Origin of the sequence: Frisingicoccus sp. (assembly GCF_048388605.1) — a bacterium.
Taxonomy (GTDB): domain Bacteria; phylum Bacillota; class Clostridia; order Lachnospirales; family Lachnospiraceae; genus Frisingicoccus.
The window spans coordinates 1-57,671 of the sequence record NZ_DBGCTU010000046.1; the positions used below are offsets into that span (position 1 = coordinate 1).

The 57,671-nt window shown below is 44.5% G+C and carries 62 protein-coding genes (1 of these 62 running past the window's edge); 24 read left to right on the plus strand and 38 right to left on the minus strand.

The features are described from left to right. The first annotated feature begins 125 nt into the window (after positions 1-125). The 3 genes from ACMN7X_RS12550 to ACMN7X_RS12560 are packed head-to-tail and all read left to right on the plus strand — an operon-like array spanning position 126 to position 1,622. Positions 126-587 carry a hypothetical protein gene (locus tag ACMN7X_RS12550; RefSeq protein WP_418747807.1) on the plus strand — a complete coding sequence of 154 codons (462 nt, stop codon included), beginning with the start codon at positions 126-128 and terminating at the stop codon, positions 585-587. Positions 588-619: 32 nt separating this feature from the next. Beyond that, on the plus strand, positions 620-1,123 hold the full coding sequence (locus tag ACMN7X_RS12555) for a hypothetical protein (RefSeq protein ID WP_418747808.1): 504 nt from the start codon (positions 620-622) through the stop codon (positions 1,121-1,123). A gap of 52 nt (positions 1,124-1,175) precedes the next feature. Next, positions 1,176-1,622: a hypothetical protein gene (locus tag ACMN7X_RS12560; protein WP_418747809.1), complete on the plus strand. Its 447-nt coding sequence runs from the start codon at positions 1,176-1,178 to the stop codon at positions 1,620-1,622. Between the two features lie 46 nt (positions 1,623-1,668). On the opposite strand, the gene ACMN7X_RS12565 is transcribed toward ACMN7X_RS12560, so the two are convergent. Further along, the gene (locus ACMN7X_RS12565; RefSeq protein ID WP_418747810.1) at positions 1,669-1,923 is read right to left on the minus strand and encodes an AbrB/MazE/SpoVT family DNA-binding domain-containing protein; all 255 of its coding nucleotides are present in this window, start codon (positions 1,921-1,923) and stop codon (positions 1,669-1,671) included. Between the two features lie 195 nt (positions 1,924-2,118). On the opposite strand from ACMN7X_RS12565, the gene ACMN7X_RS12570 reads away from it, so the two are divergent. From ACMN7X_RS12570 to rsfS, 17 genes are all read left to right on the plus strand, one after another. Then, positions 2,119-4,533, plus strand: coding sequence for a glycoside hydrolase family 3 N-terminal domain-containing protein (locus tag ACMN7X_RS12570; RefSeq protein ID WP_418747811.1), 2,415 nt, complete (start codon positions 2,119-2,121; stop codon positions 4,531-4,533). Positions 4,534-4,637: 104 nt separating this feature from the next. Then, entirely contained in the window at positions 4,638-5,702 is a 1,065-nt protein-coding gene (locus ACMN7X_RS12575; protein ID WP_418747812.1) for an AAA family ATPase, read from the plus strand. After that, positions 5,692-5,976 (plus strand): DUF6661 family protein, encoded by a 285-nt coding sequence (locus ACMN7X_RS12580; protein WP_418747813.1) that lies wholly within the window; start codon positions 5,692-5,694, stop codon positions 5,974-5,976. Before ACMN7X_RS12575 ends, ACMN7X_RS12580 begins: the two co-directional genes overlap by 11 nt. 76 nt (positions 5,977-6,052) lie before the next feature. Further along, the gene (locus ACMN7X_RS12585; RefSeq protein WP_418747814.1) at positions 6,053-7,924 is read left to right on the plus strand and encodes a TIGR03960 family B12-binding radical SAM protein; all 1,872 of its coding nucleotides are present in this window, start codon (positions 6,053-6,055) and stop codon (positions 7,922-7,924) included. After that, positions 7,914-8,591 (plus strand): TIGR03936 family radical SAM-associated protein, encoded by a 678-nt coding sequence (locus tag ACMN7X_RS12590; RefSeq protein ID WP_418747915.1) that lies wholly within the window; start codon positions 7,914-7,916, stop codon positions 8,589-8,591. The genes ACMN7X_RS12585 and ACMN7X_RS12590 overlap by 11 nt, the downstream gene beginning before the upstream one ends. Continuing rightward, positions 8,588-9,787 (plus strand): ribonuclease E/G, encoded by a 1,200-nt coding sequence (locus ACMN7X_RS12595; RefSeq protein ID WP_418747815.1) that lies wholly within the window; start codon positions 8,588-8,590, stop codon positions 9,785-9,787. Before ACMN7X_RS12590 ends, ACMN7X_RS12595 begins: the two co-directional genes overlap by 4 nt. Further along, complete coding sequence (locus ACMN7X_RS12600; protein ID WP_418747816.1) at positions 9,780-10,262, plus strand: phosphatase PAP2 family protein; 483 nt, start codon at positions 9,780-9,782, stop codon at positions 10,260-10,262. The genes ACMN7X_RS12595 and ACMN7X_RS12600 overlap by 8 nt, the downstream gene beginning before the upstream one ends. A gap of 119 nt (positions 10,263-10,381) precedes the next feature. Continuing rightward, complete coding sequence (locus ACMN7X_RS12605) at positions 10,382-10,981, plus strand: AAA family ATPase (RefSeq protein WP_418747817.1); 600 nt, start codon at positions 10,382-10,384, stop codon at positions 10,979-10,981. Positions 10,982-11,230: 249 nt separating this feature from the next. After that, positions 11,231-11,863 (plus strand): AAA family ATPase, encoded by a 633-nt coding sequence (locus tag ACMN7X_RS12610; protein ID WP_418747818.1) that lies wholly within the window; start codon positions 11,231-11,233, stop codon positions 11,861-11,863. Between the two features lie 135 nt (positions 11,864-11,998). Beyond that, the gene (gene rplU, locus ACMN7X_RS12615) at positions 11,999-12,307 is read left to right on the plus strand and encodes a 50S ribosomal protein L21 (protein ID WP_418747819.1); all 309 of its coding nucleotides are present in this window, start codon (positions 11,999-12,001) and stop codon (positions 12,305-12,307) included. Positions 12,308-12,322: 15 nt separating this feature from the next. Further along, the gene (locus ACMN7X_RS12620; RefSeq protein ID WP_418747820.1) at positions 12,323-12,652 is read left to right on the plus strand and encodes a ribosomal-processing cysteine protease Prp; all 330 of its coding nucleotides are present in this window, start codon (positions 12,323-12,325) and stop codon (positions 12,650-12,652) included. A 3-nt stretch (positions 12,653-12,655) separates the two neighbouring features. After that, a complete protein-coding gene (rpmA, locus tag ACMN7X_RS12625; RefSeq protein ID WP_405321184.1) occupies positions 12,656-12,946 on the plus strand; it encodes a 50S ribosomal protein L27 in 291 nt (96 codons plus the stop codon). A 93-nt stretch (positions 12,947-13,039) separates the two neighbouring features. Then, the gene (gene obgE, locus ACMN7X_RS12630; protein ID WP_418747821.1) at positions 13,040-14,329 is read left to right on the plus strand and encodes a GTPase ObgE; all 1,290 of its coding nucleotides are present in this window, start codon (positions 13,040-13,042) and stop codon (positions 14,327-14,329) included. 15 nt (positions 14,330-14,344) lie between these two features. Further along, on the plus strand, positions 14,345-14,647 hold the full coding sequence (gene yhbY / locus ACMN7X_RS12635; protein WP_418747822.1) for a ribosome assembly RNA-binding protein YhbY: 303 nt from the start codon (positions 14,345-14,347) through the stop codon (positions 14,645-14,647). 11 nt (positions 14,648-14,658) lie between these two features. Then, complete coding sequence (nadD, locus tag ACMN7X_RS12640; protein WP_418747823.1) at positions 14,659-15,291, plus strand: nicotinate-nucleotide adenylyltransferase; 633 nt, start codon at positions 14,659-14,661, stop codon at positions 15,289-15,291. Then, the gene (gene yqeK, locus ACMN7X_RS12645; protein ID WP_418747824.1) at positions 15,275-15,859 is read left to right on the plus strand and encodes a bis(5'-nucleosyl)-tetraphosphatase (symmetrical) YqeK; all 585 of its coding nucleotides are present in this window, start codon (positions 15,275-15,277) and stop codon (positions 15,857-15,859) included. The genes nadD and yqeK overlap by 17 nt, the downstream gene beginning before the upstream one ends. Next, positions 15,856-16,230, plus strand: coding sequence for a ribosome silencing factor (gene rsfS / locus ACMN7X_RS12650; RefSeq protein WP_418747825.1), 375 nt, complete (start codon positions 15,856-15,858; stop codon positions 16,228-16,230). Before yqeK ends, rsfS begins: the two co-directional genes overlap by 4 nt. Before the next feature lie 111 nt (positions 16,231-16,341). Here the strand turns inward: rsfS and lexA are convergent, their stop codons facing one another. Beyond that, on the minus strand, positions 16,342-16,956 hold the full coding sequence (gene lexA / locus ACMN7X_RS12655) for a transcriptional repressor LexA (protein ID WP_418747826.1): 615 nt from the start codon (positions 16,954-16,956) through the stop codon (positions 16,342-16,344). Between the two features lie 215 nt (positions 16,957-17,171). Between lexA and ACMN7X_RS12660 the strand changes: the two genes are divergently transcribed. Together ACMN7X_RS12660 and ACMN7X_RS12665 are read left to right on the plus strand one after the other, a co-directional pair. Beyond that, complete coding sequence (locus ACMN7X_RS12660) at positions 17,172-17,486, plus strand: LysM peptidoglycan-binding domain-containing protein (protein WP_418747827.1); 315 nt, start codon at positions 17,172-17,174, stop codon at positions 17,484-17,486. A 59-nt stretch (positions 17,487-17,545) separates the two neighbouring features. Then, positions 17,546-18,883: an FAD-dependent oxidoreductase gene (locus ACMN7X_RS12665; RefSeq protein WP_418747828.1), complete on the plus strand. Its 1,338-nt coding sequence runs from the start codon at positions 17,546-17,548 to the stop codon at positions 18,881-18,883. Between the two features lie 8 nt (positions 18,884-18,891). On the opposite strand, the gene ACMN7X_RS12670 is transcribed toward ACMN7X_RS12665, so the two are convergent. The 12 genes from ACMN7X_RS12670 to ACMN7X_RS12725 form a co-directional block, all read right to left on the minus strand. Beyond that, complete coding sequence (locus ACMN7X_RS12670; RefSeq protein ID WP_418747829.1) at positions 18,892-19,944, minus strand: tyrosine-type recombinase/integrase; 1,053 nt, start codon at positions 19,942-19,944, stop codon at positions 18,892-18,894. A gap of 19 nt (positions 19,945-19,963) precedes the next feature. Next, positions 19,964-20,716 (minus strand): tRNA lysidine(34) synthetase, encoded by a 753-nt coding sequence (locus tag ACMN7X_RS12675; RefSeq protein ID WP_418747830.1) that lies wholly within the window; start codon positions 20,714-20,716, stop codon positions 19,964-19,966. 171 nt (positions 20,717-20,887) lie between these two features. Then, the gene (locus tag ACMN7X_RS12680) at positions 20,888-21,808 is read right to left on the minus strand and encodes an RluA family pseudouridine synthase (RefSeq protein WP_418747831.1); all 921 of its coding nucleotides are present in this window, start codon (positions 21,806-21,808) and stop codon (positions 20,888-20,890) included. After that, positions 21,801-22,307 carry a signal peptidase II gene (gene lspA, locus ACMN7X_RS12685; protein ID WP_418747832.1) on the minus strand — a complete coding sequence of 169 codons (507 nt, stop codon included), beginning with the start codon at positions 22,305-22,307 and terminating at the stop codon, positions 21,801-21,803. Before lspA ends, ACMN7X_RS12680 begins: the two co-directional genes overlap by 8 nt. Further along, positions 22,304-23,386 (minus strand): 3-dehydroquinate synthase, encoded by a 1,083-nt coding sequence (gene aroB / locus ACMN7X_RS12690; protein ID WP_418747833.1) that lies wholly within the window; start codon positions 23,384-23,386, stop codon positions 22,304-22,306. Before aroB ends, lspA begins: the two co-directional genes overlap by 4 nt. A gap of 91 nt (positions 23,387-23,477) precedes the next feature. After that, positions 23,478-24,101: a DivIVA domain-containing protein gene (locus tag ACMN7X_RS12695; RefSeq protein WP_418747834.1), complete on the minus strand. Its 624-nt coding sequence runs from the start codon at positions 24,099-24,101 to the stop codon at positions 23,478-23,480. An 11-nt stretch (positions 24,102-24,112) separates the two neighbouring features. Continuing rightward, on the minus strand, positions 24,113-24,853 hold the full coding sequence (locus tag ACMN7X_RS12700) for a YlmH/Sll1252 family protein (protein WP_418747835.1): 741 nt from the start codon (positions 24,851-24,853) through the stop codon (positions 24,113-24,115). Positions 24,854-24,858: 5 nt separating this feature from the next. Beyond that, the gene (locus ACMN7X_RS12705; protein WP_418747836.1) at positions 24,859-25,125 is read right to left on the minus strand and encodes a YggT family protein; all 267 of its coding nucleotides are present in this window, start codon (positions 25,123-25,125) and stop codon (positions 24,859-24,861) included. A gap of 11 nt (positions 25,126-25,136) precedes the next feature. Further along, positions 25,137-25,727 carry a cell division protein SepF gene (locus ACMN7X_RS12710; protein WP_418747837.1) on the minus strand — a complete coding sequence of 197 codons (591 nt, stop codon included), beginning with the start codon at positions 25,725-25,727 and terminating at the stop codon, positions 25,137-25,139. Between the two features lie 23 nt (positions 25,728-25,750). After that, positions 25,751-26,443, minus strand: coding sequence for a YggS family pyridoxal phosphate-dependent enzyme (locus ACMN7X_RS12715; RefSeq protein ID WP_418747838.1), 693 nt, complete (start codon positions 26,441-26,443; stop codon positions 25,751-25,753). 11 nt (positions 26,444-26,454) lie between these two features. Then, complete coding sequence (locus tag ACMN7X_RS12720) at positions 26,455-27,816, minus strand: HlyD family efflux transporter periplasmic adaptor subunit (RefSeq protein WP_418747839.1); 1,362 nt, start codon at positions 27,814-27,816, stop codon at positions 26,455-26,457. Positions 27,817-27,851: 35 nt separating this feature from the next. Further along, entirely contained in the window at positions 27,852-28,799 is a 948-nt protein-coding gene (locus tag ACMN7X_RS12725; protein ID WP_418747840.1) for a TIGR01212 family radical SAM protein, read from the minus strand. A 114-nt stretch (positions 28,800-28,913) separates the two neighbouring features. Between ACMN7X_RS12725 and ACMN7X_RS12730 the strand changes: the two genes are divergently transcribed. After that, positions 28,914-29,120, plus strand: a complete 207-nt coding sequence (locus tag ACMN7X_RS12730) for a DUF378 domain-containing protein (RefSeq protein ID WP_418747841.1) — start codon at positions 28,914-28,916, stop codon at positions 29,118-29,120. 133 nt (positions 29,121-29,253) lie between these two features. Here ACMN7X_RS12730 and ACMN7X_RS12735 read toward each other — a convergent pair whose 3' ends face one another. The 15 genes from ACMN7X_RS12735 to mutS form a co-directional block, all read right to left on the minus strand. Then, the gene (locus ACMN7X_RS12735; protein WP_418747842.1) at positions 29,254-29,673 is read right to left on the minus strand and encodes a twitching motility protein PilT; all 420 of its coding nucleotides are present in this window, start codon (positions 29,671-29,673) and stop codon (positions 29,254-29,256) included. Between the two features lie 86 nt (positions 29,674-29,759). Then, complete coding sequence (locus ACMN7X_RS12740) at positions 29,760-30,896, minus strand: D-alanyl-D-alanine carboxypeptidase family protein (RefSeq protein ID WP_418747843.1); 1,137 nt, start codon at positions 30,894-30,896, stop codon at positions 29,760-29,762. Positions 30,897-30,917: 21 nt separating this feature from the next. Continuing rightward, positions 30,918-31,310 carry a methylglyoxal synthase gene (locus ACMN7X_RS12745; RefSeq protein ID WP_418747844.1) on the minus strand — a complete coding sequence of 131 codons (393 nt, stop codon included), beginning with the start codon at positions 31,308-31,310 and terminating at the stop codon, positions 30,918-30,920. Between the two features lie 5 nt (positions 31,311-31,315). After that, positions 31,316-32,449 (minus strand): FtsW/RodA/SpoVE family cell cycle protein, encoded by a 1,134-nt coding sequence (locus ACMN7X_RS12750; RefSeq protein ID WP_418747845.1) that lies wholly within the window; start codon positions 32,447-32,449, stop codon positions 31,316-31,318. Next, entirely contained in the window at positions 32,449-32,733 is a 285-nt protein-coding gene (locus ACMN7X_RS12755; protein ID WP_418747846.1) for a cell division topological specificity factor MinE, read from the minus strand. Before ACMN7X_RS12755 ends, ACMN7X_RS12750 begins: the two co-directional genes overlap by 1 nt. A 10-nt stretch (positions 32,734-32,743) precedes the next feature. Beyond that, on the minus strand, positions 32,744-33,535 hold the full coding sequence (minD, locus tag ACMN7X_RS12760; RefSeq protein ID WP_418747847.1) for a septum site-determining protein MinD: 792 nt from the start codon (positions 33,533-33,535) through the stop codon (positions 32,744-32,746). A gap of 74 nt (positions 33,536-33,609) precedes the next feature. Then, the gene (locus ACMN7X_RS12765; protein WP_418747848.1) at positions 33,610-36,402 is read right to left on the minus strand and encodes a penicillin-binding transpeptidase domain-containing protein; all 2,793 of its coding nucleotides are present in this window, start codon (positions 36,400-36,402) and stop codon (positions 33,610-33,612) included. Next, entirely contained in the window at positions 36,395-36,907 is a 513-nt protein-coding gene (gene mreD / locus ACMN7X_RS12770; protein ID WP_418747849.1) for a rod shape-determining protein MreD, read from the minus strand. The genes ACMN7X_RS12765 and mreD overlap by 8 nt, the downstream gene beginning before the upstream one ends. A gap of 1 nt (position 36,908) precedes the next feature. Beyond that, entirely contained in the window at positions 36,909-37,784 is an 876-nt protein-coding gene (mreC, locus tag ACMN7X_RS12775) for a rod shape-determining protein MreC (RefSeq protein ID WP_418747850.1), read from the minus strand. 14 nt (positions 37,785-37,798) lie between these two features. Then, positions 37,799-38,821 carry a rod shape-determining protein gene (locus ACMN7X_RS12780; protein WP_418747851.1) on the minus strand — a complete coding sequence of 341 codons (1,023 nt, stop codon included), beginning with the start codon at positions 38,819-38,821 and terminating at the stop codon, positions 37,799-37,801. A 12-nt stretch (positions 38,822-38,833) separates the two neighbouring features. Then, on the minus strand, positions 38,834-39,547 hold the full coding sequence (gene radC / locus ACMN7X_RS12785; protein WP_418747852.1) for a RadC family protein: 714 nt from the start codon (positions 39,545-39,547) through the stop codon (positions 38,834-38,836). A gap of 96 nt (positions 39,548-39,643) precedes the next feature. Next, a complete protein-coding gene (locus tag ACMN7X_RS12790) occupies positions 39,644-40,939 on the minus strand; it encodes an aminotransferase class I/II-fold pyridoxal phosphate-dependent enzyme (protein WP_418747853.1) in 1,296 nt (431 codons plus the stop codon). Continuing rightward, positions 40,936-41,877, minus strand: a complete 942-nt coding sequence (gene miaA, locus ACMN7X_RS12795) for a tRNA (adenosine(37)-N6)-dimethylallyltransferase MiaA (protein WP_418747854.1) — start codon at positions 41,875-41,877, stop codon at positions 40,936-40,938. Before miaA ends, ACMN7X_RS12790 begins: the two co-directional genes overlap by 4 nt. A gap of 16 nt (positions 41,878-41,893) precedes the next feature. After that, complete coding sequence (gene mutL, locus ACMN7X_RS12800; RefSeq protein WP_418747855.1) at positions 41,894-43,858, minus strand: DNA mismatch repair endonuclease MutL; 1,965 nt, start codon at positions 43,856-43,858, stop codon at positions 41,894-41,896. Between the two features lie 4 nt (positions 43,859-43,862). Beyond that, positions 43,863-46,496 carry a DNA mismatch repair protein MutS gene (mutS, locus tag ACMN7X_RS12805; protein ID WP_418747856.1) on the minus strand — a complete coding sequence of 878 codons (2,634 nt, stop codon included), beginning with the start codon at positions 46,494-46,496 and terminating at the stop codon, positions 43,863-43,865. A 275-nt stretch (positions 46,497-46,771) separates the two neighbouring features. Between mutS and ACMN7X_RS12810 the strand changes: the two genes are divergently transcribed. Continuing rightward, positions 46,772-47,350, plus strand: coding sequence for an N-acetyltransferase family protein (locus ACMN7X_RS12810; protein ID WP_418747857.1), 579 nt, complete (start codon positions 46,772-46,774; stop codon positions 47,348-47,350). 130 nt (positions 47,351-47,480) lie between these two features. Here the strand turns inward: ACMN7X_RS12810 and ACMN7X_RS12815 are convergent, their stop codons facing one another. From ACMN7X_RS12815 to ACMN7X_RS12855, 9 genes are all read right to left on the minus strand, one after another. Continuing rightward, positions 47,481-49,592: a glutamine synthetase III gene (locus ACMN7X_RS12815; RefSeq protein ID WP_418747858.1), complete on the minus strand. Its 2,112-nt coding sequence runs from the start codon at positions 49,590-49,592 to the stop codon at positions 47,481-47,483. A 180-nt stretch (positions 49,593-49,772) separates the two neighbouring features. Further along, entirely contained in the window at positions 49,773-51,197 is a 1,425-nt protein-coding gene (miaB, locus tag ACMN7X_RS12820) for a tRNA (N6-isopentenyl adenosine(37)-C2)-methylthiotransferase MiaB (RefSeq protein WP_418747859.1), read from the minus strand. Positions 51,198-51,212: 15 nt separating this feature from the next. Next, entirely contained in the window at positions 51,213-52,457 is a 1,245-nt protein-coding gene (locus ACMN7X_RS12825; protein WP_418747860.1) for a glutamate-5-semialdehyde dehydrogenase, read from the minus strand. Continuing rightward, the gene (locus ACMN7X_RS12830; protein WP_418747861.1) at positions 52,454-53,092 is read right to left on the minus strand and encodes a 5-formyltetrahydrofolate cyclo-ligase; all 639 of its coding nucleotides are present in this window, start codon (positions 53,090-53,092) and stop codon (positions 52,454-52,456) included. The genes ACMN7X_RS12825 and ACMN7X_RS12830 overlap by 4 nt, the downstream gene beginning before the upstream one ends. Next, the gene (locus ACMN7X_RS12835; protein WP_418747862.1) at positions 53,082-53,306 is read right to left on the minus strand and encodes a DUF896 domain-containing protein; all 225 of its coding nucleotides are present in this window, start codon (positions 53,304-53,306) and stop codon (positions 53,082-53,084) included. Before ACMN7X_RS12835 ends, ACMN7X_RS12830 begins: the two co-directional genes overlap by 11 nt. Beyond that, positions 53,306-54,151, minus strand: coding sequence for a glutamate 5-kinase (gene proB / locus ACMN7X_RS12840; RefSeq protein WP_418747863.1), 846 nt, complete (start codon positions 54,149-54,151; stop codon positions 53,306-53,308). The genes ACMN7X_RS12835 and proB overlap by 1 nt, the downstream gene beginning before the upstream one ends. Positions 54,152-54,191: 40 nt before the next feature. Further along, positions 54,192-55,874: an NAD(P)/FAD-dependent oxidoreductase gene (locus ACMN7X_RS12845; RefSeq protein ID WP_418747864.1), complete on the minus strand. Its 1,683-nt coding sequence runs from the start codon at positions 55,872-55,874 to the stop codon at positions 54,192-54,194. Beyond that, a complete protein-coding gene (locus tag ACMN7X_RS12850; protein WP_418747865.1) occupies positions 55,765-56,994 on the minus strand; it encodes an NAD(P)/FAD-dependent oxidoreductase in 1,230 nt (409 codons plus the stop codon). Before ACMN7X_RS12850 ends, ACMN7X_RS12845 begins: the two co-directional genes overlap by 110 nt. A gap of 96 nt (positions 56,995-57,090) precedes the next feature. Then, on the minus strand, positions 57,091-57,671 hold the 3' portion of the coding sequence (locus ACMN7X_RS12855) for a hypothetical protein (RefSeq protein WP_418747866.1). 10 nt of this gene lie beyond the right edge of the window; only the last 581 of its 591 coding nucleotides appear in the window; the start codon falls outside the window, past its right edge; its stop codon occupies positions 57,091-57,093.

The window sequence follows — 57,671 nt, forward strand, 5'->3', positions numbered from 1 at the left end:
ATATATGTTGCGTGCGAAATATGTGTATGATATAATATGTATATACAATTATATTAAATACCCTCAAAAAATCTGCAAAATCAAAATTTGAATTCAATTTAACTCAACAAAAAGGAGGGACACAAATGAAAAAATATAGCAGTACAGTATGGTTGCTGGTTGTTTTAGCTTTTTTACCACTGGAATGGTACAAATCGGTCATCCCAATAGATTTTACTAGAGATCTTGCCCAAATATTCCTTTCAATGAACGGTCTGCAAATGTTTATCCATAATTTTTTTGAGATATTGACCATTTATCTGTTATGCCTTGCAATTCAATATTTAGTGATTAAAAATCAGAGAGGATATCTGATTACGGCGATAAGTAAAATATTGCTGATCGGGCAGATTGCCTTTGCACCGATATCAGCCATCTATCCAGCCAGCTATCCTTCTTTAGCCTCAACGTTTAAAATACTTTTTCGACAGGCAAATATATATATATTTCCAATTTATAAACTTGGATTTTTTCTGGCAACCCTTTGTATTCTCATTTCAATCATATGGGATGTGGTATCTTGGATTCAATCAAGAAGGGATTCGTGAAAATTATTTTCATTTCAAGAGGGAGGACATCTATGAGTGACGAACAAATTTTAAGAATTGTACAAATCCTATATTATCTAATAATCATTGTTGTTTTATTAGCGGCGATTTATCCTGTAAAGACTTATTTCCGGCCTTCCCAAAATACGGGAAATGTTATTGCAGAAATCCAATTGCCTAAAGAGAAGAGGATTAAAAATTGTATCATGGGATTTATTGCCATGATGCTGGATCTCTATTTCCTCCCGGAACAACCAATATTTATATTTTCCCATTTGATTATCAATATCCTGATTTTGCGGCTTGTTATATTTAGCTTTCTCCCGGAAAAAATATGTGAAAACGGGATAATGACGCGAAACGGATTTCTCAAATGGAATATGATCAAAAAATGCGTGCCCTGCGAGGATAATGATAAAGCCCTTGAACTGATTTTAAAAAATCAACGGATGAATGGCACAAACAGATATACCTTGTATCATTCAACTTCTATGTCACATATAACCCAACTGATAAACAACCATTTAACCAATTAATGTTGGCATTTCAAATGTTTTGACATTACCCGTTTTAAGGAGGCGATAAGATATGACTTATAAAAAAGAATCTCTTTGGTACATACCATTATTTTGTATTATAGCAGGAATATTCTGCAATTTATTTCTGATGCGATTTGAAATTCTATTATTTGCTTCTGAAAATCAGGGAAATAATTCAGTATATTTCTATACATCACGTTTTATTTTCCTGTATGCGATTAATTTTATCATAGCGCTTATAGCCGCATATTTTATTTTTCGCAGAATCTCCAGAAGAGAACTGTTTTATTCAGCCTTACTTACAGTAGCGATCCATGTCGCCTTACTGATTATTCAAGCGACAACAGGTAAAATGTTAAACCTTTTTTTCTCTGTTTCCGGTTGGTGTACATTTTTTTCATATTTTACTCATGAGCAATTTGGCAGCGAACTCATCGGACAGGTCATACAATGCTTTATTCCATTTGTAATCGTTCTTTTCGGGAAAAAATCATAATTATAAAAAACGGAGTCGAAAACCATAGGGCAATCGGCTTCGTTTTTTATATTTCATTCACTAAAGCTATGACATCATCATCAGAAGTTAATCCAGTGCGCTCTGCCTCCCCAATCATTTCCTTTTGAAGCATCTGCATAGCATAAACAGCAGAATTAACGATACGGACAGTATTACCCTCAACAATAAATGTAATGCGGTCACCGCTTGTCACCCCGAGGATTTCCCGAATGTCTTTTGGAATCGTGACCTGGCCTTTCGCCATGACTTTGGCATTATCAACAAATGTATTTGCTAACATAATTTTACGCCTCCTTATAAAATTAAAAAGTAGGGATTTCCCTACTTTTATTATATGCAAAATTCGTGAAAAAAACAACAGTAAAATAGTTTGCAATATCGTCATTAGTATAAACTGAAAGGCCTTGAAGCCATCCCTGTTACGTTGTATGATAATGAATATAATCATATATAGTTTGATGCGACGGAGGTTTATATGAAGTTAAATAATTATGAAATTGAACATAACAAAATAGTCAGGAAACTTGCCCCGGAGTGTACACTCCTCTTAAAATCGGATGGTGCTTTTCCCTTATCTGCACCGTGTAAAATCGCATTATTCGGAAACGGGGCCAGAAATACGCTCCGCGGGGGAACCGGCTCGGGGGAAGTTTATTCCAGATATAATATCAGTATTGAAAAAGGATTAAAGAAAAGCGGATTCACGATCACAACCGAAAAATGGCTGGATGATTATCAGGAAGTTAAGGAAAAAGCAAAAAAACGCTGGACTGCCCAAAAAAAGAAGGAAAATCCCGGCATCAAGGGCATTGTAAATATGATGGGGCTGCCGATGCCGGAACCGGAGTATCATCTTCCGATAGATTACGACGGGGATGCGGCCGTCTATGTTCTTTCCCGAATTTCGGGGGAAGGTTCCGATCGGACAAACGCCCGGGGAGACGTCTGGCTTTCCAACACAGAAATCCGGGATATACTTGCGCTGAATTTAAAATTTAAGAAGTTTATGCTTGTACTGAATGTGGGCGGCGTTGTGGATTTATCCGAAGTGACGGAAGTGAAAAATATTTTGCTTTTATCACAACTCGGCGCTTTATCCGGGATGATTTTTTCGGATTTATTGCTCGGAAAAGCATATCCGAGCGGAAAGCTTTCCACCACATGGGCAGATCTGAAGGATTACAGCCCGATCGGCGAGTTTGGGGATAAAGACGACACCCGGTATAAAGAAGGCATTTATGTGGGATATCGCTATTTTGATTCGGTTGGGGTAAGACCTCGGTTTCCTTTTGGATTCGGCCTTTCCTATACGGATTTTAAGATTGAACCGGAGGGCTTTGCCATTAATGGTAAAAATATCTGTGTCAATGTGAATGTGACCAACATCGGAAATTTTCGCGGCAAGGAAGTTTGCCAGCTCTATGTGTCTGTTCCGGAGGCCGATTTAGATCAACCCTATCAGTCATTGGCCGCCTTTGAAAAAACAAAGGAACTTTTGCCGGGAGAATCCTGCAGGCTGACATTATCCTTTAATATGGCGGATATTGCTTCCTATGATTCAAAGAAATGCGCTTATGTATTGGAGCATGGGAATTACATTTTGAGAGTCGGCGCATCCAGCAGAGATACCGTAGCCGTCGGAGGCATAAATATTGAAGAAACAATGATTATTCGAAGGGTCAAAAACGTTGTCGGGGATTGCGGATTCGAGGATTGGAAACCAGATCACAAAAAGCAGGAACATGCAGAATCTCTCAATGTAATCCGGATGGATACCTCCGTTTTTACGACGGAGGAAGTGAATTATAAAGAAAATCATGAAGAGATTGTTCCCTTTGTCAGAAAATTATCCGATAAAGATTTATGCTCAATAAATATTGGTTCCTACGGCAAAGGATTTCTGAGCATCATTGGAAATGCGAGCCAAAAGGTTGCCGGCGCCGCCGGTGATTTTACTTTTGCCTTTGAGAAACAGGGCTTTCCGGGCATGGTGACTGCCGATGGCCCGGCAGGTCTGCGGATCAGCAAGCGGTATATTAAAGATAAAAAAGGGATCCATCCGATTGGAAATGACATGCTCGGCATGATTGGCGATTTTCTGCCGGGGCCTGTCAAAAAAACAGTTTCTTTAATGGAGCGGAAACCAAAAGCCGGTGAGAAAATTTTTGAGCAATATTGTACGATGATTCCGATCGGCACGGCAGTTGCCCAGAGCTTTAATCCGATGCTTGCCGCAAAGCTGGGGGATGTTGTCGGCAGCGAAATGGAACGTTTTAAGGTGAACTTCTGGCTTGCGCCTGCAATGAACATCCACCGCAGTATATTCTGCGGAAGAAACTTTGAATATTATTCGGAAGATCCCTTACTTTCCGGGAAAATGGCTGCAGCCGTTACCCGAGGAGTACAATCCCATCCCGGCTGCGCGGCCACAATCAAGCACTATGCCGCCAATAATCAGGAGACAAACCGCTTCAACAGTAACTCCCTTGTGAGTGAGCGGGCCATGAGAGAAATCTATTTGCGCGGCTTCGGAATATGTATACGGGAATCCCGGCCAAAAGCCGTGATGACTTCCTATAACCTTTTAAACGGAATTCATACGGCAGAACATCGGGGATTGATCGAAGATATTTTGCGGAAAGAATACGGTTTCAGCGGAATCGTTATGACCGACTGGCTGATTCACGCAATGCTGGGCAGCGGCAAATACCCTGCGCCAATATCATGGAAAATCGCCGGGGCCGGCGGCGACGTTATGATGCCGGGAGGCAAAAAAGATTATAAAGACCTTTTAAAAGGCCTGAAGGACGGGAAAATTTCAAGAAAACAGCTGGAGATCAACGCCTCCCGAATGTTTAAAATGGCGAATGAATTGAAAGAAAAACTGTGAGAAGTACCGGCTGTTCTGTTGAAAGTTGGGAATTGCTATGCTATGATATGAGAGATGTGATTTGTTGCTTTATTATTTAAAGCATAAGTAAAGAAGGGATTTATATGAAAATTCATACATTAAAATTAAACCGTTTTATGCTGTTTGAAGATGCTGAAATAAACTGGTCGAAAAATATCAATGTCATTTGCGGCGAAAACAGTACAGGAAAAACCACGCTGCTAAAGGTTATGTATGCTTTGCTGAAACCAATCAGCAAAGAAACCTTTGGAAATATGACCAAAGAAATGGAAGAAAAAGTATTCGTTGAAAAGCTTCAGGGAGTTTTCCGGCCTGACGAGATGAAAATTGGACGACTGGTAAGCAGAGCTCAGGGAAGCAATCGAACCGATTTCAGCGTACTTATGGATAAAAATCAAAAAATTTCTGTGGGATTTGGAAATCGTCAGGAAAACCATGCAGATGTGAATTTAAAAATCTCAGAAAAAAGGAAAAAGTTTGACGTAGTATATATTCCAACAAAAGAAATGATTTCCAACACTCAGCATTTCTCTACATTGTATGAGGAATATCATATTGATTTTGAAGAAATGTATTACGATTTAAATAAATTGTTAGATAGACCTTTGTCGAAAGGTCCGAATACAAATGAGCAGAAAGAAGTTCTTCACAGCTTTGAGGAAATCATGAAAGGGCAGATTATCCAAAAGGATAAAAAATTTTATCTGAGGATCAAAGGTGAAGGTGAATTTGAGATGGGACTTGTGTCCGATGGCTATCGAAAGTTAGCTATGATTATTTATATGATTTTATCCGGAAGCTTAAATAAAGACACGATTTTGTTTTGGGATGAGCCAGAAACCAATATGAATCCTAAAATGATTCGACCGATTGTGCAGGCTCTTACAGTTCTTGCCAAGATGGGAATACAGATTTTTGTGACAACTCATGATTATTTTGTACAGCAGGAATTTAATATGCTTACACTATACCCTGAATTGAATCCGGACAAGCTGGATATACAATTTATATCCTTATATCGTGATGAAGCCACGAATCAACTGCAATATGAAATAGAACAAACAGCTTCCGATTTGATGCATAATGCAATTATGCAGGAATTTGATGCAATGTATGACAGAGAACAGAGGGTAATCTATGGAGATTAGAGAAGAAAGCGGATTAAGATTCAGGTTCCCGGATGACAGCAAAATAATAAAGTTTGATGATACAGTATTTTACAGAAAATTTTTTAATGCACTTCCTGATTCTAAAGGAGTAGATTTCATTGCTGCGGAAAAAGACAGTCTGTCATTTATTGAAGTCAAAAACTGTACTGGCGATGAAGGAAGAAGCATGAATGTAAAAATGAGATGGCTAAATTGCAAGGTATCTGTGGTAGATTCCAGTACATATGATGAAAAAATATTTCGGATTGTATAGCGATTAAAATAAGCCGTCGCATCAATGGTTGAACAGATCATAGATGCAACGGCGTCTTTATTGGTGAGGTAACTAAATGAAAAAATTAGCTTTAAGCGATGATATTTTATTAAAAGTAGAAAAACCGGCGCGGTATCTCGGCAACGAATATAACGCGGTATATAAAGACCCGAAAACAGTGGACATAAGGTTTGCGATGTGTTTCCCGGATGTCTATGAGATAGGGATGTCCTATCTGGGAATTCAGATTATTTATGACATGCTGAATCAGAGGGAGGATACCTATTGCGAGCGTTTTTACTCACCGTGGATGGATCTGGATGCCATGATGCGGGAGCGCCACATTCCACTGTTTGCCCTGGAATCCCAGGATGCCGTTAAGGACTTTGATTTTCTCGCAATGACCCTGCAATATGAAATGTGCTATACCAATGTGCTGCAGATTTTGGATTTGAGCCAGATCCCGCTGAGATCCAAAGATCGGACGCTGGAGCATCCTTTTGTCATCGGCGGAGGTCCCTGCGCCTATAACCCGGAGCCGCTGGCGGAATTTTTTGATATATTTTATATCGGCGAAGGAGAGACCGTCTATAATGAATTGATGGACTGTTATAAAATATGGAAGAAAAAAGGTGGAACCCGAAAGGAATTTTTAGTCGAAGCGGCGAAGATTCCGGGCCTTTACGTTCCATCTTTATATGAGGTGACCTATCATGAGGATGGAACAATTCAATCCTTTGAGCCGCTGGAACCGGGGATTCCAACAAAAATAAAAAAACAGGTGGTTACGGATTTAAGTCATACCTATTATCCGTCAAAGCCGGTCGTTCCTTTTATAAAGGTGACTCAGGACAGGGTAGTGCTCGAAATCCAGCGGGGCTGTATCCGCGGCTGCCGATTCTGTCAGGCCGGAGCAGTCTACCGTCCAAACAGGGAAAGGGATTTGGAATTTTTAAAGAAATACGCCCATGATATGCTGATATCTACGGGGCATGAGGAAATTTCCCTGAGTTCTTTGAGCTCCAGCGATTATTCCCGACTGGAAGAATTGACGACCTATCTGATTCAGGAATTCGGTGTAAAGAAGCGTGTAAATATATCCCTTCCGTCTCTGCGCATTGACGCCTTTTCCCTGGATGTGATGAGCCAGGTGCAGGATGTGAAAAAAAGCAGCCTGACCTTTGCCCCGGAGGCCGGTTCTCAGCGCATGCGGGATGTCATCAATAAGGGGCTGACCGAGGAGGATATCTTTTCCGGCGCCATGGAAGCCTTCAACGGCGGATGGAACCGGGTGAAACTCTATTTCATGCTCGGTCTTCCCGGTGAAACCTATGAGGATATCGAGGGGATTGCCAAACTGTCCAATGACATTGCCGCCCTTTATTATACGATTCCAAAGGACAAGCGGCCGGGTGCCCGGGTAGATGTGGTATCCAGCACGTCTTTCTTTGTGCCGAAGCCATTTACGCCGTTTCAGTGGGTTGCTCAGAATACAACGGAACAGTTTAAAGATAAACAGCATTTTTTAAGCCGGAAGATGAAAGAGCAGCTCAACCGCAAGAGTATGCGCTATAACTGGCACGATTTTGATCTAACGGCCCTGGAGGGCTTTTTGGCCAGAGGCGACCGAAAAGTCGGAGAGGTTATTTATAAAGCCTATAAAAAAGGCTGCATGTTTGATTCATGGTCCGAATATTTTTATTATGACCGCTGGCTGGAAGCCATGGATGAATGTGGCATTGATGCGTCCTTCTATACCGGGCGCACCAGAGAATATGATGAAATCCTCCCATGGGATTTCATTGATGCCGGTGTGACAAAGGAATTCTTATGGCGGGAATATGTTCAGTCCCAAAATGAAACCGTAACGCCGAATTGCCGGATGAAGTGTTCCGGCTGCGGCTGCAGGATCTACGAAGGAGGTGTCTGCTTTGAAGGTGCGGATTAAATTTGCCAAGGAGGGCATTATGAGATTCATCGGCCATCTGGATATGATGCGCTATTTTCAAAAGGCTTTTCGCCGTTCCGGGATCGACATTCAATATTCCCAGGGATACAGTCCCCATCAGCTCATTTCATTTGCAGCGCCTTTGGGCGTGGGGTTGACCAGCACCGGAGAATATATGGATATTGTTATGGGCGAATGTCCTTCATCCGAAGAACTGGTGCGCCGGATCAATGAGCAGATGGTTGAAGGCGTGCGGATTTTAAGCGCTGTGGCCCTGCCGGATGACAGCAAAAATGCCATGTCCATTGTGACGACCGCCGATTATCGGATAACCTTTAGAGAAGATATGGCGCCGGATTTTGATCTGGCGGCAGCCATTGAAGATTTTATGGCTCAGGATGAAATCATTGTGACGAAAAAAACAAAAAAGAGTGAAAAAACGATGGATATCAAGCCGATGATCCACTGTTTCAGAGCAGAAGGCGACGGCTGTTTTATGAATGTAGCCACGGGGAGTACTCAGAATTTAAAACCGGAGCAGGTAATGTCTACTCTGTATCAATTTATGGGTAGAGAGTTTGACGGCTTTGCAATCTATATTCACCGGGCGGAAACCTACGGCGCCGATTTTAAAACGCTGGAATCCTATGGAAGCAGAATTGAGTGAAACGGAATATGTCGAAAGAAGTTGTTATTACAAACTATAAAAATCAATATTTAGTTGTTTCCCTGGATAACGGAAAAGCTGTGGAGATGTTTTTAAAGGCCCCGGATGCCCTGGAAATCGGCGATATCTTTATCGGAAAGGTAAAGAATATCGTCAATAACATTCAGGCGGCCTTTGTGGAGATCCAACCGGGGGTTATCGGTTATTATTCGCTGAAATCCAATCCCCACCATCTGTTTTCATCCCTCTCCAATGGAAAACTAAAAAACGGGGATGAAATTCTTGTCCAGGTGGAACGGGGAAACATTAAGAGTAAGGCCCCGGTACTTACAAGTAAAATACAGCTCACCGGTAAGCATCTGGTTTTTCTCGGAAATCAAAAATTTATCGGCATTTCAAAAAAGATTAATGACGTCAGGCGCCGGGATACTTTAAAAGAAATGGGGAAACGTTTGACCGCGGGAACAGACAACGGGGTCATTTTTCGAACGGGCAGTGCCGGTAAAGCTGACGCGCAGCTGGAAGAAGAGTATCAGTCTCTTTTGGTTAACTATAAAAATATTATGTCAATCTATCGAAGCCGTACCTGCTTTTCAAAAATCCTTGCGTCCCCAAGAAACTGGCTGAATTATGTCCATGCCGTCTCTGAACCGTCTCTGAGAGTTTTGACAGATATACCGGAGGTTCATCGGGAGATTTCCAATCAATATACAGGCGCTGCGGAAAAACCGCTGTGTGAACTTTATACAGATATCTCTTATCCACTAATAAAATTGAAAAGTCTGGAAACTCAGATCAATCGCGCCTTATCGAAAAATGTCTGGCTTAAATCCGGCGCCTCGCTTGTTATTGAGACCACGGAAGCTTTGACATCTATTGATGTGAATACAAGCAAAACGGAAATTCATAAAAACAATGAAGAAACCTTTTTGCAGATCAATATGGAAGCGGCGGGCGAAATATGTAGACAATTGAGACTTCGCAATCTATCCGGCATTATAATTATCGATTTTATCAACCTTTCTTCAAAAGAAGCGGAAGAGAAGCTGATGTCCGAACTTCGAAAGCTTTCCAGAGAAGATTCGGTTCAGCTGAATTTGATCGATATGACGCCGCTGGGACTTGTCGAAATGACACGGAAACGTACCTACCGTCCGCTTTATGAACAGATGAAGGAGGCCGGTTATTTTGAATAGAGAACGCTATCTTTGCCTGATCCACTGGGCCGAAGGACAGCCGGCAAGAAAGAAAATATTGTGTCTCTTAAGCAGAATTCTGCCGATAGTTATTGCGGGGATATATATATTATGTCTGCTCGGTTGTCTATTCGTCTATCCGGTTCTGCTTTTGCGTCTGGCCCTTCGCCCGGCCCTTTGCTTTTTGACAGTCACTGTCTTGAGGAAAATTCTTAATTTTCAAAGGCCCTATGATGTATACGACTATATATCTCTCTGTGACTACCATCCGGGAAAAGGATGCAGTTTTCCAAGCAGGCATGCCGCCAGCGCGGCGATCATCGCCCTGGAAATTTTTCACCTTTGGCATGGGATTGGTATAATTATGCTTTTTTTAGCCCTATTGACAGGCCTGCTTCGTATTCTGTGCGGAAATCATTTTATAAGGGACGTCCTTGCCGCCTACGGAATCGCATTTGTTTTTAATATTCTGTAAACATTAAATATTAGTTCAAAATATTCTAAATATTTAATATATTTAATTGACATTTTCTGAATATTATGCTATGATAAAGACAGATAAAAAAACAATTTTTAAATAAAGGGGGTTTGTTTATGGGTAATAATTATATTATTACAATAGGCCGTGAATATGGCAGTGGTGGTTTTGAGATTGGTAAAAAACTGGCTGAAAAACTTGGCATTGGATTCTATGATAAAAATCTGATTGATGCAGCGGCCGAAAAGAGCGGTATCCATGTTGATATGCTCCATAAGGCCGATGAAAGACCTGCGAATCCATTGACAAATCCATTTCTTCATCCGGGATATGAAGCCGGTACGTTAAATGACCGTCTGTTCTGGACTCAATCCGAAGTCATTCGGGAATTGGCAGATAAAGAATCCTGTGTGATCATTGGACGCTGTGCCGACTTTGTTTTAAGGGACCATGAAAATGTATTAAAGATTTTCATTCAGGCGCCTTTGGCCGATCGAATTGCACGTATTTCCGATAAATATCTGATTGAGATTCCATCGGAAGCTAAAAAAGAAGTGCTTCGTATGGATAAACTTCGCCGGAGTTATTATCAGTTCTATACCGATGGTAAATGGGGCAGCAGAGAACACAAAGATTTGGTTATTAACAGCAGTGTTCTCGGAATCGACGGAACAGTAGAATTTCTTAAAGAATTTGTTGAAAAGAAATTTAATTAATAAACTGACATAAACCCCTCATTGATGTACATCAAGGGCTGCCAGCAATGGCAGCCCGTTCTCTTTATTTTATCTGGTTCTTTTTTTATTCGAACTGGTTCAATAGGTGTGACAAGTGGTATAATTGTATTTAAATTGTATTTAAAAAACATGATAAATACATCAATTTTCATTGACTTTCATATTTAAACGGGCTACTATGTAGGTGTAAGGACGAGACAGATTGCAACGAAAAAAGGGGGCTTTTATATGAGCGGCAATTATATTATTACAATCGGACGGGAATACGGCAGCGGCGGTCTTGAGATCGGACAGAAGCTGGCTGAAAAGTTAGGCATCAAATGTTACGATAAGGAACTGATCAATCTCGTTGCCGAAAAAAAAGGTTTCAAAAAAGAAATCCTTGAAAAAGCAGATGAGAAAAGAGGAAGCTCTTTTATTGAACCATCCGGAGGCTTTTTTCCAGGCAGACCTTCAAAAACTCTTCCAGCTTTTGGAGCCTTTGGCAAAACCATCAATGACAAAGTATTTCTGATGGAATCATCGGTCATTCACAGCCTGGCCAGGGAAGAATCCTGTGTAATCATCGGGCGCTGTGCCGATGTTTTATTGAAAGACAGAGATAATGTTCTCACTGTTTTTATTCAGGCGCCGAAGGACGCACGTATTAAACGTTTAGCTGAACAATTTCAGTTATCAGAGGAAATGGCTGAAAAAGAAGTACGGCGCATTGATAAAATCCGCTCATCTTATTATCAATTTTATACGGACAGAAAATGGGGCGGAAGAGATAACTTTGATTTGGTTATCAACAGTGCGGCTCTCGGAATCGACAATACAGTAAACCTTATTAAGATTGCTGCAGAGCATAAATTCAGCTAATTTTTCAAGGGGATATGAGCAAAAACCATTGACAATATTTGACCTCCATGGTAAACTAATCTAGTGTGCCGCTCAGTGGGGTTTAAGTTCCTTTCGGACACCGAAGCTGGCGAGTTTTATATTAGGAGGTGCCATATGTACGCGATTATAGCAACAGGTGGTAAACAGTACAAAGTATCTGAAGGCGACGTTATCCGTGTTGAAAAACTTGGTATCGAAGCCGGTGAATCCGTTGTATTTGATCAGGTTCTTGTTGTCAGCGGTGATGAGGTGAAGGTTGGTAATCCAACAGTTGAAAACGCAACCGTTTCCGGAACAGTTATGTGTGAAGGAAGAGCAAAAAAAGTCATCGTTTACAGATATAAGAGAAAAACCGGATATCACAAAAAGAATGGTCACAGACAGGCGTATACACAGGTTAAGATCGATAAGATCAACGCTTAATCCGGGGAATGAATCATGATTTGGGTAACTATTGTCCGCACAAGGGACAACCGGATTCGCTCTTTCCAGGTTTCCGGTCATGCAGGGTATGCGGAAAGCGGGCAGGATATTGTGTGCAGTGCGGTTTCCGCATTGACGATCACAACAATTAACGCCCTGTCCATGTATACTTCTCAGGTTTTTGAGACAGATGCGGATGAGGAAAGCGGTCGTATTACCGTGAATTTCCCGGAACCGCTGAATCATGACGGAGAACTTCTGGTAAATTCTATGATTCTCGGATTGCGAACCATTGAAAATGAGTATAACGACGAATATATACACGTAGATTTCAGGGAGGTGTAGACGATGTTAAAAATGAACCTTCAGTTTTTCGCTCATAAAAAGGGTGTTGGTTCCACAAAAAACGGCAGAGATTCTGAATCTAAACGTTTAGGAGCGAAAAGAGCAGACGGACAGTTTGTAAAAGCCGGAAATATTCTTTACAGACAGCGCGGTACTAAAATCCATCCGGGTCTCAATGTTGGCCGCGGTGGCGACGATACATTATTTGCTTTAGTTGACGGTGTTGTAAGATTCGAAAGAAAAGGTAGAGATAAAAAACAGGTTTCTATCTATCCGGTAGCAGCAAACGAATAAGAATGAACAGGCGACTTCAGATTTTAGTATTAAGATTTGAAGTCGTTTTTTCTTAACTGAGTAAAACATCCCTATAGAAAGGATGAAAAATAAATGTTTGTAGATAAAGCTAAAATATATATCCGTTCCGGCAAAGGCGGCGACGGCCACGTCAGCTTTCGCAGAGAACTTTTTGTTCCGGCCGGCGGACCGAATGGCGGTGACGGAGGCAAGGGCGGCGACGTCATTTTTGTTGTGGACAAGGGGCTGAATACGCTGACAGATTTCCGTCATATCCGCAAATATACGGCGGGTGATGGTGAACCGGGCGGTAAGAACCGCTGCCATGGTTCCGATGGCGCGGATATGATCATCAAAGTGCCGGAGGGAACTATTATAAAAGAAGCCGAATCCGGCCTTGTCATTGCCGATATGTCCGGCGATAATGAGCGAATGGTCCTTTTAAAGGGCGGCCGCGGAGGCAAGGGGAATCAGCATTATGCCACGCCAACTATGCAGGCGCCGAAATATGCCCAGCCGGGGCAGAAGGCACAGGAATTAAATCTGATTCTTGAATTGAAGGTCATTGCGGACGTGGGCCTGGTCGGATTTCCGAATGTGGGTAAATCCACATTTTTAGCGCGTGTCACCAATGCAAAGCCGAAAATCGCCAACTATCATTTTACAACGTTAAGTCCGAATCTCGGCGTTGTGGACCTGGATGGCAGCGATGGATTTGTCATTGCCGATATTCCCGGAATCATCGAAGGCGCTTCCGAAGGCGTCGGCCTGGGGCACGAATTTTTGCGTCATATTGAAAGGACCCGTGTGATCATCCACATTGTCGATGCCGCCGGAGTTGAAGGGAGAGATCCGATCAACGACATTCGTATGATCCAGAAAGAATTGGCGGCATATAATGAGCTTCTGGCCGGACGTCCTCAAGTGATCGCGGCGAATAAAATAGACACCCTGTATGAGGGAGAAAATGACGACGCCATTCAGCTTCTGAAAGAGGAATTTGAGCCGGAAGGTATGAAAGTATTCCCAATTTCGGCGGTCAGCGGCAAGGGTGTCCGGGAATTACTCTATTATGTCAATAATCTTCTCAAAGAAATCGGCGAAGAAAAAATCACTTTCGAGCGGGAATATTTTCCGGAACAGATGGAAGAAAATCTTCCATTTACCGTATTCAAATCCGAAGAGGAAGAGGATGTATATCATGTGGAAGGGCCGCGGATCGAGCGTATGCTTGGTTATACGAATCTGGAATCCGAAAAAGGCTTTGATTTCTTCCAGAAGTTTATGAAGGAAAATGGAATTTTGGATGAGCTGGAAGCGCTCGGCATCCAGGACGGCGACACCGTAAAGGTTTATTATCACGAATTTGAATATTATAAGTAACAGGAGGGCAAGGTTTTGATAAAAAACAGTAAGCAGCGGGCTTATTTAAAAGGTCTTGCAATGAATATCACCCCGATTTTCCAAATCGGCAAATCAAGCCTGACGCCGGAATTCACAAAAGCTGTAGATGAAGCTCTGGCAGCCAGAGAATTAATTAAAATTTCTGTTCTGCAGAATTGTCTCGATGATCCGCGGGCCATTGCAGAATATCTGAGTGAACGCACCCATTCCGATGTGGTTCAGATTATCGGAAAAAAAATCGTCCTTTACAGAGAGGGTAAGGATAAAAAGAAAAAAATCATTCTCCCGGAAAGATAGGTGGCTTTGGCATGAAAAAAGTCGGTATTATGGGCGGTACATTCAATCCCATCCATCTCGGCCATCTTATGCTGGCGGAAAATGCCTATGATTTTTTCAAATTGGATGAAGTATGGTTTATTCCATCGGCGGACCCGCCCCATAAGGAAAAGCAAAAAGTGCTGGATTACCGTCATCGCAGTCAGATGACAGAGCTGGCGGTCAAAGATATTCCCTATTTTATAAAATCAGATTTTGAAGCCCGCCGCCATGAGCGAAGCTATACGGCGGAGACATTGCGTTTACTCCATGAAGCTTACCCGGATATTGAATTTTATTTCATTATGGGCGCCGATTCCCTGTTTCAGATTGAAACCTGGTATGCGCCCGAAAAAGTCATGGCACAGGCTATACTTCTGGTTGCTGTGCGCGATCATCATCCGGTTGAAGAAATGCGGCGCCAGATAGCCCATCTGACAGAGAAGTATAATGCCCGTATCCGGTTGATGAATATGCCGGAAATCGATGTGTCCTCGAAGGATATCCGGCGCCGGGCAGCCAATCAGGAGTCTATCCGTTTTTTTGTGACGGAAGCTGTGCGGGATTATATTATTCAACATGATTTATATAAAGGAGATGAAGCGCAGGATGAGATTCAGCATTGAGGATATCCAAAATAAATTGAGGAAAAATCTGAAAGGAAGCCGTTTTATTCACACCCTGGGCGTTGAATATACCTCTGTCTGTCTTGCCATGAAATATGAAGAGGATTTGGAAAAAGCAGAACTGGCCGGACTTCTTCATGACTGTGCGAAAGAGCTTCCTGAGAAAAAAATGATAAAAATATGCCGGAATCACGGTGAAAAAATTTCTAAAATGGAATTTGAACAGCCTTTTCTTCTCCATGGGAAGGCCGGAGCCTGCATCGCAAAAGATAAGTTCGGCATTGAAGATGAAGTGATTCTCAATGCCATCCGATATCACACAACAGGGCGGCCGGCAATGACTTTACTTGAAAAGATTGTTTTTGTTGCCGATTATATTGAGCCTAATCGAAAAAAAGCGGACCGGCTTCCGGAACTTCGCCGTCTGGCTTTTGAAAATCTGGATGAAACAGTTCTCCAGATTTTGGAACAGACATTGGATTATCTGGAAAAGACAGGAAAGCAGATCGACCGCCATACAATGATAACGCGTGACTATTATAAGAAATTATTAAGGAGTTCAGAATGAATAAATCAAAGGAAATGACAAGTCTGGCGATTAAAGCGCTGGAAGATAAAAAAGGAAATGATATTCGGGTTATCGACATCCGGGATATATCTATTATTGCAGATTATTTCATTATTGCCAGCGGAAACAACCGAAATCAGGTGCAGACAATGGCGGATAATGTCGAGGAAGTTCTCGGGCGTGCCGGCTATGAACCGCGCCAGACGGAAGGCTACGGTACAGCGGCCTGGATTTTGATGGATTATAATGACATTATTGTCCATATTTTTTCTGAGGAAGACCGTTTGTTCTATGATTTGGAAAGAATATGGCGGGATGGAAAGAGTGTCGATATTGATGAATTTAAAAATGTCGACAGTAAAGTCGACTAGTGTCTACATGAATTTGTTTCAAAATTACACATTTGCAGGGGATATATGCCCCGAATAAAAAAAGATTCTTCCAAATAGCGTTTCAAGCTTTTTGGAAGAATCTTTTTTTATCTACATGTCCATACGGAGCAATCCGATCACTTTTCCTAAAATCTCAACATGGTCGCAAATGATAGGTTCCATCGTATCATTCTCCGGCTGCAGACGATAGTGACCATTCTCCTTATAGAATGTTTTCACTGTAGCAGAATCATCAATCATAGCAACGACCATATCCCCATTTTTCGCAGTAGAACGCTGCTCGACGATCACCGTATCTCCATTATAGATACCGGCGTTGATCATACTGTCTCCCCGCACCCTGAGCATAAATACCACTGCATTCGGAAGATATTCAACAGGAATCGGGAAATAATCCTCAATATTCTCCTGGGCAAGAATCGGTTCTCCGGCAGTGATCGTTCCAATGATCGGAACATTCGTCATCTCCCGGCGGGTCAATGCAAAAGCATCATCGATCACTTCAATCGTCCTCGGCTTTGTCGGATCCCGGCGGATATAGCCCTTTTCCTCGAGTGATGAGAGATGGGCGTGAACTGAAGATGTAGATTTTAAATGAACAGCTATACAAATCTCCCGAACTGAAGGCGGATAACCCTTCTGTAAAATTTCAGACTTTATATAATCAAGAATTTGTTGTTGTTTTTCGGTTAATTGACCGGCCATAAGAAATCCTCCTTTTCTTTTTCTTGTTTATTATCATAACATACTTTTTCGAACATTGCAAACAAATAACGAACAAATATTCGAAAAAATTAAAAAATCCTATTGACAAAAGAACAGATGTTCAATATAATGCAGATATGCAAACAAATGTTCAATCCAATAATTTATAAATTGTAACGAAAAGATAGATATACGATCCACAAGGAGGGGTACTTATGAAAAAATTATTTATGGCAGCGATCTTACTCGGTTTATTGGGAATGATTCTTGTTTTTCATTGGAACGCAGCCGAGGTTGAAGCAAACGATTCCATGAAGATGAACGAGCGCAAATATTTTACAAGTTATGTCGTTGAAAAGGATGATACCTTATGGGATATAGCCGAGCGTTTTTCAACGCCGGAATATTCATCGGTCCATTGTTACATTAAAGAAGTTATGGAAAGCAACCACCTGGAATGTTCAGAAATCAAAGAGGGACAGCTGTTAATTCTGCCTTATTATGCGGATGAACCGATTTCGGATTTATGATCTGATCTTTAGAATATTTTCTCCGTTTCCGGCATATACTATACGGAGGAGGTTTATATATGCCGAAATCAATATGGGAAAAGAATACGGCGATACCGGAAAGGAATCGCTTAGAAAAAGATATAAAAGCAGATATATGTATCATCGGCGCAGGAATGGCCGGGATACTTGCGGGATATATGCTTCAAAAGCGGGGATTTGATGTTGTTATCCTGGAAGCGGAACATATAGGCAGCGGTCAGACCCGCGGTACAACAGCAAAAATCACCTCGCAACACGGCCTGATATACAGTCGTTTATGTAAGAACTTTGGTTCTGCCGGGGCATGGCAGTACGCCTCGGCCAACGAGAGTGCGATAGATGCCTATGAACAAATAATTCATGAGGAGCACATTTCCTGTGATTTTAAGCGGTGTGCTTCTTATCTTTATACCCAAAAATCGCCGGAATCACTCGAAAAAGAAGCTGAAGCTGCAAGAATAAGCGGTATTCCGGCCAGGCTGACAAAAGAAATCGAATTGCCGATGGACGTTTCAGCCGCCCTGGAATTTCCAAATCAGGCGTCCTTTCATCCATTAAAATTTTTGTATGCGCTTTCAGAAAATTTAACTATCTTTGAAAATTCAAGGGTTGTGGACATCCATGGGCGGAGTGTAAAAACCGGGCACGGAAAAGTATGGGCTAAATATATTATATTTGCCTGCCATTTTCCTTTTGTGAATATTCCCGGATATTATTTCATGCGTCTCTATCAGGAAAGAAGCTATGTCCTTGCGCTGAAACAGGCGATGAAACTTGAAAACTATTATTATGGCATTGACAGCGATGGGCTGTCTTTTCGAAGCGCCGGAAACGATCTGTTGATCAGCGGCGGCAATCATCGCACCGGCGCCGGATTATCTGAAAGTCCCTATCGCCTTCACAGCGAAACGGCGGCGAAGCTGTGGCCCGATGCCTTTACCTCAGCTCACTGGTCCGCTCAGGATTGTATGAGCCCGGATGGTATTCCTTATATCGGACACTTTTCAAAAAAGAAACCAAACTGGTATGTGGCCACGGGTTTTGGGAAATGGGGGATGAGCAGCTCGATGGTCAGCGCGAAAATTTTGTCGAATCTGATTTCGGGGCATGGCGATATACAGCGGGATATTTTTTATCCGCAAAGAGAATTATGTGCCGAGGCGATGACCGGATATCTGAAGAACGGTCTGCACACTGTAAAAGATTTTAGTAAATATCTGATTCCAAAGCACAGAAAGGTATGTACCCATCTCGGTTGTCCCCTGACATGGAATCCGGAAGAAGAAACTTACGAATGTCCATGTCATGGTTCACGCTTTGACTCGGAAGGCCATTTAATCAGCGGGCCGGCCCAAAAAGACCTTCATTGCCAATAATATGAAAACTATTGTTTTTCGCGCAATGTAACGGCTTTTGCGGCCATACGGCGCCGGCTGTCCTCAAGGGATGCATAATGCTTTTTCGTTGTATTGACGTCTTTATGGCCGAGAACGTCAGCCACAAGATAGATATCCCCGGTTTCGTTATATAGATTGGTACCATAGGTACTGCGCAGCTTATGCGGTGTGATATTTTTCATGGTCGTTACTGTTTTGGCGTATTTTTTAACCAGATTTTCAACGGAACGGACAGACATTCGTTTTCTCTGCATGGAAAGAAACAAAGCGTTTGTATGTCCCGGAAGGGCTTCGATTCCTTTCCGTTCCTCGAGGTAGGGGAGAAGTGCCTCCAAAACTTCATCGCCAAAATAAACGATCACTTCATTGCCGCCTTTTCGGATAATCTTGATGCCGTTATTTTTTAAATCAATATCGTCAATATTCAGGCCGACACATTCGGAAACACGGATTCCGGTGCCTAAAAAGAGGGTAAGCAGCGCTAAATCGCGAACTTTTGTCTTTTCATGATAAGCCAGCTGTTTACCGGTCAGCTGTTCGCCGGATTCCACATTGTCCAGAAGCCGGGCCACCTCGTCGATATCCAGCCGGATGATGGTTTTTTCATGCAGTTTCGGCGCGGAAACAAGGGCTGCCGGATTGGTTGCGATCAATTCTTTTTTGAAAAAATAATTATAAAAGGTCTTCAGAGAAGCCAGTTTGCGGGCAATTCCCCTTTCTGTATTCGTGAAGGTTTTTCCGTCTTTTTCATAGAGTTTTAAGTATTCCAGATATTCCTCGATATCCAAAGCCTTTATTTTATCCAGTATGTCCATCGGTATATCCCGCATATTCATTTTACCGATGGAGGGATTATATTGCTGGAGAAACTCAAAAAATATCCGCAGATCATAGCCATATCCCAGCCGGGTTCGCGAGGATGTCCGAGGCTCGATCCCCCGGAAAAAGGTGAGAGTGAAAGCGGGGAGTTCCCGAAGAAGCTCCCGGAGTTTCCTTTGATTTTCAATATTGTTTTGCTCCTGATAAGTATATTCCTTCATTTTGAATACCTCCTCTGATCTATATATTGTTCAATTTATCAGCCAGAACCGTATCGATTTTTGGCCAGGAGGAAATGTTGCCGTTAATGATAGCATGAAACATTTTATCCATAACGCCGGGGTGTTCGCTGTTTAACTGTTTTAAAAGATTTTTCATGTATTCCCGCTTTGTATTACCGTCAGCCGGACATGGATTTTTGCTGACCGGAAGATGATATTTGTTTTTAAAGCCAATGACATCGGCCTCATAGACAAATAATAAGGGCCGTATAACCGTCAGATCCATTCTGTCCAGATAGGTCACCGGCGAATAACAATAAAAACGTCCTTCAAACATTAATGACATAAGCATTGTTTCCACCAAATCATCCCTGTGGTGGCCATAGGCAATTTTGTTGCAGCCGTGGGCTTTGGCAACCTGATTTAAAGAGCCTTTGCGCATTTTGGCACAGAGGGAACACGGATTTTTTTCTTTGCGTTCATCAAAGATGATTTTTCCTATATCGGTTTTAACAACCGTATATGGGACATCCAGTTCGGCACATAATTCGGCAATAGCAGCCGTTTCAAAGCCCTCGAATCCCAAATCCACCGTGATTGCTTCAATTTCAAAGGGATTCGGATAAAATCGTTTTAATCCATGAAGTGCATATAATAATGTAAGGCTGTCTTTGCCGCCGGAAATACCGACAGCGATTTTATCGCCGGGCTGAATCATCTGATAAGTGTCCACGGCCTTGCGGGTAAAACTTAAGAGCTGTTGTAATTTCATAATTTGTAAAACCTTTCTCTAAAATCTATAAAAGTGAATCCGGCATCGAATACAGAAAATTCCCTGCCAGCCGTTCATAGAATACCATATTCCGGCTTTTTTTGCAATATCTTTTCGGAAAAGCTGTGTTTAGCGAATAGATTGATATAGAAAGAAAAGACTGCTCTTTCATTAAACAGTCTTTATATTTCTCAATTTATTAAGAATATCTTCAAAATAATCCGGCAAAGGCGTTTCAAATTCCATATATTCTCCGGTTGTCGGATGTATAAACCCAAACACCTTGGCATGAAGCATTTGCCCCTGGGTTTTAAAAGGCTGCCTGGCCGGACCGTAAATCGGATCGCCAACCAACGGATGGCCAATGGATGTCATGTGTACCCGGATCTGATGCGTGCGGCCGGTTTCTAATTCACATTCTATATAAGTATAATTTCCAAACCGTTCTAAAACCCTGTAATGAGTAATTGCCGGTTTTCCGTTTTTATAATTGACAGCCATTTTTTTTCTGTCTATCGGATGCCGTCCGACAGGCGCGTCCACAGTGCCCGAATCTTCTGTCAGATTATGCCATACAAGGGCGTGATATTTTCGTGTAATGCTGTGGACCTTTAATTGCTCCGCAATGCAATTATGAGCCTTATCATTTTTGCATATAATGAGAACGCCCGTGGTATCCTTATCGATTCGATGAACAATGCCCGGACGCATCACACCGTTAATTGATGACAGACAATCTTTGCAGTGATATAACAGCGCATTTACCAGCGTACCGTCCAAATGTCCGGCGCTTGGATGGACCACCATATCCTTCGGCTTGTTTACAAGAAGCACATCGTCGTCTTCATATAAAATATCCAAAGGAATGTTTTGAGGCTCGATATCCAGGCTCACAGGCTCAGGAAGGGCCACTTCTACCCTTTCCCCTTCATTTACCTTATAATTGGCCTTAACGGGCCTTAAATCAACGGTGACAAGGCCATCCCTGATCAGCTTCTGGATATAGGAACGGGACACGCCGTCCATGCGCTCGCTGACGAATTTATCAATACGCAGAGCGTTCATTTCCTTTTCAACCAACCAGCTATTCATGACGGTCTCCCTTTTTAGGATTTATGAAATCAAAATCTCTGTCTTCTTTATAAATGAATATCGAAACAAAAATCAATAAGAAGGCAGCAATGACCACATACATATCCGCCACATTAAATATCGGAAAGTCAATTAGCTCAAAATAAATAAAATCAACAACATAATGTCTGAAAATCCGGTCGATAAAATTGCCGATGGCCCCTGCCGTGACCATTACCGCAATAATGCGGAGCCATAGATATTTTTTTGTATCCGGAATACGTGAATAAACCCATAAAACCACTGCCAGGATAATGATCGTGGAAACGATCAAGATCGGAATCTGCCCCTGCATGATCCCCCATACAGCTCCACGGTTTTCATGATAAGTGAAGGACAACACACCGGATATCAGAGGAATGCTGTCTACCGGTTTTATATGAAGCAATACCATATATTTTGTCCACTGGTCCAAAACGATCAGCAGAACGGCCCCGATCAACCCTTTTAAGTATTTCATAAACATGCTCCTATTCCTTCCAGAATTTCTTTATCAGACACCTCCCGGTCGATAAAGGCATTTCCAGGCGACTCAAGAAGAATAAATTTCACTTTGCCGCCATCCATTTTTTTGTCTGATTTCGTTGCTGCAAGAATGTCCTCCGGATCTAAGCCGTCAACCCGAACCGGAAGGTGAAATGCCGTCAGCACTTCTTTAATGTCCTGACATGTATCCCCGGAGATCAGCCCTTTACCCGCGGAAATTGCCGCTGCGGCAGCCATTCCAAGGGCAACGCACTCTCCGTGGAGCCATTCAAAATCTTTCAGTTTTTCAACGGAATGTCCAATCGTGTGCCCAAAATTCAGAAGTGCTCTCTCTCCCTGCTCCTTCGGGTCCCTCTCAACTACGCCGCCCTTGATCAGGCAGCTTTCGTAAATCATATGCTCCAGAGTATCATAATCCTTTTCAAGAATCATAGCCGTATGAGCCTTTATCCATTCATAATACCCGCTGTTTTTTATCAGGCCATGCTTGATGACCTCGGCCATACCCGCACAAAGCTGACGATCATCCAAGGTTTTTAAGGTGTTCAGATTCATATAGACCAGGGCCGGCTGATGAAAAGCCCCCACCATGTTCTTATACTGCTGGAAATCCACTCCGGTTTTACCGCCGATACTGCTGTCTACCTGGGACAACAGGGTTGTCGGGAGCTGAATAAAATCAATGCCGCGCAGATAGGTGGCCGCCGCGTAGCCGGCCATATCCCCCGTAACGCCGCCGCCGAGGGCAATGATATAATCCTTTCTGTCAAACTTTTCGACAATTAATTTTTCATATATTTTTTCAATAACTGTCAGGTTCTTACTCGCTTCGCCCGCTTCAAAAACAAAATGAGTAACTTTAGATGCCAGGCCGCTGCACAGATTGGCAATTTCTTTTAAATATAAAGGCGCCACCTGGCTGTCTGTGACGATGCACACCTTTCGGCCGGGAACTCCGAGTTCCTCCAGCTTTTCTCTCAGATGACCGTAGGAATTGTCCAGACAGATATCATATATTTTCTTTTCTCCCTTTCGAATTTCAATTGTTCTCAATTATAACACCTCTTTCGCGCAATCGATGAACGAAGAAAGAGTCTGCCAGACACCTTTTAATCCGTGCAGACTCTCCCACTATTTCTTTTGTTTATTTATCAAAAATACTTGCGATGTCCTTAATCATAGTGTCATCTTCTGTGACAGTCTCATCCATATCATCCTCGGCTTCTTTCGCCGCATTGGCAGCGACCTGAGCAGCGGCCTCCTGATACACCGGTTTTGCTTCCGGAGCTTCGCTGACAACAAGGGATTCCACCTTTGCCAGTTCAATATTAAATGCGCTGCTGGACAATAATTCCATCTGAGCGGAAGCCAGAGCCTTGTACTGGGATTTATAAGCTTCATATCTCTGAATCAATTCCGCTGTCATGGAACGGATATTTTCCAGTTCCTGCTTTGCGTCGGCAACGATCGCTTCTGCTTTAACGCGCGCTTCCTGCTCGATCACGGCCGCATTCGTCTTTGCTGATGCGATGGTTTCCTCAGAAGTTGTCTCAGCAAGCACAAGGGCTTTCTGCAGAGATTTTTCAATATCCTTATAACGGCTCAGGCTTTCATTCAAAAGGCCCGTTTTATCCTTGAGTTCCATATTTTCCCGATACAATGTCTCATAATCCGCATAAAGATTTGTCAAAAAGCTGTCTACATCCGCTTTCGAATATCCCATTCCAGATTTAAAAGTTTTTGCCTGTACATCAATTGGTGTTAACATAGACACTCCTCCTATACATATTTGTGTATTTCAACGATACACTTGTTTTTCTTTGATTTGTTTTTATTATCTGAAAAAATAAATTTTCCTTTGTGACGAACAGAAATCATATCTCCATCCTTCAATGCGGCCCCATTGGATGTGTTTAAGCGGCCGTTAATATAAACCTGTCCGCCCTCGATAAGTCCGCAGGACTGGGAACGGGACAGATGAAATGCCAGACTGATCACCGCGTCCAAACGCAGGGAATTGACTGTTCCATGAATAGTTTCGAATTTTGGCCGGGCAATAGATTCCGGAACACCGATAACCTTTGCCTGAACACTTGTATGCCGCACCTGGGTTAATTCATGAATAATAAAATCCTTTACTCTCTCCAGGCACAATACTCTGGCGGTGGAATCCTCCATCAAAATATCGCCAATACAACTTCTTTCCAGTCCCAGGCCAAGAATACTTCCCAGAAAATCCCGGTGTCCCAATTTTTCTGCATATTTGGGATAGGACGGCCCGATCTCCAGCCAGCAGACCGGGTATTCACCGACTTCTGTCTCAGAAAAGACAGCCATTTTTCGTTCCGCAAAATCATAGCCGCCGTAAAGTTCCGGCACGATCGGCCCCTTAAAATATTGAAGGAGCAGACTTTGGACATTCATATCCAGAAAATCCGAAAAGCATGGGCGATTCTGATAATAGGCCCTTTCTGATAAATCATTAAAATGCTTTAACAGCATTTGTTCTTCTCTCGTCATACTTCCTACCTCGGCGACATCGCCAGACACAATTGGGAGCCATAGGCAACCAGAAGATAGAGAATGATCGGCGACATATCAAGTCCGCGGGTATTAAATACGGAACGGCTCAACATACTGCGTACCGGCCTGAGCAGAGGATTCATAATATCCTTCATGACAGTCTGCAGCCTCGGAAGAAACGGCAGATAGATCAGGATAATATATATGGTCAAAGCCACTTTAACAATCTGAAAAAACCAGTACCCGATACTTATAACATATATGAACAATGAATCCACCTCTAAAATTCATCTCCGAAAGATGGGATACGAATTCCGGAAGACACCTCTTCCGGTGCATTTCCCGAAATTTCAATGGATTCCGGCGTGATAATAAAAATATAATTTGAAATCTGCTGAATATGCCCGTTCATTGCATAGCAGGAACCGGAAACAAAATCAACGATCCGCTGGGCAAGAGTCGTATCGACCCCTTCAAGATTGAGAACTGCCGCCTTTCCGGATAATAAAACATCGCTGATCTCCCGTGAATCATCAAAAACTCTAGGCCTCATGACACATACCTCTCCTCTGGAAACTTTGGATTTCATCGGAACAATCTTTCCGCGGGCGGAAGATGTCGAAGCCGCAGCAACCGTCTGAGAAGACTGGAATGTACTCTCATGTTTTTGTGTCTTTTTTGCTGAACTCTTTGCCTCTCGCTTTGTATCCGCCGTGTCCTTCTTAAACGTCTTTTTCCTTACAACCGGTGCCGGTATATCTTCGAAATCATCCTCGTATTCATCATCAAAATCATCATAGTCGTCATAATCATCATATTCTTCATCATTTAAACGAATCATATTAAGAAATTTGTCAAAACCTTTACCCATGAATAATCTCCTAACTCTTTAATCTATTTGGAATATATTCTTGCGCCAAAAATGCCGGTACCCACTCGTACCATGGTGGCACCTTCTTCGATGGCGACCTCATAATCACCTGTCATACCCATTGACAGCACACTCATAGTAACATTATCAATGTTTTTTTCGGCAATGTCAACAGCTAATTGTTTCAAATTCCGGAAATACGGCCGGTTTTCCTCCGGGTTTTCAGTGAACGGAGCAACGGTCATAAGGCCTTTAATATGAACTGCCGGAAGTTTGGCAATTTCTGTCACCATCTGTATGACCTCATCGGTTGTAAGGCCGAATTTTGACTCCTCCTCAGCCACATTGACTTCAATCAATATATTGGCTTCCACGCCCTTTTTCAGGGCCTCCTGGCTGATCTGCTGTGCCAGCCGCAATGAATCCACCGAATGGATCAATACGGCTTTATCAACAATATATTTTACCTTGTTTCTCTGCAAATGTCCAATCATGTGCCAGTTTAACGGCTGTTGGATTACTTCCATCTTATCGCACATTTCCTGGACTTTATTTTCACCGTAATCTTTGATTCCGGTCTCCATCACCTCATAAATATCACTAACCGGTTTAGTCTTGCTGACGGCAATCAATGTGACCTCGTCACGCCGGCGTCCGGCCCTCTCACAGGCTGCCCGGATCCGGGCTTCAACTTCAGCAACATTTTCCTTGATCATGATTTCATCTCCTAATATACTATTTGATTTTCTGTCACAGTCTCACTGTTTAAGACAATATTATCGTAAAGGGCCACACTGTAATTCAGATTTTCCGTGACAATGCAATAATCACTGTTTTTATGAAGAATCTGTACTATTTCAAACTGAGTGTATCCCTTATTTACATTGTAAACCCCCGGAAGCTGGCCTGTAGCGCCAATCCGGAATCTCTCCTCTTCACTGCCCGTATTCACCTTGCCGATGAAATCTCCCAGTGAAAAATCATCCATGCTTACATAAAAATAATCATTGTCCCGGTAATAAATACCCGTTGTACGGAAATCGGCCACCGTCTCACCGTTTTCATTGGTCCTCTCGCAATAAAATCCCTCTTCATAGGAACGGTTATCCTGGATAAGATATTCTATCGGAATCTGATAAAAATCCTTGGTGAGCAGAGCTGATGTCGGAATTTTTAATCCGGCCGCTTCTTCAAAAACAATTTCGATATCCACATAGCGCTCCGAAATATAACGCACCATGTAATCGTTTAGAGTGAGGACACCATAAATACCGTCACTTCCCTGATGAATACGGAAATCCGATATGGTTTCAATATTATCCTTTTTAAAGGTCAGATTTACCGAAGTCACATCCTCAAGCCCGGAGGCCTGATCTGCCGTCAGAGGAATGACGATCTGCCACTGGTGATTATGCACCAGCTTATAGGCCGGCTGTCCCGATTCAATGTACGTATAGGGATTAATCTGATGCAGCTCATATTTACTTCCCGATAACACTTCCTTTGTCACCGATTCCACAGCCAGATTCTCATATCCGTCATAACTATAGGAAACGATACCGCTCTCAACCGTCTGAACCACCTGGCCATTTCCCGTATTCGCCTGATAATCCTGAATTTTCGCCGCGCTTACCATTTCTGTGGAAAGGCTCTGCAGATTAGACGCGAGAGAATACACCTGGGAAAACTGGCTGTCCGTATAATTTCTCGCAAAAACAGTCACCTGATCGCGGATATCCCCGTAGGCTAAGGCATTAAGCCCCGTATTCTCTGAATTCCGGGCATTACTGCTCTGAGGCGGATTGCTGTTCAGCAGATAAATATTCCCGCCCTTGGCGACCTTGTCTCCCTCCCCGACATAGAAGTTAATATAACCGTTGCCGGAGGCATTGACCACTTCCTCATCACGAATACATACCCCCGTAAAAGAGGCGCTGTTTACAATCTGTCCCTCTTCCACACGACAAACGGAAACATTTTCCTTCATTAAATTGACGATGATCGTGATCGTCAGATAAATAAAAAGAATGATAAAAACAATAAAACCGATATTCAGTTGAAATCGAAACCTTTTACGGTTATCACCCATAGTAATAAAGCTCCTTTAAATTGTCTTTTCAACGATTATTGAAAAAATTTCAATACCGGACCATTTCTGTAATCATATCTTTTTCCCTGAAAACCGTTGCTGCTCTCCATATAAGCAAGAAATTCATCCTGAAGCTTCCACCAGCTTGTCTGCCAGTTGGAAAAAAGAGCATCCTCCTCGGGAATACGGCTGAAAAGCCGTTCCACGGCAATATCCGGCGACAGATATTCGAGAAAATTCTGCAGCCGCATAAAATAATCTTCTTTTGACCCCGGAACAAATTGTCCGCTCTCATAAAGCCGGCCCATCTCTGTCCCCCGGGCAATATAAAGCGAATGGATCTTTACAAGCTGATTGTCCATAATTGAAACGATTTTACCGGTCTCGATCACATCATCCAGCGTATCTCCCGGTAAATTCAAAATCACATGGGTACAAAGGCAAAAACCTCTGCGGCGGATTCTGAGACAGGCATCCAGATATTCTGCCAGTCCATGACCGCGGCGGATTTCCTTTAATGTATGATAGTTGGCTGTCTGAAGGCCAAGCTCAATAGTTATAACAACGCCGTGAACCTCTGAAAATTCTTCCATCATATCCAGATAATCTTCCCGGATGCAGTCCGGGCGGGTGGATATGGCGATCTCAACAACATCCGAAACCTCTGCCGCTTCTTCCATATAGGCCTGAAGCCGGGTCAAGGGCAGATAAGTGTTTGTATAATTCTGAAAATAAGCGATAAATTTCTGAGCCTTATACCGCCGGCGTATGTATTCCCGGATTTTTATAAGCTGCTCTGTCACAGATTTTTCAGAGGACATAGCTTCAAACCCGGTGCCGGATTCCGCGCAAAAACTGCAGCCCTGTCCGTGAATTCGGTTTGGGCAGCTCAGAGGAAGGTTCACCGGAAGTTTATAAACTTTTGCGGAATAATGCTTTTTTAGGTAATCTGAATATTTATAATATAAGTAATTTCTGTCCATATCATATTATTATATATGTTTTTGCGATAGATTTAAAGTCTAAATTGTTTTTAAAAGTATATTTCACAAAAAATTCGTAAATACTAGAAAGAGAAATATAGGAGGTGGAACCTTATGGAAAGAAACTGGCTGGACGTAGTTTCTCTTATTTTAATCATTATCGGTGCCGTAAACTGGGGACTGATCGGATTCTTCAATTTAGATGTCATATCTGCCATCTTTGGAAATATGTCCATGATTACCCGCATTATTTTTGCGGTTGTCGGCATTGCGGGCATTTATTCTCTCGTACTTTTCTGGAAATTAAAAACCGAAGAATAAAGGCAGCCGCCCGTGCAGGCACGGCAGCCGCCTTCCGGGCGTATCGCAGCCGGCTCACAGCATTGCTGTTCGGGCGTATCGCACAAAAAAAGGGACTCGAAACTGTCTTGTTCAAGTCCCTTTTCAAATGTCTTTATAAAGAGATAATGATATCGTCTTTAAATTCATCCGGCAGATGGTCAGCATCTACGGAAATACTTATAACAAAATTAATGTTGAATCTGGAAGAAATATCTTTCAATTTGGAAAGAACAAATCCAATATATTCATCCGATACGGAAGAAATGGTCAAAAAGCTATCCAGATACATAGCCTCCAAATCATGATCCTGAGAAATAAGACCGCAGATAAAACCTAAAAATGCATCATATGTATCCAACGGGTATTCGCTCAGATTAATCAAACGAATTTTGTTGCTTAATTCATACATATGCTTGTTGTTTTTATCCAGATATACCACATTTCCACTTGCACTCTTAATTTCTTCATTGGCTTTCTGGATTAAGTATTTTGTTTTACCCTTACCTTTTACACCTGAAATAATCTGTATCATTTTGTTCTCCTCCTCTATATGCCCTCGTCTTATTCGTGTAATAAGCTTACTCCTATTATAGTATAAGCTGACTGAAAATTCAATGTCTATTTCGGAATTTTATTCAATAGAATATTCATTTCTGAATACAGCTCATCGCTGTCGGAAGCCCCCAGGATGACGGAAATATATCCCTGATTTTTTTTGTCCACCTCATAGAGGATCAGGCAGCAGCCGGCTTCATCGGTTGTTCCCGTTTTTCCGCCAAGTACCCGGACACTCTCCGGATAATCGTAATAATCCAGAAAATACTGATTTGTTGTATTATAAACGGCATCCACCGTCCCGCCCGCAGCATCCCTATAGCTTAAAGAATAGGAATTCTGACGAATCACTTCCTGAAAAATTTCGTATTCCAGACATTTATCAAAAATCAAATACAAATCATAGGCGCTTGTGTAGTGGTCATTATCGTGCAGGCCGCTCGGATTGACAAAATGGGTATCCACGCAGCCAAGTTTTTTTGCCTCCGCATTCATCATATCCGCAAAGGCCTCGACACTTCCGGCGATATGCACTGCCAGAGCATTGGCGGCATCATTACCGCTGTAGACAAGCAGACCGTAAAATAACTGCTCAACAGTCAACTGATCTCCCACTTCAAAGCCGCATAATTTTGCACCGTAATCCGTGACGACCATATCCTCCGTAAATACGACCGTGTCATTAAAATCTGCCTTTTCCATAGTTAAAAGCGCTGTCATAATCTTCGTGACACTGGCCGGATAGACCCTGTCATAAACATTTTTACCGTAAATACTGCTTAAGGTATCTTTTCCTGCGATCAGACCGGTTTTAGCATCGATACCCTCCTCCACCGGGGCTGTCTCATCGGTCTCATCATAAGTTCCCGCTTCAGTCTCTTCGGAATCCGATTCCTCTTGCCCGCTAAGGGTCTCCTCCGTATCCGTCTCATCAGATCCGAAGGTATCGCTTTCAGTCTCTTCTGTCTCATCGGTCTCATCCGTGCTTTCCGAAACGCTGACCGCGCTGGTATTTTTAGGAAAAACAGCCAGCTTTTCAGCAAAAAAAGTGTAATCGTCCTCAGAGGCCGTATTAATAATCAGACTTTTACTGCTTAAGGCCGTATCCGTATAGGATTTGATCAATGTCGTTGACGGGGTGCAGCCGGTCAAAAGACTTAAACTCAAAAGGCACACCGCGCCCACCTTTATTCTTTTCATATTCATATCACCCATTTAAACTCATTTGTAAAATTCGCGCCAGTCTAAATCGCCCCGCTCCAGAGCTTTCACCAAAAGCTCGGCTGTAGCCAGATTTGTTGCCAAAGGAATATTATGGTCATCACATAATCGTACAAGGGTATGTACATCGGTCATGCCGGATGTCTGAGCCGGGTCCCGCATGAAAATAACCAGGTCAATATCATTGTTTTCAATCTGGGCGCCCATTTGCTGCTCACCGCCAAGGGTTCCTGCCAGATATTTGTGTACGGTCAGATTGGTTACTTCTTCAATCAATCGGCCGGTAGTTCCCGTAGCAAAAAGTTCATGCTTGGCAAGTATTGCCCGATATGCAATACAAAAATTCTGCATCAGTTTCTTTTTGCTTTCATTTGCAACGAATCCAATATTCATTTTAGCTACCTCCTGCCTTTCTGTAAATCAACATTAATAACAAGCCCGATTCCGACCATATTGGCCAGCAGGGCGCTTAATCCGTAACTGATAAAAGGTAATGGCAATCCCGTGTTCGGCAACAGATTGGTGGCAACACCAATATTGACAAAGGATTGAAACGCAATCATGGAACCCACACCGGCGGCGATGAGCCGTCCGCTGAGATTCGAAGCATTTCTGGCCACCTTCAGACATTCAAACACTATCGCCGATAAAAGCAAAATGGTGACGCAGCTCCCGATAAATCCAAGTTCCTCTCCGATGACAGAAAAGATAAAATCCGTCTGCTGCTCGGATATGAAATTACCTCCCTTAACCGATGTGATCGTATTATTATTCAGTCCCTTTCCTGTGATCATCCCGGATCCAATCGCCATAACCGAATTATACTGCTGGTTTGCCGTTGTCTGCTGATATTCCGACGGATTAAGAAAGGCCAGAATACGATTGAGTTGATACCCGTGCAGCAAAATCTGAAAAGGCTGCTGGATGTACCAGGCAAGAAAGCCCAGTATCGGCACGGCAAACAGGCAGACCCTTCCTATAAACCGATAGCTCAGCCCTCCGCAGAAAATCATCATCACGAAGATAAACAGGAACACCAGTGTGGTCGACATATTCGGCTCCTTATATATCAAAAATACAGGGATAATATAAATAATGCCGATCATGATCAGGGTCCTTAGCTGACTGATCTGATCCCTATGGGACGTGATCAGGCAGGTTAAAACGATGATCAGCATGATCTTGGCAAACTCACTGGGCTGGAATGTCCCGAAAGAACCGAGTGAGAACCATCGTTTGGCACCATTAACATTAACGCCAAAAACCAAAACTGCCGCCAGCATAACAACCGCCATCAGATAAATCGGCCACTGGAATTTTAAAATAAAATTATAATCAATAAAGGAAACGACCACCAGTCCGATCAGGCCGACAGCCATACCCAAAAGCTGTTTTCTGGCATATCCGTCGGCGGCGCTCTCGATGACAAAAAGGCCGAGAACCGTCGCTATAATGACAAGCAGCAATAAACGCCAGTTGTATTTTTTTAAATTGTAGTTTAAAAAACGAAATTTATCTTCATATAAGTTCATTAACAAATCACCTTGTTTATTTCTTTAAAAGGTATCCGGGCTACAAGCATCATTGTTCCGTCACTGCGGACGGCCGCTTCGCTTTGCAGGATATTGACCTCCATATGCTCCACATCCACATCCATATATTTTGAGAGCGTCAGCCCGATATCTCCTTTGATACCGTTGATCAAATCGGCGGAACAATCCGCCCTGTCCGAAATGAGCAGCGTTTTCAGCCGCTGCTTGGCAATTGCGCCGGACTTCCTTGCCTTTTTTCTGCGAAATCCAGAAAACCATCCCATTATATCTCACCTACCCTCTCACGAGGAATCGCGTCAGGCGGCGAAACCATCCGGCCTGATAGCGCTCTGCCAGCAGCGGAACATCCTGACCTGTCAGCCTGAGACAGATATTCGCATAGGCTTGTCCGGCCATGGTGTTTCTTCCGACAAGCGGCTCTCCCTGATTGGTGGACACAACCACATTTTCATCATCCGGCACGGCTCCGATCAGATCCACCGACAAAATATCCATAATATCTTCCAGCGACATCATTTCACCGCTTCGAATCATATCAAAGCGAAGACGATTGACGATCAAATCCATACGCCCAATCTGCTGAGACTCTAAAAGGCCGATGATCCGATCTGCATCCCGGATCGCCGCCACCTCCGGGGTGGTTACGATCAACGCCCGATCTGCTCCGGCGACAGCATTCTGAAATCCCTGCTCAATCCCCGCCGGACAGTCCAGAATAATATAGTCAAAATCCTCCCGCATCTGTTCCACCAGTTTTTTCATCTGTTCCGGCGAAACACTGCTCTTATCTCTCGTCTGAGCCGACGGCAGCAAAAACAGTCCCGGATAACGCTTGTCGCGAATCAGCGCCTGTTTTAAACGGCAGGTTCCTTCAATAACATCAACGAGATTATAGATGATCCGGTTTTCAAGCCCCAGAATCACATCCAGATTCCGAAGACCGATATCAGTATCGATCATAACGACGCGTTTATCCATCTGGGCAAGGCCCATTCCTATGTTTGCTGTCGATGTGGTCTTCCCCACACCGCCTTTTCCGGATGTAACAACGATGACTTCGCTCATATCAATTCCCTCCAATGAATTTCCCGATGTTGATACTTCTCACAGGTTATCATTGGTATATTCATGTTCATGAATTAATCGGAAACGGTACTTCCATCGACATTTGCAGCCTGCCGTTTTCCATCGGTTGCCTCATTCTGATGGAAAACATAGGAAAGCATGTTTTTCGCCACACTTCCTGAGTTATAGGAACCATAGCCATATGGTAAAACAACAGTTACTGTGATCTGCGGATCATCATAAGGTGCAAAGGATACAAAAAGACCATGGTCCGGCCTCAGAGCATTTTCCTGAGCTGTACCTGATTTACCGGCCACTTCCACATCCAATCCGGAAAATACAGAAAGGAAGGACGAGTTGCCGATAACTTTATACATACCGTTAAAAATCGAATCCCACGTCGACTCTTTAAAGTTGATGTGATCGATGATCTCCGGCGAGTATTCCTGAATCGTTTGCTCATTTGAATCGGTTAATTTATTCAAAATGGACAGCTTATATAAATCTCCCCGGCTGGCTACGGCTGTAATATAGCGCGCCAGCTGAGACGGGGTATAACTGTTCCGGGCCTGTCCGATGGCCGAAAGAACCGGGTCCATATCAGACATATTTGGTTCGGCCTCATCCAGTTCGATGCCTGAAGTGCGGTCCAGCCCAAACAGCGCCATATACTTTCGAAGTCTCTGAATACCATATTCCGAGTTATAATAACCGTTGGAATCAATACCAAGGCGATAACCCACTTCATAGAAGAAATAGTTACAGGATTCTTTAATTGCATCCGTAATCTCAATCGAACCATGACTGTACTGGGTCGACCAGCAGCTGACCGGTATTCCGACTTTATCAAAGACAATCATATCTGTAATATAACTGTCGGGAGTGATGACGCCCTCTTCCAGTCCTGCGGCCGCCGTGATCATCTTAAATGTGGAGCCCGGCGCTGTTTTCTGCAGCATTGCCCGGTTGTACAGCGGAAGAGATTCATTTTCCAGAAGGGATGCAAAATAATTGGCATCACCAATCCGATTGGCATCATAACTCGGATAGGACACAAGGGCGAGAACTTCCCCGGTTTTCGGATCCGTTGCCACAAGAGAACCGGAACACGGGTCCAGCGCCAGCATATCCGGAGTAATCTCCAGATTTTTTATTTTATTATACATAAACGCGTAAGCGTCGACAACATTATTGAGCAGATTGTCATAATCCGCATCCTTCTCAAGAACTCCCTGCTCATAGAGCAGCAGACAAACCTGCTGTCCGCTGATCATCCCCTGGCTGAGCATGGCGGAATAGACAATCTTAGAAAAACTGTTGTTTCCATCCAGCTCAAGGAGAATAAAATCCGTTAACGCCGCATAGATTTGATTCGAATCCAAAAAGGTATCGGAAATTTCCAATGCGGACACCTGAATGGCGTCTTTACCGATGGCATAGTGGAGATACTCATAAAGACTCGTATTTCCCGTTGTCCATAACTGGCTTGTCTCATCATCCGAAGATAATCTGGATGTATCTAAAATGCCGTTATTAGTAATTATATTTTCAATCAGCTCAATATATTCCCGTTCTTCTTCAGAACAGGCATTATATGAGTTCATATTTGTTCCGTCAAGCAAATGGCGGATCGTTTCAAAACGGCTGCTCTCCTGGGATTGATAGAGCGCATAGATGGATTGCTCCAACTCGGAGGCACCTTTATCTTTCATATGCTCCAGATCAATAATTCCATTTTTAATGAGGGCCGCATAAACATCATTCATATCGATCCGTCCCTCGCCGCTGCTTGATAACTTCTGTAAAAGAATTCCCGCGATCTCTTCTTCCAGCAGATTATAAGCCTGTATCTGATAATCCTTATCGATCGTCAGATAGAGATTATTGCCCGGTGAAGAATCCACCCGCTCGGCAACCTCAAGAATACTGCCAAGGCTGTCTACATAAACCGTCTGCTTTCCCTTTTCTCCGTGGAGCTCGTTTTCAAAGGATTTTTCCAGCCCGGTTTTCCCGATAATATCTCCAGAAGTATAGCTGTCATTGCCGGATAACCGGAATTCTTCCAGTTCATCCTCCGAGATCTCGCCGCAATAGCCCGTTATATTGGAAAAATATTTACTGTTTTCATATTGGCGGACATAATCCTGCTCAACGGTCACACCCGGGAGCTCCGCCGTATTTTCCTTGATTTTTGCTACAAGAGTATCACTGACATCCGAAGTAATGGTTACAGACAGATATTGTTCATAACGCTTCATAAAAAGTTCATATCGAACGGCGGCAATCTTCAAAGCATCCTCCGTGGAATAGGAATCATCAATTCCAAACATGGAGGTGTCGTCATCCCCATGACACATATAATCAAACAATTCTTCAACTGTCACGCTTTTCTGCTCTTCCGAGAGCTGGTCAATATTATCCTTGCCATAAACATTCCGGATAAAACGCAGTAAGCTGTTGCCGCTGACAGTGAATTCCATCGTTCCATCCTCATAAAGACGAATCGGTATATTATAAATCGCTTCATAGCCTGAGCCCTCGATCAATTGGAGCAGCCGGAAAATCATTTCATTCTTTTCCGCATTCGTTTTCAAAAGAGAGCTGTCCTCTATGGTTATCGAATTTGCCAAACGATTGTAAGCCAGTATTTTCCCGTTTCTGTCATAAATGGTTCCTCTGGAACTCGGAAGTTCCGTTTCTTTTTGTATACGATAGGTAAAACTTTCAAGATAATTTTCACCCTCGATCACCTGCAGCACAAAAACCCGATGAACAAGCAGAATAAAAAGAAACGCAAAAAAAGCACCGATTACAAAGATTCTTGATTTTGTCAGATCTGAAATGAAGTTAATTATCTTTTTAATCAATACGGTTTTCACTTCCTTTTATCTCAATCTTTTTATTGATCCAGCTGATTATCCGATAGAGGAAAACGGCCAGAATTAACGTGTAAATAACTTCCGGAAGCATAATTTTCCGAAAATAAAAGAAGATATCCATCCGTCCCCGGGTCAAAAAGCCGGCCAGATAAACAATAAAACCATAGATCAGATCGCCAATGCCGATAATGGCAATCGGGAGCGTCATATCTTCCTCATAAAAAATCTGCTGAACATAGCCTGCCATATAGCCGATGACCGCCAGAGTCAGCCCATAAAAGCCGAAATATATGGTAAACAGGACATCCATCAGAATACCGCAAAAAAATCCGATCAGACACCCTTCTTTTTTTCCACGGATCATACCGATCGATACCGTGCATATAACCAGCAGATTCGGCACGATGCCGCCAAGCGTCAAATTAGTAAACACTCCGATCTGCAAAAAATATGCCGTAAATATCATGGCTATATAAAATACAAGCCGCCGCATGTCAGGATTCCTCCTCTTCTGCTTCCGAAGCTACCAGATCAGCCTTAAGCTGAGTGATGACCATAACATTGGTAATATTATCAAAGCTGACCTTCGGCGTAATATGCGCATTCTGGGACAGATTGGAGCTGTCCATCGAAACATCCGTAATATAGCCGATAACAAGGCCCGGAAGATATTTGTCACTGATATAGGATGTAACAACCTCATCCCCGGCGGCGATCTGCGCATCCTTGGAAATCATCTCCACGCCGAGCAGGCCATCCTGATAGAGTTTTAAATCCCCGTTGACAATACACAATTCGGTGGACTTTGAAAGCATGCCGCTGACGCTGCTTGTGTCATCTATGATAGCCCGCACCGTGGCATTATTTGCCGAAACATCAGATACGATTCCGACAAGGCCGTTATCATAGATCACATTCATATCCTTTTTGATACCGTCATTACTTCCCTTGTCAATAATAAAATTGTGATACCAGTTTCCGGCATCCTTGCTGATGATCCGGGCGCCGACCATATCATAATCCGGATATACCTCTTTCATCTTCAAAAGGTCGCGGAGTGCTTCCAGTTCAGACAGATTATTTTCCATAGATGAAATTTTTGTATTCAACTGGTCGATCTGCTGCTTTAACTGTTCATTCTCGGCCAGCAGATCGTTCACCGACCGGCTGTGTTCCCGCCGTTCCCCGATCCACTGTCCCACACTGTTCAATCCCTTTTCCATTGGCAGGACAAGAGAACCGATGCCGTTCTGAATACTCAGTTTTTCTCCGTTATTTTTTAAACTGACACCAATAAAAAGCAGACAAAGGACGATAATAAGCCATAACACATATCTCGGCTTCATCTGTTTTCTTTTGTTTTTATTCATAGGTTTAACCTTCTTTAACTAAATATTGCTTCTTTGACGGAATAGGCCAGTTTGCGCAGCTTTGCGTCCGCCATAATAACGCCGAGTCCCTGAACGACGCTCTGCTCCGGCACATCCGACATGATCACCGGTACAGCCAGCTGCTTTTCCAGATACATTTCAAGATTTGTAAGGCGGCTGCCTTCTCCCGTAACCAAAATTCCAAGATTAAGGATTGAACGCAGAACTTCCGGCGGTGTATGTTCAAATAAATTCTTGGCTGTGCGGACGACCTGGGTCAACAATTCCTGAATCGGCCGGCAAACGACCTGAGATTCGACCTTTACCTCCGCCGGCAGACCTGAGATCAAATCCCTTCCCAGAACCTTTTTAAAGGACTGAACGGTATTCAGGGCGGAACCCAGTTCCAATTTCAGATTTTCCGCAGTCTTCATACCTATCAGAAGATTGTACTTTTGCTTTACTGCCTCACATATCGCCTCATTCATGGCATTTCCGCCGATTTTCAGCAAACGGCTGGACACAATGCCGCCAAGAGACAGAACAGATATTTCGACCGTATCCGCACCGAAATCAATTACCATGAGTCCGGGAGTACGGAGCACATCCACACTCTCTCCGACTGCCGTGGCAATCGGTTTTTCAACAATATAGAGATCTCTGGATTTGAATTCAGAACCCATAGCCAGATCAAAAAAAGCCCTTTTCTCCACCTCGGTAATATCACATGGAACGGCAAAGTAAAATTCATTGCCGCGGATAAAACCGTTGGTGCATTTCACCTTTTTTAAAAATAGATCCAATAAAATCCTCATATCATGAAGGCCGGCGATCACGCCATTTTTGACAGGGCTGTAAACCCGGATATTCTCCGGGGCGCGCTCATACATGGCATAGGCTTCATCGCCGAAAGCAAGCATCTCCGTCTTGCGGCGGATAGCGATCATATTCTTTTCTCTCAGCACCAGCCCCTGGCCGTCTTTATATATCTTAATTGTTCCTGTTCCTAAATCCAGACCATATTTCTGTACAGCCATGGGATTCTCCTTTCATAAAGCCTGAAGTTTCATATAGCCTTCGGCTTTCAAACTTTTATATTGAGTGCCGGCCACAATGATATGATCCAGCAAATGTATTCCAAGCAGCTCTCCGGCTTCCAGAATCTTCTGTGTTACACTCAGATCCGCCGAACTCGGCGTCGTATCGCCGCTCGGATGATTATGTATCAATATAATTGACACAGCGCCTGCACGCAGGGCTTCTCCAAAGATATCTCTCGGCTCGGCCATCGAAGCGTTGACCGTTCCCTTGGAAATCAGCCGTTCACCGATCAGATGATTTTTGGAATCCAGAAGCATCATCTTTAAATGTTCCTGACGGTAGGAACGAAATTCCGCCATGTAATATCTCGCAATCGATGCGGGCGAGTTAAAAGACAGGCATTCACGGGATTTTAGCCTGGACAGCCGGACAGACAGCTCGCACAGGGCAAGAATCTCTGTCGCTTTGACATTCCCGATCCCATGAATCTCCATCAAATCCTTTTTAGATAAATGATACAGCTTCTCCAGTCCCGAACCGGGAATATCCAGATTCAGGATCTCCTCGGCCAGTGCCACCGCACTCAGATTCCGGGTGCCGGTTCGCAAGATCAGTGCCAGCAATTCGGCATCCGACATCCTGTCACCGCCATAAAGTTCGAACTTTTCTCTCGGACGTTCGCTTTCCGTCATCTCATGGATCAGAGGCTTTTTTCTGCTCATACGCATCACCTTTCATATGAATTTCAGGCGAACGCTTTACATAAATATAAACAGGTACACTAATTTATACTACCATAAATCGTGTACCTTGTATACTTAAAATCTATGAATAATTTGTGATTTATCGATGATTCCGGCTTCCACAAGCTTCTCCAGAGACATCATAATTCCATATTTTGAGTGATACCAGGTAATGCCCCCCTGGAAGTAAACAGCATAGGGCGGCTTGATCGGACCGTCGGCGCTGAGCTCAATGGATGACCCCTGAACAAAAGCCCCGGCAGCCATAATAACATCACTGTCATATCCCGGCATTGCCCACGGTTCCGGGTCTACAAAGCTGTCCACCGGCGCTGCGGCCTGAATACCTTTGCAGAACTTGATAACTCCTTCCGGCGAGCCGAGAACAACCGCCTGAATAATATCGTGTCTGGATTCGCTTCCGTTCGGCACGACCTCGAATCCAAGCTTTTCATAAATATTGGCCGCAAAAACAGCGCCCTTCAATGCGCCGGCAACAACCTGCGGCGCTAAAAACAACCCCTGATAAAAGGAACGATTAACACCGAGACTGGCGCCCAGTTCTTTTCCCAGGCCCGGCGCAGTCAACCGATACGCCGCCCGTTCCACACATTCTTTTTTTCCGACAATATATCCGCCGATCGGCGCAAGACCTCCGCCCGGATTCTTGATCAGAGAACCAACGCACATATCGGCCCCCACATCCGTCGGCTCAATTTTTTCGACAAATTCTCCGTAACAATTATCGACCATACAGATGACATCCGGTTTAATGGATTTTACAAAGCGAATCAGCTCTCCGATCCTTGCCACCGAGAGCGTCGGGCGGGTCTGATAGCCCTTGGAGCGCTGAATGGTGACCAGCTTTGTCCGTTCATTAATGGCTTTACGGATATTTTCAAAGTCAAAATCCCCGTTTGGAAGCAGATCCACCTGCCGGTAAGTGACCCCGTATTCAGCCAGGGAGCCCGTCTGGGGCCGGATGCCGATAACGCCCTCCAATGTATCATAAGGTTTTCCCACCGGGGAAAGCAGTTCATCCCCCGGCCGGAGATTGCCGGACAGCGCAATCGTCAGCGCATGAGTGCCGCAGGTAATATGAGGCCGCACGAGAGCATCCTCCGTATGAAAAATATGGGCGTAGACCTTTTCCAGTGTATCCCGTCCCAAATCATCATAACCATATCCGGAAGACGGCTGAAAATGAGCTTCGCTGACCCGGTTGGCCTGCATAGCCATAACAACCTTCAACTGATTATATTCCGCCACCGCGTCGATGGCCTTAAACCTGTCCTCCAGTTTTTTCTCGATATGATCACAAAAATCATAAACCTCCGGCATGATTCCGGCTGCTCTGTACATATCTTTCATTTTAACAAACTCCATTCCTTATTCATCGTATTTAATATTTCTTTTAATATTTCTTCATCCGACATACGGCTTTTGTCCAGCCAGCGCACATCCCGTTCCCGGCGAAACCAGGTAAGCTGGCGCTTCGCGAAATGCCGGGTATCCCGTTTTAAAATGTAAAGGGCTTCCTCCAGAGAACATTCCCCGTTCAAATAGGGAATGAGCTCCTTATATCCAAGCCCCTGCATGGAAACCAGAGAACTATCATACCCCTTTTTCAGCAGATTGTCTACCTCTGAAATCAAACCTTCCTCAACCATTTTATCAATACGTTTTTCAATGCGCTCATATAAAACATCCCGTTTATGGGTCAGAACAAAATAGAGAAAATCATAGGGGGATTTTTTCTGCCGTTCCACCGCATTGTGAGTTGATATTTTTTCACCGTGTATTCGGTAATATTCCAGGGCGCGGATGACTCTTTTGACATTATTGGCATGAATCTGTTCCGCAGATTCAGCATCCACCGCCCGAAGCATGTCATGGAGATATTCGGCGCCCTTTTCCGCGGCAATCTTTTCCAGTTTCCTCCGTATGGAAATATCCGAATCCTCTTCCGAAAAATCAATATCGTAAAGAAGGGCCTGAATATAAAAGCCCGTCCCGCCGACAAGGACAGGAATATGTCCGCGCCCGTAAATTTCTTCGACTGCGGCTTTCGCCAGATCTTTAAACACAGCCACATTAAAAGCCGTACCCGGATCAAGAATATCAATCAAATGATGAGGAACGCCCTGCATTTCTTCCGGGCGGATTTTTGCCGTGCCGATATCCATATATTTGTAGACCTGCATGGAATCGGCGGAAATAATCTCTCCGCCAATGGATTTTGCCAGGGCGATGGACAGCTCTGTCTTTCCGACAGCCGTCGGCCCGGTCAATATCATCAAAGGTTTCATACACACACCCCGTTCGCTAAACAATACGTTTGAACTTTTTCTCAAGTTCTGTTTTTGTCATGGAAATGATGGTTGGACGGCCATGGGGACAGGTATAGGGGTTTTCCGCCTGCAATAATTCCTCGATCAAAGCGTCCGCCTCTTTAAAAGATATCCGCATATTTCCCTTGACGGCCGCTTTGCAGGCCATGGTCGCAATTCGATCCCCAATCATATCCGTCCGCATCCTCGGCGCCTCTCCGGACAGTTCATCCAACAGCTCCATGACCATTTCCTTCCCGGTAAATCCATATAAATCTGAAGGAACGCCCCGAAGAGCATATTCTTTGCCTCCAAAGGATTCGAACTCAAATCCCATGCGTTTAAAATCATCCATATACTGATTTAATAAATCCGCCTCACCCATGGACAGTGTCAGTATGATCGGCGGTTCAAGCATCTGAATCATCGGCCGGCTTTCTTTAAAGCGTTTCATCAGCTTTTCATAGAGTACCTTTTCATGGGCGGCATGCTGATCGATAATAAAAAGCTTACCGTCATATTCGACGATCCAATAGGTCTCAAACACCTGGCCGATCAATTTGTGCCGAAGCCGGGCTTCCTTTGTGAGAAGACCGGTTTCAAATAATTCATACTGCTGCGGCTTCTCCCTGACAACGGACGCCCGCATCGATTCCAGGCGTTTTTTCTCGAAGGGCTCGGGGAACTTTTCCCTGGCCGGCGCTTTTTCCTGTCCCGCGACTTTCTCCTGTCCCGGTGTCTTCTCCTGTTCCGGCACTTTTTCCCGTCTCGCAACTTTCCCCGGTCCCGGCGTTTCCCCGCCTTTTACAGCCTTCAAAGATCCGGCCTCCGAAATCTTCTGTGGTTTTTCAAATTTCACTGCCGGAGTTTTCTGTTCCTCTTCGCGTTTCATTTCCGGAATTTTCTGCGGCTTCTCACGCTTTATCTCCGGATTTTTTTCCGGTTCTGCCGGCCTAACTTCAGGAATTAATTCCCGGCCGAGCAGGATCCGCCGAAGCGACTCATAGACAAAGCGGTACAATTCCTGTCCGTGGCTGAAACGGACTTCCATTTTTGTCGGATGAACATTGACATCCAGTTCCGCCGTATCCAATGTGAAATGGAGAACGGCAAAGGGAAATTTATGAACCATCGTAAAGGTTTTATAGGCGTCTTCAATTGCCTGGGTGATCACCGGACTTTTAATATATCTTCCATTGATAAAATAATTTTCATAGGTACGATTTCCGCGGCAGATCATGGGCTTCCCGATAAAACCGGTCATCCGGAACCCATCCTGCTCCACATTCACAGGAAGGAGGTTTGAAGAGATATCCCTGCCGTAAATATGATAAAGAATATCCTTTAACCGTCCGTTTCCCGATGTATGAAGCCGGTTTTGCCGGTTATTGATAAATTTAAAGGATACTTCCGGGTGGGACATGGAGAGCCGGGCGATCAGATCATTAATATATCCTGCCTCCGTCATATTGGATTTTAAAAATTTTCTGCGGGCCGGTGTGTTATAAAATAACTGACGGACAATAAAGGTCGTCCCATCGGGACAGCCGATATCCTCCAGAGATCTTTCCACGCCGCCGTCAATCCGATAACGGCACCCGGTCATGGCATGGGCTGTTTTTGTCAAAAGTTCCACCTGGGCCACTGCCGAAATACTGGACAGGGCCTCTCCCCGGAATCCAAGGGATCGAATTGTATGCAGATCCTCGGAATTTCGGATTTTACTCGTGGAATGGCGCAGAAAGGCCATGGCAATATCCTCTTTTTCCATACCGCTGCCGTTATCCGTGATCCGGATCAGCGATGTGCCGCCGTCCTGAATCTCTATCGTTACCGCCGTCGCCCCGGCGTCAATGGCATTTTCCACCAATTCCTTAACGACTGAGGATGGACGCTCTACAACTTCACCGGCGGCTATTTTATTGATGGTCTCTCCATCCAATACCTGTATTTTTCCCATTTTATCACCGTTTCTTTATCTCATCCTGATATTGATACAAAAGATTAATGGCTTCAAGAGGCGTCAAACGCCCCAGATCCAGCGCCGCGATCCGGGCAATGATCGAATCGTCCGGCAAAGCGGCATCCGCAGCGGTTTCCTCCGCAATTAACGGTTCAGAGCTCTCAAGGTATTTTGCCTCCTCGTCCGCAATCTCTCTGGCCTTTGCGGCAATATCCGCATTCACAAGCTGAAGCACGATCTCCTTTGCCCTGTCTGTGACGGAAGACGGTATCCCCGCCAGTTTTGCCACCTGTATGCCATAGCTTTTATCCGCTCCGCCCTGAATGATCTTTCGGAGGAAAATAATATCATCCCCCTGTTCCTTGACGGCAATACAGTAATTATTGACTCCCGGAAGGCGGCCCTCCAGTTCAGTCAGCTCATGATAATGGGTGGCAAAAAGGGTTTTCGCACCGAGTTTCTTTTTATCACTGATATGCTCCACAACCGCCCAGGCGATACTCAGACCGTCAAAGGTTGACGTTCCCCGGCCGATCTCATCCAAAATGAGCAGACTGTTTTTCGTGGCATTCCGGAGTATATTGGCCACCTCATTCATTTCCACCATAAAGGTGCTCTGACCGCTGGCCAGATCATCCGAAGCGCCGACACGGGTAAAAATCCGGTCCGCAATACCGATATCCGCATCGGCGGCCGGGACAAAAGAACCCATCTGAGCCATCAGCACGATCAGCGCGGCCTGACGCATATATGTAGATTTCCCTGCCATATTCGGCCCGGTGATAATCGATATCCGGCGGTCATCATTGTCGAGAATCGTGTCATTCGGCACAAAGGCGTCATTCGGGATCATCTGCTCAACTACCGGATGACGGCCGTCCTTTATATAAATCCGGCCATCTTCGTTGATTTTTGGCCGCACATAATGATTTCTCTCAGCCACAAAGGCCAGCGACGCATAGACGTCCATTTTGGCCAGCGCTTTGGCCGTCTGCTGAATCCGCTTCACCTCCGCGCCAATCTGATCCCGGATCATGGCAAAGAGGTCATATTCCAGAGAAAACAGTTTTTCTTCGGCCCCGAGGATCATATCTTCAAGTTCCTTCAATTCCGGGGTGATATAGCGCTCGGCATTTGCCATTGTCTGTTTTCTTGTCCAATCCTCCGGGACAAGCTCTTTATAGGAATTCGTCACTTCAAGATAATAACCGAATACCTTGTTGAACTTAATCCGAAGATTCTTTATACCGGTCTTTTCCCGCTCCCGCTGCTCCATCTGGGCCAGCCACTGTTTTCCCTCGGTTTTTGCATTGCGGTACTTATCCACGGTTTCATTATAACCTGTTTTTATAATTCCGCCTTCTTTGATGGAGATCGGCGGTTCCTCCTCGATGGCCGTTTCGATCAGCTTTGTGATATCTTCAAGTCCGTCCAGATTTTCATAAATTTCTTTTAAATCCCCGGTCTTCATATTCCGAAGCAGGTATTTGATCGGCGGAATCATGGATAAGGAATTTTTAAAGGAAATCATATCCCTCGGATTGGCGGATTTATAACTGATCCTGCTCATTAACCGTTCCAGATCGTAAATCGCATTTAAATATTCCCGAATCTCATCCCTGGTGATCACGTCTTCATTTAATTCTTCCAGGCTTTCCAGCCGCCGTTCGATCAAATCCTTTTGAACAAAGGGCTGCTCAATACAGGTCCGCAAATAACGGGCTCCCATGGCTGTTTTTGTCTTATCCAGCACCCAGAGAAGGGAACCCCGCTTCTGCTTTTCCCGAAGGGTTTCCAAAAGCTCCAGATTTCTGCGGGTGGCCGTATCCAAAACCATAAAGCGCTCCGTCTGATACGGGATGATCTTCGTCATCTGCGGCAGGGCATTTTTCTGAGTTTCATACAAATACTGCAGAAGCATTCCGGCCGCAATGGTGCCCGTCGGATAGTCCGAGAGGCCGAGGCCTTCCAGAGATGCCACATGGAAATGCTCTTTTAATTTCTGAATACACAGGTTTTCATCCGAATACCAGCTCTCCAGAGCAGAGACGGAAATACGCATTTTTTCCCCGATATCCTCCAGATCAATGCCGCACATTGGAAAATAGTCGTTATAAACGATCTCTGCCGGTGTATATTTCGTGATCTCATCCATAACCTTTTTATCCGAATCCACTTCCGTCATATAATAATCTCCGGTAGAAATGTCTGCGACACTGATGCCGAAACGTTCGTCCATATAAAAAAGACACATCAGATAATTATTTTTACTCTCATCCAGGGCCTGCATGCTCAGATTTGTGCCCGGTGTGACAATGCGGATAACCTCCCGTTTGACGATCCCCTTCGCTGTTTTCGGATCCTCCATCTGCTCACAGATTGCCGCCTTGTACCCCTTTTCAATTAATTTTGTCAGATAGCCCTCCAAAGCATGATAAGGAATACCGCACATTGGAGCGCGCTCCTCCTGTCCGCAGTCCTTTCCAGTCAGAGTGATCTCCAAAGCTTTCGAAGCCACAAGGGCGTCTTCAAAAAACATTTCATAAAAATCACCCAAACGATATAATAAAATGCAGTCCTTATACTGTTTTTTTGTTTCTACATACTGCTGCATCATAGGTGTTAATGGTGCCATTCGTTTCCTCCGGTTTCTATATAAAATAATAATAATAAATTCTTATAACATCTTATCTTTTTAACAAAATAATGTCAACAAATTCCACGCCCTTTCGATAAAATTCATCAGATTGCCAAAAAACACCATTTTATTCATTTTATCCCCACTTTTTAAAAAAATATGTTGATTTTTTGCAAAAAAAGGTCTATGATAACCATAGTTTTCCATTTTTCAAACCACTTTTAACCCACTCCAAATTTTTTTGAGCGTTTAAAGCGGGGAAAGGATATAGAATGCTTTTACAGTTGATCAAAGAAGAAGATATTGCTGAAGTTCTTGAGATTTATGCACCCTATGTGCAGAATACGGCCATTACCTTTGAATGTGAAGTGCCGACTCTGGAAAATTTCTCTGAACGCGTCCATCATTATACGGAACAATATCCATGGATCGTCGCAAAAACCCATGGAAAAATTGTCGGCTATGCCTATGCTTCTCTCTATCGGAGCCGGGAAGCCTACCAGTGGTGTTGTGAGCTTTCAGTTTATCTCCGCCCGGAAAACCAGGGAACGGATTTGGGACGCACTCTTTATTCGGCATTGATGGACTTACTGACACTTCAGGGCTACTATATGGTTTACGGTGTGATCACTCTGCCGAATGAAGCCAGTCTTACCCTTCACAAGCGTCTTGGCTTTTCCATGGACGGAATACAGTCAAATTGCGGCTTTAAACTTGGAAGCTGGCACAATACAGCTATCATGTCAAGAGCACTGCGCGATTTTGAGGCACCGCTCTCTCCTCCCAAATCCATTCATGAGCTTCCGAATGATGTGATCAATGCCATTCTCAGCAAAGGTACGCTGCACTAAAAAAGGTGTAAAGTTATTGATGATTCAATAAAACTTTACACCTTTATTTTTTACCTTATCGCATGGAGCCTGACGAAACACGCCCATGCGCAGTATCTGACACGCGGGATGCCCGAATGGGCATGTTTATTTATACGTTAAATAACAGATCTGCGTAGGTTGGGAATGGCCATACGGATTTATCCACAAGCATCTCCAGCGCATCGGCCGGCTCGCGGAGCTCTGCCATCGCGGAAAATACTTCATCACGGTAGGCAACGGCCTGTGTCTTAGGGTCTTCGATCGCTGCCGCCTTATCCGTTGCCGCTTCGAGTTTCTCAAGGGCCTCATTCATAGCCACCAGATGTTTGGAAATCTTATCCAGACATGCTTCCTGTACCGAAGCGTCAGCTCCCACAGCTTTCACAGCTCCGATGGACTGGGCTACTGTTGTCGTATACTTAATAACCGCAGGAATGATTTCTTTCTTGGCCATATCAATCATTGTTCTGGCCTCAATATTGATCGCTTTGGCATAAGTTTCATAGCCAACCTCCTGACGGGAAGTCAATTCCACACGGGTCATAACTTTATGCTTTTCAAACAGTTCAACCGTATAATCTTCAGTCAGACAGCCCAGAGCGTCCACCATATTTTTAATATTTGGAAGTCCTCTGCGCTCAGCTTCTTCCACCCATTCTTCCGAATATCCGTTGCCGTTGAAAATAATCCGGATATGTTCGCTGATCCACTGTTTTGTCAGATCATGAGCTGCCATGATCGGATCATCGGAGGCCTCCAGAACATCCGCCGCCTGGCTGAGTGTCTCGGCAACGATCGTATTTAAAACCGTATTCGGATCGGCAATGGATGCGGTGGAACCAACCATACGGAATTCAAATTTATTACCCGTAAAGGCAAATGGCGATGTACGGTTACGATCAGTGGCATCTTTCATGAAGGAAGGCACTGTGGAAACGCCGACATCAAGCTTTCCGCCGACTTTACTGGATGTTGCCTCACCCTTTTCGCAAAGCTGGTTTAAAACGTCCTCCAACTGCTCTCCGAGGAAAATAGAAATGATGGCCGGAGGGGCTTCATTGGCTCCAAGACGGTGATCGTTTCCAGGGTTTGCCGCAGATTCACGGAGCAGCGGCGCATACTCATCCACCGCTTTTAATATAGCGGATAAAATCAAAAGAAACTGCTTATTCTGATGCGGTGTTGTCCCCGGGTCCAAAAGGTTTACGCCGGTATCAGTAGACATCGACCAGTTATTATGTTTGCCGGAACCGTTAATCCCTGCAAATGGTTTTTCATGCAGCAGGCATACCAGGTTGTGGCGGAGAGCTACTTTTTTCATTGCCTCCATGACTAACTGGTTGTGATCTGTTGCAATATTTGTTGTATTGTAAACCGGGGCCAGCTCATGCTGTGCCGGGGCAACTTCGTTATGCTGTGTCTTCGCTGTAACTCCCAATTTCCAGAGTTCTTCATTCAGATCATTCATATATTCGGAAACCCGCTCTTTAATGCTTCCGAAATAATGATCGTCCAATTCCTGTCCTTTTGGAGCCGGAGCGCCGAATAATGTGCGGCCTGCAAAGATTAAATCTTCACGCTGATTGTATGTATCTTTGTCCACAAGGAAATATTCCTGTTCCGGGCCGACGCTTGTCGTCACTTTCTGAGCCTCTGTATCGCCAAAAGCCCGGACAATACGGAGAGCCTGAACATTTAAAGCTTCCATCGAACGGAGCAGCGGTGTCTTTTTATCCAGCGCTTCTCCCGTATAAGAACAGAAAATTGTCGGAATACAGAGAACCGTCGTACCGCTTGGGGTTTCATGAATAAAAGCCGGGGATGTACAATCCCACGCTGTATAGCCTCTGGCCTCAAAAGTTGCGCGGAGACCGCCGGAAGGGAAAGAGGAACCATCCGGTTCGCCTTTGATCAATTCTTTTCCGGAAAACTCAAGAATAACGCCGCCGTCATCTGTCGGAGAAATAAATGCGTCGTGCTTTTCTGCGGTAATTCCCGTTAAAGGCTGGAACCAGTGGGTATAATGGGTAGCCCCTTTTTCAATCGCCCAATCCTTCATTTCATTGGCAACAACTTCAGCCACATGGCTGTCAAGTTCTCCGCCTACAGAAATTGTCTGTTTCAATTCTTTGTAAATTTTTTTTGGGAGTCTTTCTTTCATGGTTGCATCGTCAAAAACGTTCGAACCAAAAATTTCTGCTACATCAATTTTTTTTGCCATTGATAATTCCTCTCCTCTATATATTTTTGAATTATAAGTAAAAAAAGGTGCTCTCCACGAATAGAGAACACCTTTGCTCGACTTCGTGTATAGATTAGCACACTCCGGCGAAAAAATAAACATATTTTTACAAAAAAATTGATTTTTGTTAATTTCTCATAATTCCGCCCGAAAGACCATTTATTTTTTTGTTAAATTTACAGCCTCGCCCATATAATAAAAGTTTTTACAGCAGGTAAGACGCACCGGGACAATTTTGCCGATCATCGAAGCATCGCCCGCAAAATGAACCACCGTATTATTGCTCAGACGCCCTGTAACCAGGTGTTCATCCTGACGGTTGATCTCCTCCACCAGCACATCCTGAACGGTTCCCTCATGGCGGCTGCACACTTTTGCCGCAATATTCTGAACTTCCTCTAAAAGCCGGTTAAACCGGTCTTTAACCACGGCTTCCGGCACCTGATTTTCCATGACAGCCGCCGGGGTGCCTGTACGTTTGGAATAGATAAAGGTATAAGCGCTGTCGTATCCGACTCTGCGCACAACATCCATCGTTTCAAGAAAATCTTCCTCCGTCTCTCCCGGAAAACCGACAATAATGTCCGTTGTCAGGGAAATATCCGGGCAGGCTGCCCGCAATTTATCCACGAGCAAAAGATAATCTTCTTTTGTGTATCTGCGATTCATTTTCTTTAAAATCTCTGTACTTCCGGACTGGAGGGGCAGATGCAGGTGACGGCAGATCTTAGGCTCCTCAGCCATAACCCGGATCAGTTCATCGGATAAGTCCTTTGGATGGGAAGTCATAAAACGCACCCGAAGCAGACCGGGAATACGACATATACGCCGAAGCAGCTCGGCAAAGCTTATCGGCGTTTCCAGATTTTTGCCGTAGGAATTGACATTCTGCCCGAGAAGCATCACCTCGACAACACCGTCGGCTACCGCATCTGCAATCTCCCGGATAATATCTTCCGGCTGGCGGCTCCGCTCCCGCCCCCGCACATAGGGTACAATACAATAGCTGCAGAAATTGTTGCAGCCGAACATAATATTAACACCTGTTTTAAACGAATACTTCCTGTCATTCGGCAGATCCTCAACAATCTGCTCCGTATCCTTCCAGATATCAATAACCATTTTATTTTCCGTAATCCGCCGGTAGATCAGTTCGGCAAACTTGAAAATGTTGTGGGTTCCAAAAATCAGATCCACATGGCGATAGCTTTTCTTCAGCTTTTCGACAACTTCCGGCTCCTGCATCATACAGCCGCAGAGGGCGATCAGCATGGAGGAATTTTTCTTTTTTATCTGTTTCATCTGGCCAAGACGGCCGTAAACTCTCAGATTCGCGTTTTCCCGAACAGTACATGTATTGTAAATGACAAAATCCGCCTTTTCCGAATCGATCATCTCATAGCCGATGTTTTCCAGAATCCCTCTGAGTTTTTCCGAATCTCTGGCATTCATCTGGCAGCCAAAGGTTACCACCGAAGCCGTCAGCGGGCGGCCGAGCTTTGATCTCTGCTCCTCCAGCCACCGGCGGCATTGTTCCATATAATAATACTGACGTTCAGCTTCCGTAAGATGTTCTGTCAACATAGTTCCCCCTGCATACTATGGCCGCACCTGGCCATTGCCGTAAATAATGTATTTTGTTGTTGTCAGTTCCTTAAGGCCCATCGGTCCCCGGGCATGGAGTTTCTGGGTACTGATGCCGATCTCCGCGCCAAAGCCGAACTCAAATCCATCGGTAAATCGGGTCGAGGCATTGACATAAACCGCCGCAGCGTCCACTTCATCGAGGAAACGGCGCGCATGTTCATAATCCTTTGTAATAATGGCTTCCGAATGTTTTGTGTTGTACTTGTTGATATGGGCAATGGCCTCATCAAGATTCTCCACAACCTTTGCGGAAAGTATGTAATCCAGATATTCCTGCCCCCAGTCCTCTTCGGTTGCCGGAACGATCCGCCCGTTTAAACGGCAGCAGTTTTCATCGCCCCGGATCTCCACATTTTTCTTAAATAAGCGTTCACAAATAGCCGGAAGCACCTGCTCCACAATATCTTTATGAATCAACAGAGATTCACATGCATTGCACACGCCGGTTCTCTGAGTTTTTGCGTTATCAATGATATCTACAGCCATTTCAATATCGGCAGAATCATCCACATAAATATGACAATTTCCCGTACCTGTTTCGATCACCGGCACGGTACTGTTCTCCACAACGGTACGGATCAGCCCTGCGCCGCCCCTCGGAATAAGCACATCAAGATATTGATTCATCTGCATGAGTTTCTTCGCAGTCTCCCGGTTTGTATCCTCCACAAGCTGAATGGCATCCGGCGTCACTCCGCAGGATTCAAGCCCACGGCGAATAATATCAACGATGGCTTTATTGGAACGAAGCGCATCGCTGCCACCCTTTAAAATAACGGCGTTGCTTGTCTTAAAGCAAAGGCCGAAGGCATCTGCCGTGACATTTGGGCGGGACTCATAAATAATTCCAATAACCCCCAAAGGCACCCGCTTTTTCCCGATCTCAAGGCCATTTGGCCGTATCTTTGCCTCAAGGATCTCTCCGATCGGATCCTCCAAAGCGATCAGGGACGCCAATCCCTCCGCCATAGAACGGATACGCCCTTCAGTTAATGCAAGGCGGTCCACAAGGGATTCACTCATTCCTTTTTCCCGGGCAGCCGCCACATCCGCCGCGTTTGCCTTTAAAATCTCTTCACTTCCGCCGATAAGCCCGTCGGCCACCGCCTGAAGACATTCATTCTTTTTTGTCGCATTCAATCTGAGCAATTCCCTCTCAGCCTGTTTTGCCTGTATTCCCAACATTTCCAATGTCATTTTTCATCCATCCTTTCTAAAATTCTCGTTTCTGTGACAATATAATCCAGGGAACAATCTGTCAATTCTCTTGGCACCTGTTCCACAATCTGTTTATCATAGGCCACGCCGCAGCTTATAAGCCGCCTTATATCCGATTTCTCAGAACCGGTATCTCCCTGTTTCAGGCCGTATGCCGACAGATATCTGTCATAATAACCGCCGCCATAGCCAAGACGATAAAGACCTGTATCAAATGCCAGGCCGGGAACTAAAATCATCCCTCGCCGGCTTTCCGGCCGGACAGGGCTTATCGGCGGGCACTCCGGTCCCGGCTCCGGGATTCCCATATACCCCGGGACAAGCCGGTCCATGGATTTTATCTGATAAAATTCCATTTTTTCTTTTCCAAGCACCTTCGGCAGAGCTAAGATTTTGCCGTCGGCAAGCACCTGCCGGTTAAAAGACCATGTATCCACTTCGCTGCGAAAGCTGGCATAGGAAAAAACAACAGCGGCCTGCCGGTAAAAATTCTGAGTACGAAGTTTTTCAAAAATAGTCCGGCTTGCTTCCCGAATATCCTCCGGCTTCATTTTATCCCTACGGCAGCTCATTTCTTTTCTTAAAGCTTTCTTTTCCGGAATTTTAGTTTCCATATTTTTCCTGATGCTTTTTCTTCAGATCAACAATCGTTCCATCGGGTTTCTGAATCTTAATTGTATCGAGCTGACCTTTCAGATTGCTCCGCACGGAAGCCAGAAAAGCTCCGCGAAGTTCTGCCTGCTCAATTCTTTCTTCCGGCGTCAGCCCCTCCGGAGTCTTGGATTTTTTATAAAGTTCATTGATCCGCGCAATATCTTTATCTGTCATCAATGCCGCTCCTCCTCAATGTATCGTTTTAAATCAAAATCTTCGTTTTTATGGGCCAAAAACAGGGTGCCCGTCATCTTTCCATAAACAATATCATGAATATGATGGAAATCCTTTCCGTTGGCAATGATCATATCGCAGCCCGCATCCGTCGCGATACGTGCCGCATCGATTTTTGTAATCATGCCGCCCGTACCAAAATCACTTCCGGCTCCCTTGGCCATATTATAAAGCTTTTTGTCAATTTTGGGAACACACTCAATAAATCCGGCCTCCGGGTTCTTATTCGGATCATCTGTATATAAACCGTCGATATCCGACATGAGAATGAGCAGATCTGCGTTGATCAATGCGGCAACTACCGCTGACAGTGTATCATTATCGCCAAACTCAATCTCATCGGTGGATACGGTATCATTTTCATTCACAATAGGGATAACTCCCATCTTTAAAAGCTGATCAAAGGTATTTTTAGCATTAAACATGCTCTTTTCACGGATAATCGTATGCTTTGTCATCAGAATCTGGGAGCTGACCTGATGGTATTCATTAAACAAACGCTGATACAGCCCGATCAGGGCTCCCTGGCCAACCGAGGCGCAGGCCTGCTTCATGGGCAGCGTGGAGGGGCGCTCATTTAAACCAAGTACTTTCCTTCCGGCGCCGATAGCTCCGGAGGAAACAAGAACAACTTCCTTTCCCTGATTCCTCAAATCGCATAAAATGCGTACAAGCTGTTCCAGCTTAAATAAATCCATCAATCCGGTCTCCTCATGCACGAGAGATGATGAACCGACCTTGACAACAATTCGTTTTTTTTGCTTCAAAGAAGCTCTGTCACACATGTTGATTCCTCCACTTATCTTTTTTCTTATGTCTTATTTTTTACCCTTCATTCGGGCAATACACTTTTCTTATAGCCTCGGCGATCCGAAGCCCGTCCATGGCGGCGGATGTGATGCCGCCGGCATATCCGGCGCCCTCACCGCATGGATAAATTCCCCGGATCTCTGATTGAAATTCCGTGTCCCGCTCCATGCGGACCGGAGAGGATGTCCGCGTTTCCACCCCGGACAAAATGGCGTCCCCCCGGTTATAATTTTGTATTTTATGTCCGAAGGCTTCGATGCCCTCCTTCAGACTGTCGCAGACATACTTCGGCAGACACTGATTTAAATCCGCAAAGGCCGTTCCGCCCTTATGTACCGGCTGAACATCGCCAAAAGCTTCGGAAACTGTTCCCCCGCAAAAATCTCTGTAAAGCTGAACCGGGACTTTTCCTTTTCCCGCCAGGTATGCTCTGCGTTCCCACTGCCTCTGAAATTCCACGCCGGCCAAAACATCCTCCGACGGAAAATCCTCCGGTGTCACGGTAACGATCACCGCACTGTTGGCATTCCCTGAATCACGCCCATGATAACTCATGCCGTTGACCACGCACCCGCCCTCTTCGGAAGAGGCGTTCACCACATAGCCGCCGGGACACATACAAAAAGTATAAACGCCGCGGCCGTTCGAAGCGGTATGGGTCAGCTTATAAGAGGCGCTGCCAAGAATGTCATCAGAGGGGCTGCCGTACTGGGATTGATTGATCATCTCCTGAGGATGTTCAATCCGAAGCCCGATGGCAAAAGATTTTGCGGTCATCGGAACGCCTCTCGCCTTCAACATACAGAAGGTATCTCTTGCACTGTGTCCAACGGCCAAAACAAGACATTCACAGTCCATCCATGTTTCATCATTGACGCGAATTGCCTTCAGACATCCATTTTCCGTGCGGATATCCGTAAGTTTATTCTCAAAACGCACCTCGCCGCCCAGAGCAATAATTTCTTCCCTCATTGCCCGTACAATGCGGCACAGCACATCCGTACCGATATGAGGCTTATTGACATACATGATCTCCGGATCCGCGCCGAACTCCACAAAAAGTTCCAAAACCTTCCGGTGCCGCCCCACCGGGTCTTTCACTAATGTATTTAATTTTCCGTCAGAAAAAGTCCCTGCGCCGCCCTCGCCAAACTGGACATTGGTTTCCGGCTGAAATTCACCATTATCCCAAAATCGCTGTACAGCCTTCTGACGCCGTTCCACATCCATTCCCCGCTCCAAAAGAATCGGGCGATAGCCGTAACGGGCCAGCATCAGGGCGCAGAACAGCCCCGCCGGGCCGGTCCCCACAATAATTATCGGATGCGTCAGCTCTTTGCCGCCTGCCTCCGGAAAAGCATAGGCCTTATCCTCAACACTGCGTATATTTTTATTCCGATTTCGTTTCATAAAAGCTTTTTCCCGCTTCAGCTGAATATCCACCGTATAAACAGCCATAATTTCCTGCTTTTTGCGGGCATCAATAGATTTTTTAAAGATTTTCCAGCCCTCGACGTCCTTTTCCTGTATATGTAATTTTTTCAGGACCGCCGCAAAAACCCGGTCCTCACCTTCCCGATAAGGAATTCTAATTTGTCCGATACGAAGCATGACATTCCTTTCCGGCCGCAGTCCCGGCCAAATATCCCGTCGACCACGCCCACTGCAGATTATATCCTCCGCAGATGCCGTCGGCATCCAGCAGTTCCCCAACGATATAAAGCCCGGGATGAAGGAGGGATTCACAATCTGCCGGAGATATTTCTTTTAAATCGACGCCTCCGGCGCAAACCTGGGCAAAATCATAGCCCCGGCTTTCGACGATCGTGGCCGGAAAATGTTTCATTATTTCTGCAAGCTTCTCCGCCCCGGGGAATCCATTCTCACGAGCTTTCACCAACTTCATGCACTCGTGCATCAGCTTCCGGTTTAAAAGCCCCGTTTCAAAAACTTCACCCGGCCGCCCCTGAAACCGATTCATCCGCTCTTTAAGAAATCGGATCAACGTTTCACTGCTCCAATCCGGAAAAAAATCCATCATGCATTGAACCTGATGCCCTTCCAGAAGTCCATAGGCAGCCTGCCCGCTGACCTGAAACACGGGAATACCCGAAATACCATAATCCGCAAACTGGATCTCTCCCCGGTGTGCATCCACGGTCTTTCCATCAATCATCAGCCGAAGGGAAGCCTCCGTCCGAATTCCTGCCAGCGCTTTATATACTCTTTCTCCGGCTTTAAGCCCGGTCAAAGCAGGGACTACCGGGACGATCGAATGTCCGAGAGAAGATGCGAACCCGTAACCGCTGCCGTTGGAACCAAGCTTTTGCGACGCCCTCCCGCCGCAGGCCAGAATCAACCTCCGACAATGAAATACCTCTTCTTCTGTAACTATCTGGAAGCCTTTTCCTTTTGCCCGGACACCTTGAACTTCCACATTTGTCCTGCTTATTACATGCAAATGCTCCAGTTCAAAACGCAGCGCATCCAATACAGATGCCGCCTGCATGGAATTCGGATAGACATAGCCGCCCTTTTCCTTCGCCAGTATTCCCAATTCGGAAAAAAACGCTTCCGCCGCCGCCTGACCAAAAGTATCCAAAACAGCTTTCACCCTTTCGGGCCGCCTGCTGTGATAACATTTCACATTCATATATCTATTTGTAAAATTGCATTTTCCGTTGCCTGTAGCCAGCAGTTTTTTCCCAACCTTTGGCATACGCTCTAAAATGAGCACGGAAGCGCCCTGACGGGCAGCACAAATGGCGGCAGCCATACCCGATGCGCCGCCACCGATCACAATAATGTCCGATTTCATTAAAAACTCCTCCGAATCTGAATTCGAAAAATCTCCGTATATCATGATATCATGTTTTCTTGATTCAGAAAAGCCTCTTCTTTATCAACTTTCCTATTAACTTGAATAGTTTTGTAAAAAACTGTACAGTTCCGTTTCATCCTTCATCTCTTTTCCGGAAAGTATTTCGCACTGCAGGTCGATCGGTAAATCGCCGAGACGGATGTCCGGATATTCGAAAACGGTTTTTCTGTCACTATAGTAAATGACAATACGGCCCTGACGGTAGATGACGTAGTACTTCTGATAATTTTCATCAGGATAATAGGTTTTCCTGAGAACAACTTTATTGGTGGAATAGGATTCAATATCAAAACTGACAAGCCCCTCTTCCAGCTCCTTCAACGGCAGATCTGTCATATAATCGTTTAATTCCGACAGAAGTTCTTCCCGTTCAAGCCCCAGATACGCAGCCGGCATCGGGCGCTCGTCAATGGATTTTTCCCCTGTCTTTAAGTTTAATGTTTCCATCACAAGGCGGGTTTCCGGTAAAATAAAATTCTCTTTTCCTGCCGTCACAGGGAGAACTTCCGGTGTTTCATCCACCTGTGCCCCCGATAACGGCCAGGCAAAGCACAGATATCCGCCGCCATAGGAGAGAGCGATGACAAGCATCCATAAAAATAAGCAGATACATT

Bases quoted from the DNA above. Each gene is read 5' to 3' on its own strand.
- ACMN7X_RS12550 (WP_418747807.1), top strand. From the start codon at position 126: ATGAAAAAATATAGCAGTACAGTATGGTTGCTGGTTGTTTTAGCTTTT.
- ACMN7X_RS12555 (WP_418747808.1), top strand. From the start codon at position 620: ATGAGTGACGAACAAATTTTAAGAATTGTACAAATCCTATATTATCTA.
- ACMN7X_RS12560 (WP_418747809.1), top strand. From the start codon at position 1,176: ATGACTTATAAAAAAGAATCTCTTTGGTACATACCATTATTTTGTATT.
- ACMN7X_RS12565 (WP_418747810.1), bottom strand. From the start codon at position 1,923: ATGTTAGCAAATACATTTGTTGATAATGCCAAAGTCATGGCGAAAGGC.
- ACMN7X_RS12570 (WP_418747811.1), top strand. From the start codon at position 2,119: ATGAAGTTAAATAATTATGAAATTGAACATAACAAAATAGTCAGGAAA.
- ACMN7X_RS12575 (WP_418747812.1), top strand. From the start codon at position 4,638: ATGAAAATTCATACATTAAAATTAAACCGTTTTATGCTGTTTGAAGAT.
- ACMN7X_RS12580 (WP_418747813.1), top strand. From the start codon at position 5,692: ATGGAGATTAGAGAAGAAAGCGGATTAAGATTCAGGTTCCCGGATGAC.
- ACMN7X_RS12585 (WP_418747814.1), top strand. From the start codon at position 6,053: ATGAAAAAATTAGCTTTAAGCGATGATATTTTATTAAAAGTAGAAAAA.
- ACMN7X_RS12605 (WP_418747817.1), top strand. From the start codon at position 10,382: ATGGGTAATAATTATATTATTACAATAGGCCGTGAATATGGCAGTGGT.
- ACMN7X_RS12610 (WP_418747818.1), top strand. From the start codon at position 11,231: ATGAGCGGCAATTATATTATTACAATCGGACGGGAATACGGCAGCGGC.
- rplU (WP_418747819.1), top strand. From the start codon at position 11,999: ATGTACGCGATTATAGCAACAGGTGGTAAACAGTACAAAGTATCTGAA.
- ACMN7X_RS12620 (WP_418747820.1), top strand. From the start codon at position 12,323: ATGATTTGGGTAACTATTGTCCGCACAAGGGACAACCGGATTCGCTCT.
- rpmA (WP_405321184.1), top strand. From the start codon at position 12,656: ATGTTAAAAATGAACCTTCAGTTTTTCGCTCATAAAAAGGGTGTTGGT.
- obgE (WP_418747821.1), top strand. From the start codon at position 13,040: ATGTTTGTAGATAAAGCTAAAATATATATCCGTTCCGGCAAAGGCGGC.
- nadD (WP_418747823.1), top strand. From the start codon at position 14,659: ATGAAAAAAGTCGGTATTATGGGCGGTACATTCAATCCCATCCATCTC.
- yqeK (WP_418747824.1), top strand. From the start codon at position 15,275: ATGAGATTCAGCATTGAGGATATCCAAAATAAATTGAGGAAAAATCTG.
- rsfS (WP_418747825.1), top strand. From the start codon at position 15,856: ATGAATAAATCAAAGGAAATGACAAGTCTGGCGATTAAAGCGCTGGAA.
- lexA (WP_418747826.1), bottom strand. From the start codon at position 16,956: ATGGCCGGTCAATTAACCGAAAAACAACAACAAATTCTTGATTATATA.
- ACMN7X_RS12660 (WP_418747827.1), top strand. From the start codon at position 17,172: ATGAAAAAATTATTTATGGCAGCGATCTTACTCGGTTTATTGGGAATG.
- ACMN7X_RS12665 (WP_418747828.1), top strand. From the start codon at position 17,546: ATGCCGAAATCAATATGGGAAAAGAATACGGCGATACCGGAAAGGAAT.
- ACMN7X_RS12670 (WP_418747829.1), bottom strand. From the start codon at position 19,944: ATGAAGGAATATACTTATCAGGAGCAAAACAATATTGAAAATCAAAGG.
- ACMN7X_RS12675 (WP_418747830.1), bottom strand. From the start codon at position 20,716: ATGAAATTACAACAGCTCTTAAGTTTTACCCGCAAGGCCGTGGACACT.
- ACMN7X_RS12680 (WP_418747831.1), bottom strand. From the start codon at position 21,808: ATGAATAGCTGGTTGGTTGAAAAGGAAATGAACGCTCTGCGTATTGAT.
- lspA (WP_418747832.1), bottom strand. From the start codon at position 22,307: ATGAAATACTTAAAAGGGTTGATCGGGGCCGTTCTGCTGATCGTTTTG.
- ACMN7X_RS12695 (WP_418747834.1), bottom strand. From the start codon at position 24,101: ATGTTAACACCAATTGATGTACAGGCAAAAACTTTTAAATCTGGAATG.
- ACMN7X_RS12700 (WP_418747835.1), bottom strand. From the start codon at position 24,853: ATGACGAGAGAAGAACAAATGCTGTTAAAGCATTTTAATGATTTATCA.
- ACMN7X_RS12710 (WP_418747837.1), bottom strand. From the start codon at position 25,727: ATGGGTAAAGGTTTTGACAAATTTCTTAATATGATTCGTTTAAATGAT.
- ACMN7X_RS12715 (WP_418747838.1), bottom strand. From the start codon at position 26,443: ATGATCAAGGAAAATGTTGCTGAAGTTGAAGCCCGGATCCGGGCAGCC.
- ACMN7X_RS12720 (WP_418747839.1), bottom strand. From the start codon at position 27,816: ATGGGTGATAACCGTAAAAGGTTTCGATTTCAACTGAATATCGGTTTT.
- ACMN7X_RS12725 (WP_418747840.1), bottom strand. From the start codon at position 28,799: ATGGACAGAAATTACTTATATTATAAATATTCAGATTACCTAAAAAAG.
- ACMN7X_RS12730 (WP_418747841.1), top strand. From the start codon at position 28,914: ATGGAAAGAAACTGGCTGGACGTAGTTTCTCTTATTTTAATCATTATC.
- ACMN7X_RS12735 (WP_418747842.1), bottom strand. From the start codon at position 29,673: ATGATACAGATTATTTCAGGTGTAAAAGGTAAGGGTAAAACAAAATAC.
- ACMN7X_RS12740 (WP_418747843.1), bottom strand. From the start codon at position 30,896: ATGAAAAGAATAAAGGTGGGCGCGGTGTGCCTTTTGAGTTTAAGTCTT.
- ACMN7X_RS12745 (WP_418747844.1), bottom strand. From the start codon at position 31,310: ATGAATATTGGATTCGTTGCAAATGAAAGCAAAAAGAAACTGATGCAG.
- ACMN7X_RS12750 (WP_418747845.1), bottom strand. From the start codon at position 32,449: ATGAACTTATATGAAGATAAATTTCGTTTTTTAAACTACAATTTAAAA.
- ACMN7X_RS12755 (WP_418747846.1), bottom strand. From the start codon at position 32,733: ATGGGATGGTTTTCTGGATTTCGCAGAAAAAAGGCAAGGAAGTCCGGC.
- minD (WP_418747847.1), bottom strand. From the start codon at position 33,535: ATGAGCGAAGTCATCGTTGTTACATCCGGAAAAGGCGGTGTGGGGAAG.
- mreD (WP_418747849.1), bottom strand. From the start codon at position 36,907: ATGCGGCGGCTTGTATTTTATATAGCCATGATATTTACGGCATATTTT.
- mreC (WP_418747850.1), bottom strand. From the start codon at position 37,784: ATGAATAAAAACAAAAGAAAACAGATGAAGCCGAGATATGTGTTATGG.
- ACMN7X_RS12780 (WP_418747851.1), bottom strand. From the start codon at position 38,821: ATGGCTGTACAGAAATATGGTCTGGATTTAGGAACAGGAACAATTAAG.
- radC (WP_418747852.1), bottom strand. From the start codon at position 39,547: ATGAGCAGAAAAAAGCCTCTGATCCATGAGATGACGGAAAGCGAACGT.
- ACMN7X_RS12790 (WP_418747853.1), bottom strand. From the start codon at position 40,939: ATGAAAGATATGTACAGAGCAGCCGGAATCATGCCGGAGGTTTATGAT.
- miaA (WP_418747854.1), bottom strand. From the start codon at position 41,877: ATGAAACCTTTGATGATATTGACCGGGCCGACGGCTGTCGGAAAGACA.
- mutL (WP_418747855.1), bottom strand. From the start codon at position 43,858: ATGGGAAAAATACAGGTATTGGATGGAGAGACCATCAATAAAATAGCC.
- mutS (WP_418747856.1), bottom strand. From the start codon at position 46,496: ATGGCACCATTAACACCTATGATGCAGCAGTATGTAGAAACAAAAAAA.
- ACMN7X_RS12810 (WP_418747857.1), top strand. From the start codon at position 46,772: ATGCTTTTACAGTTGATCAAAGAAGAAGATATTGCTGAAGTTCTTGAG.
- ACMN7X_RS12815 (WP_418747858.1), bottom strand. From the start codon at position 49,592: ATGGCAAAAAAAATTGATGTAGCAGAAATTTTTGGTTCGAACGTTTTT.
- miaB (WP_418747859.1), bottom strand. From the start codon at position 51,197: ATGTTGACAGAACATCTTACGGAAGCTGAACGTCAGTATTATTATATG.
- ACMN7X_RS12825 (WP_418747860.1), bottom strand. From the start codon at position 52,457: ATGACATTGGAAATGTTGGGAATACAGGCAAAACAGGCTGAGAGGGAA.
- ACMN7X_RS12830 (WP_418747861.1), bottom strand. From the start codon at position 53,092: ATGGAAACTAAAATTCCGGAAAAGAAAGCTTTAAGAAAAGAAATGAGC.
- ACMN7X_RS12835 (WP_418747862.1), bottom strand. From the start codon at position 53,306: ATGACAGATAAAGATATTGCGCGGATCAATGAACTTTATAAAAAATCC.
- proB (WP_418747863.1), bottom strand. From the start codon at position 54,151: ATGTGTGACAGAGCTTCTTTGAAGCAAAAAAAACGAATTGTTGTCAAG.
- ACMN7X_RS12845 (WP_418747864.1), bottom strand. From the start codon at position 55,874: ATGCCGACGGCATCTGCGGAGGATATAATCTGCAGTGGGCGTGGTCGA.
- ACMN7X_RS12850 (WP_418747865.1), bottom strand. From the start codon at position 56,994: ATGAAATCGGACATTATTGTGATCGGTGGCGGCGCATCGGGTATGGCT.